The organism is Paenibacillus sp. FSL P4-0184 (assembly GCF_038004625.1).
Classification (GTDB): Bacteria; Bacillota; Bacilli; order Paenibacillales; family Paenibacillaceae; genus Paenibacillus_AQ.
On record NZ_JBBORN010000001.1, the window covers coordinates 4867019 to 4924689 of the forward strand.

Here is a 57671-nt window from a genome sequence, read left to right on the forward strand (position 1 = left end):
ATGGTGTGCCAATACTATGCAGCACGAGCATCTCAGGGATTCGGCACGACGCTTCGTAATAAAATGTTCAAACATATTACATCTTTATCGTACGCTGAGCTGGATACGTTCGGTACGCCTACGCTGATTAACAGAATTACCAATGACGTAAACCAGCTGCAGATTGCAGTGGCTATGCTGATTCGCCTGGTTATTCGTGCGCCGTTTATCTGCATCGGGGCTATCATAATGTCCATGATTTTGGATTTTAGATTATCGCTGATTTTAATAGCGGCAACGCCGATTTTTGGCATTATATTATATTTTATTATCACTCGAAGTGCACCTTTGTATCGAAAATACCAGCAGAAGCTGGATGCCCTTGCGCTCGTTCTTAGTGAGAATTTGTCGGGGATACGAGTCATTCGTGCTTTTGCGAAGAGACGTACGGAAAAAGAACGTTTTGATGCCTCATCTGAGGATTTAACCACTACAGCGATCCGGGTCTCGCGGATTTCCGCTTTACTTGGACCTATGACGACACTTGTAGTAAACGCGGCGATCATAGCTATTTTATGGGTAGGTGGAATTCACATTGATGGGGGGCGATTGTCTCAAGGTGAGATCATTGCCTTTATCAATTACGTCACTCAAATCTTGCTGGCACTTATAGTGGTCTCCAACTTGGTCATTATTTTTACAAAAGCCTCATCTTCTGCCAATCGTGTGAATGAAGTGCTGAGTGTCAAAGCATCCGTGTCCGAGGACGGGAATGTTGTGATGACTGAACCTGATCATACCGCTCCTGCCATATCATTCGATCATGTATCGTTTGGTTATAATACAACAGGAGAATTGGCATTAGAGGATATTTCGGTAGTCATTAACCGCGGAGAAACTGTGGGGCTGATTGGCAGTACGGGTTCTGGTAAATCTACTTTCGTGAACTTAATTCCACGTTTTTATGATGCAGTGCAAGGTGAAGTTAAAGTGGATGGAGTGAATGTCAGAGATTATAAGCTGCATCAGCTTCGTGAGAAAATAGGGATTGTGCCGCAAAAAGCAGTGTTGTTTACTGGAACAATCGTTGAGAATATTCGTTGGGGTAAGGAAGACGCAAACGAGGAAGAAATCATGCAAGCAGCCTCTGTTGCTCAGGCGGAAGAGTTTATTCGTAAATTGCCAGAAGGATTGAATACGCAGGTATCACGTGGCGGACTTAATTTATCCGGGGGGCAAAAGCAGCGCTTGACGATAGCTCGCGCAGTGGTAGGTAAGCCGTCGATTCTAATTCTGGATGACTCCTCCAGTGCGCTGGATTTCGCTACTGATGCGGCTCTACGTAAAGCGCTCAAAGAGAGTAGCCAGCAAATGACCGTACTCGTTGTCTCGCAGAGGGTGAGCACTGTAAGGCAAGCGGATAAAATTATGGTATTTGAGGAAGGGCGGATCGCCGGTGTCGGAACCCATGAGGAGCTGATGCGTGGTTGTGAAGTGTACAAAGAAATCTGCCTGTCCCAGCTATCGAGTGAGGAGTCGGGCCAATGAACAAAAACAACATTTGGAAAAGACTAATTGTATATACAGGACATTATAGAAAAATAGCTATTGGGGCAGTTATATGCGCGTTACTCAGTGTGATCGCCAGTCTAATCGGACCACTACTTATCGGTAAAGCCATTGATTTTATGATCGGACCGGGAGAGGTGGATTTTGACGCCGTACTTAGACTGCTTTTGATTCTGGCAGCGGTATATATTGTCGGCAGCTTTTTTGGATGGCTCCTTACCTATCTGACGAATCGAATCGCCTACCGGACTGTATATGACTTACGGCGGGAGCTTTTTGATAAATTAAATGTTTTGCCTTTAAAATTTCACGACAACCACCCGCAAGGAGACAGTATCAGCCGGTTTGTTAACGATATGGATGCCGTCTCTGATGGACTGCTGCAAGGTTTCTCCACACTGCTTACAGGGATCATCACCATTGTTGGGGCAATTGTGCTTATGTTGTACATCAGTCCTCTGATGACCTTAGTAGTTCTTCTGTCAGCACCCGCCACCTTTTTTGTGGCCAGATTTATTACGATGCGCTCTCAAAAGATGTTTAAAGAGCAGGCGAAGATTCTCGGTGGTCTCAATGGCTATGTGGAGGAAATGATCGGCGGGCAAAAAGTGGTCACTGCTTATCATTATGAAGAACGTGCAATGTCTCAGTTTGAAGAACAAAACGAGACGTTATATCAGACTGGTGTGAAATCACAATTTTATGGCTCCTTATCCAATCCGACAACGCGGCTAGTAAATAACGTTACGTTCTCAGTTATAGCTATGATCGGTAGTGTTATGGTAATTCGGGGTCATTTCACGGTAGGGGATCTGTCCAGTTTCTTGATCTTTTCCAACTTGTTCGCTAAGCCGTTTAATGAAATAACTGGTGTGATTACACAGCTTCAATCGGCAACTGCCTCTGCGCAGCGGATCTTCGCCATTCTCGATCTAACACCAGAACCCGCTGATTCTAAGGGCGCCAAAATCATGAGTACAAGTCAAGGAACCATTACCTTCGAAAAAGTATCATTTGCTTATAATCCAGAACGTCCCTTGATTAACGATTTCAGTCTAGAAGTGAAGCCCGGTACCCGAGTTGCGATTGTAGGTCAGACTGGAGCAGGGAAGACGACGCTGGTAAACCTGCTCATGCGTTTCTACGATGTGGACCGTGGGTCCATCAAGATTGATGGTGTGGATATTAAGACCATTACGCGTGACAGTCTACGACGTAATTTTGGGATGGTGCTGCAGGATACTTGGCTCTTTGGGGGCACGATCAGAGATAATATTGCTTACGGGAAACCTGGGGCTACAGAGGAAGAAGTCATCGCTGCTGCTAAAGCTGCTAATGCTCATAGCTTCATTAAACGTCTGCCTGAAGGGTATGATACGAAGATCAGTGGCTCAGGGGATAATCTCTCCCAAGGACAGAAGCAGCTGCTTACCATTGCACGAGTAATGCTTGTAGATCCGCCTATGCTCATCTTAGACGAGGCTACAAGCAGTATTGATACATTAACTGAGGTACGGATTCAGAAGGCTTTTCTGACTATGATCGCTGGTCGGACCAGCTTTGTGATTGCCCACCGATTGTCAACGATTCGAGAGTCGGATCTCATTCTTTTCATGAAGGATGGAGACATTGTGGAGAGTGGTACGCATGATCAACTCCTAGCCAGCGGTGGATATTACGCCAGATTATATAACAGTCAGTTCGCCTCAGCGTAGACTTTGTGAAGAAAAAGAAGTGTTCGACCCAATTTTGGGTGAGGATGCTTCTTTTTTTGTCAGTAGCATGGCATTTACCGTCCCGTAAATGAAACCTCAGGTGGTTCCCTTCGTATCCTTAAATATGCAAATACTAGGGAGGGAATTCATTACAATGTCAATGTTTAAACGAATGCTCGCGAGTGCCGGAATTGGAGCGGCTAAAGTAGATCTCATGCTCCATCAAGATTTCGTGAACGCAGGTGATACGATCAGTGGTACCGTTCGAATTCAAGGTGGCCGAGTGGATCAGGAGGTCGATGACGTCTACGCATTCGTTAAGACACGTTACTTGAAAGAGCTGAACGATAAGAAGATGGAAGTGGAAGCGACGGTATCCAAATTCCTGTTAGCAAGTAAATTCAAAGTAGTGGCGGAGCAGGTCTATGAATTTCCTGTCTCATTCCAGCTTCCGGCGATAACGCCAGTGACGTTAGGTAGATCGCCGGTTTGGATTCAAACCGGACTTGATATTAAAGAGGCAATTGATCCGAAGGATCAGGATTATCTTCAAGTAGGCCCTCATCCATATTGTGCTATTATTTTGGATGCGATGAATCAGCTCGGGTTCCATATTCGTGAAGTGACTTGTGAATATGCACCGCGTTACGGCAGGATCAATGGGTTAGATTTTGTTCAAGAATTTGAATTCGTTCCCCCCTCACAGTTCCGGAATCAACTAGACGAATTAGAAATCGTTTTCTTTCCAAATGAGGATGGCATTGAGTTGCTCCTACAAATTGATCGCAAGGCACGTGGTTTAGCTGGTTTGTTCGCCGATGCGCTTGATACAGATGAGAGTTTTGTGAAAATACGCTTCGATCACAATCAACTTGCTTACGGAGTTGACTATGTAGCTGATCAACTGCTCGCAACGATCCATAAATACGTATAAACAGGATTATAAAAGAGAGGGGGAGAACCCCTCTCTTTTTTCGTTTTTATAAAGAAAAATTTATTTATATGAAGGAATGAACTAAATGGACAGGATAAACGTACTATAGTAAAACTATCCTAACAACGTATGAAACGGTAGGCATTGATTGCATGATGAAAGTTACTAATACGAATACGAACGGAGAGGGAGTGCCAAGATGCTGACGATTAAGCATTTTACCAAGAGCTATAAGGGCGGTAAGAAGGCAGTGAATGACTTGAACTTAGTGGTCGAGAAAGGCGATATTTATGGCTTTATTGGTCATAACGGCGCGGGGAAAACAACGACGATTCGGGCAGTAGTAGGTGTTCTTGATTTTGAAGAGGGGGATATCGAAATAGGTGGACATTCCATCAAAAAAGATCCTTTAGCCTGCAAAGCGATCACTGCGTATATTCCAGATAATCCAGATCTATACGATCATCTGACCGGCATTCAATACTTGAATTTTATTGGTGATCTTTTTAGTGTATCGAAAGCAGATCGGGAGTTGTTGATTAAGAAATATGGCGATGAATTTGAGATTACATCTCATTTGGGGGATTTAATCTCCTCGTATTCTCATGGTATGAAGCAGAAGCTCGCGATCATCTCAGCACTGATACATAAACCGAAGCTGTTAGTTCTGGATGAGCCCTTTGTGGGACTTGATCCAAAAGCGGCACACACGCTTAAAAAAATCATGACGGAGATTTGCAGTCAGGGCAGTGCGATCTTTTTTTCAACGCATGTACTGGATGTAGCGGAGAAGCTCTGTAATAAGATTGCCATCATCAAAGCGGGAGAATTGATTACGCATGGGAAAACAGAAGAGGTGAAGGGTGACAGCAGCCTTGAAGATGTATTTTTGGAGTTGATTAAGCATGATTAATATCTGGAGATTGACGAAGATTCAGCTGATCTCTTCCTTTGGGTTAAATAAAGCTTTGCACACACGTGATGTGAAAGAAAGACGAAAAATGCTTTGGCTGACCATCGGGATCCTAATTGGAATTGTTATGATGGCTGTGGTTTCATTTGGTTATAGCTATATGATAGCAGAGACCCTTGAACAGATTGGCCGGCCAGAGCTACTGCTTGCGATAATGATGGCAGTTACTTGCTTAATCGGATTTTTTACAACGATCTATAAGGCTAGTGGTGTATTATTTGGCTCCAAAGACTACGATCTCGTAATGTCGCTGCCAATCAAAACGAGTCATATTGTAGCAAGTCGGGTGGCTCAGCTTTATGTGTTAAACCTATTCTTCTCTTTGATGGTGATGGTACCTGCAGGCATTGTTTATGCTATAAAGGTGAATCCCGGCGTACTATATTATTTGTATTTTTTGATGACACTGTTATTTATTCCATTAGTGCCGATCATAGCTGCAACGATTATAGGTGCTCTGATCAGCTGGGTTTCCTCAAGATTTAAAGGAAGTCGTATAATAACGCTCATCCTAACTTTTGTTGTAATTATGGCTATAATTGTTGGTTCAGGTCAAATAAATGGTAACAATCCACAATTACTTGCGGATATGAGCGCTCAAATTGCTGATCAAATATACAACTTGTATCCTTTGACGCTTATGTATGTAAATGCGGTTTGCTCGTTTCAGTTTGATTCCTTAGTATTGTTTATTGGGTTTTCGCTGATTTCTTTTATGCTGTTTACCATCGTGCTTGGTAGCAAATATAAAGCGATCCACACAGGTCTTACGACTTCTTTTTCAAAAAATAAATATCAAATGAAATCACTTGCAGTATCCTCACCGCTTTACACATTGTATAAAAAAGAGCTGCGTCGCTATTTTAGTTCTTCTATCTATGTACTTAACACGAGTATAGGCATGGTAATGTTACTTGTGTTAGCGATCGCCTTATTGTTCGTTAGTGCAGAGCAACTAGGACAACTCGTTGAGATACCAGAGCTTTCAAATTATCTGAATCGACTGGCTCCACTGTTTGTTTCCGTTTTTGTAACTTTAAGCTGTACGACATCCAGTTCTATATCGCTCGAAGGTAATAATATTTGGATCTTAAAAAGCGCACCTGTGCCGACATTAACGATATTGCTAAGTAAAATTGCAGTGAATCTTACGATTACCGTGCCGATTGCGGTTGTAAGTAGTGTGTTCCTTATGATTTCCCTAGGTACGGGATGGGTGGAAAGCTTGCTATTATTGGTTATTCCGGTCCTTTATGCTTGTCTTACTGCAATGACTGGTGTACTCGTTAACTTGAAGTTACCTAAACTGGAGTGGACAAATGAAGTATCGGTAGTCAAACAAAGCGCATCCGTCTTAGTGGCGATGTTGATAGGGTTTATAAGCTTACTGATTCCATTTGGTTTGAGTCTGCTGCTATCTGATCTGAATGGCAATCTCGTATTGTTAGGGATTGGATTACTAATAATAGTGGTTTGTGGTGCGATGTATCGATATATTCAATCCAAAGGGGAGCTTTTATTTCGGGCTCTTTAAATCATAGGGGGATCCTAAAAGTCGTAACGGCTAGTGGGATGCCCTGTTTTTTTTGCGCTCTACCAATATTTTAGCAGTGTTTATAGCTTCTATCCTTGGTATAATTCGAAGATTATATCCGAGGAGGATCATCTCGTGAACAATAGATTTGTAATTACGATACTTGTAGTAGTGCTTGTAGCTGGAGTATTTATTCAACATATATCGGCTGATGATGAGGCGCCTTTTAAGGATATAGATACTAGTTATGCTAAAAATGAAATTATAGATTTGTATCACCGCAACATATTAACCGGCACAACGGCGACAAGCTTCTCACCTACTAAATCGATTACTAGAGCGGAATTCATTACGGTTCTTGACCGTCTGCTAAAGCTTGATCCGGCAGTCAGTCCAGTATCTCCTTATACAGATGTAGCTAAAAAAGCTTGGTATTACGGCTGGATACAGGCAGCTGTTCAGCTTGAGCTGGCTAACGGCACATCGGCAACTACTTTCACGCCAGCAAAAGCAGTTACCAGGCAGGAAGCGGCTGTATGGATGGCCAAAGCTTTAAAGCAAACAAACCATACTCATGCTCTAACTTCGTTCAATGATCGAAATGAAATTGCTAGCTGGGCAAGATCAGCTGTTGCAACTGTAAATGATCTAGGTTTAATGAAGGGGGATAATCGCAAGAATTTCCGACCCTCTGATCCTATAACTAGACAGGAAACGGCCGTCCTCATTGACCGAGTGCTGCAAAATGAGAGTTGGGCAGCAGAACTCGATGATGAGCCGGAGGATCGAATCGTTATAGGCTGGCAATATGGGCAGACGACGGCACAATATGAGAATACGGTTCTGAAATCCAACGTTAACACCTTATCACCACGGTGGTATTATGTAGGAAAAACAGGTGCAGTAACGGATTCAACGGATGCTTCACTGATCACATGGGCAAAGAAGAATAATAAGAAAATATGGGCGATGGTAGGCAATCGATCGGATCAAGAAGCGACCCATCAAATGTTGTCGAGTGTAACCACAAGGAATACTGCAGTAAATCAATTAGTAGCTTTAGTGAGTAAATATAGATTAGATGGACTAAACATTGATTTTGAAAATGTAGCGCCTGACGATCGTGAGTATTTGACCTCGTTCATTACATTATTAGCTGAGAAAATGCATGCTCTTAACGCGAAGCTATCAATAGACGTCTCTCCTGATCTTGGAACAGATTGGACAGATGCTTTTGACTACGCTGCACTAGGTAAGCAAGTGAACTATATGGTGATGATGGGTTATGACGAACATTATGACGGGAGTAAGCTTCCAGGGCCCAATGCTTCTATTCCTTTTGATCAACATGCAGTGGATACTGTACTAAAGGACGTACCCAGCCATAAGGTTATATTGGCACTGCCTTTATATAATCGTGACTGGACATTGAATCAGAATGGTACGGTTTCATCTTCAAAGTATATCTCGCTTCCGGAGCAAAATCAGATTATTAGTAGCTATGGAATGAAGCCCGTATGGAATGAGACTTTAGGACAATATGTTGCCAACTATTCAAAGCAGTCCATAAAGCACACGATCTGGATTGAGGATGGCCGTTCTTTAATAGCAAAATACGATTTAAGCGTTAAGAACAATCTAGCTGGAATTGCTTATTGGTATATAGGTGGGGAAAGCGCAGATATATGGTCTAGCGTAAGTAATGTAGAGAAATTTTACGATTATACCTTTTAAAAAGAAAGACTGGATGCATATAGCTACCTTGCTATGGCATTCAGTCTTTTTATTTGGTTATCACAGCGCAATAACTTATACACTAAATATATATATATTTAAAGAATTATAAGTCATAATCATCCATATAAAAGTTACATTTTTCCCTAGTATGAAATAATTAATAAATGCTATATTTTTCTTGAGCAATTATACATATGGAGGAATTCAAAGGATGCCATCAATTACAGAAACAATTCAACTGATCGAATCAAAAGAATTTCAAAGAACACTAGAAAGTCTGTATGGTGATGTTCCATCTATCATTAACGATCAAAAGCAAAGATATAAAACCTTGGTTCAGGAATATGTAAAAAAATTTGCAGAGGGCGAAGTGTTTCTCTTTAGCTCACCAGGGCGCAGTGAAATTAGTGGCAATCATACAGATCATAATCTAGGTAAAGTAATTGCTGCCAGTATAAACATGGATTGTATTGGAGCGGCTGCGAAAAATGATCAAAATATTATTCGTATAAAAAGCATTACCTATAACGAAGACTTCATTATTGATTTAAATTCGAGTGGGAATAGCCTTAACCTTTCAGGAACATATACCTTAGTTAAAGGGATTTTGGACGGTTTTGAACGTTACGGTTATAAATTAGGCGGTTTTGATGTTTGTATCACAAGTGATGTCATAAGTGCAGCAGGTGTAAGCTCATCAGCTTCTTTTGAGATGTTGATATGTTCTATTATTAATTTCTTCTACAACAATAACGAGATGGATGTCGTTACATGTGCCAAGATAGGCCAATATGCAGAGAATTCAGAGTGGAACAAACAATCGGGTTTGCTCGACCAAATTGCTTGTGGATATGGGGGACTAATTTCGATTGATTTTAAAAACATCGAGGCTCCGCTGATCACTACATTAAATTTTTCATCCATTGACAAAGGTTATGAGTTATTTATTGTCCCCACAGGTGCAAACCATGCAGATTTAAGTGAAGAATACTCCTCAATTCCAACAGAAATGAATGCTGTTGCCCGAGAACTTGGGAAAAATGTGCTTCGTGATTTAGAAAAGCAAGATATATTGGACAACCTGGACAAACTTAGAGAGAGTGTTGGAGATAGAGCTGTATTGAGAGCACTGCATTTCTATGAGGAAAACATTCGAGTTGATCAACAAGTAGAAGCTTTAACAGACGATAATGCAAACAGCTTCATAAGACTCGTAAATGAATCTGGAAACTCATCCTGGAAATGGCTGCAAAATTGCTATTCTAACTCTACTCCTACTGAACAGGGTGTGACACTATATTTGGCATTAACTGAGCTGTTTATCAAGGAGAAGGGGGCAGGAGCCTGCAGGGTACATGGAGGCGGTTTTGCAGGAGTTATAATGGCTTTATTGCCAAAAGAATACACGGATTCCTATAAAGCATATATGCACTCATTTGGTGTTGAGCAGATTTATCCTGTCCGCATTCGTAAGCATGGTGCTATTAATTTAAATCTATTATAGGCGTTTATCAGTCGGCACCTAGTTAGCGTATATCTATATACTTGGTGCCGATTTTTTTTCTGATGATGTTCTAGTTTACGAAATATGAGAATATTAACTGAGTGTTTTAGTCATTATAAAATCTATTTGTTCTTCATTACCCATATAGAAAGAGTGAGTCCCTGTTTGAACGAAATTCATTTTTTCATAGAATTTAATTGCATTCTCATTTTTTTCCCAAACGCCTAACCAAATCTTCTCTTTATTCTGATCTTTTGCTATGTCTAAAGCCTTATTCATCAGGTATTTACCTAGTCCCCGTTTATGAAATTTCCCCCTGATATAAATCCTCTCGATTTCAAGCGAATCATTACCCATTTTTTCTGATTGGGCATCATTAAAGTTTAGCTTTAAATACCCTGCAACTTCCTTATTCAAAAAAATAAAATAGAATTCCGAACAATTATTCAATAATTCTTTTCCTAATTGTTTCAAATTAAAAGCACGATCTAAGTAAGCATTCATAATTGCAGGTGAGTTTTGATTCTGAAATGTATCGTTAAATGTTTCAACACTGATTTCTTGGAGTAACCCTAAATCTTCAAACGTACACTTTTTTATATTTATGGTCATTTTTATTTGTCCTCCGTTTACTAAGTCAATAATCTCTTTTGTTTCCTTTTTTGACTAACTCCCAGTCTTTTTCTACATTTTTTCTGACTCTCTGCAGCAAGGTAAACATAGTTTCTACTTCACTCTCAGAGAATCCAGATAATGCGACCTTATTGGAATAATCGTTTTCCCTTTTTATGTATGGGTACAAAGTAACCCCTTTCTCCGTAGGAAATAGTTTTTTTATTTTTTTATTTTGATTGTCTTCTTTCTTTTCAATAAATCCATTAATTTCTAATTTCTTAATTGCACGTGAAGCTGTTGTTCGATCTACTTTTATCAACTCAGCTAACTTTTCTTGAATTATTCCTGGGTTTTCACATATTCGAACGAGGTACAAATATTGCCCTTTTGTAAGGTCATGTTCTGCAAATTCTATATTGCTTATTGAATCTAATGCCCTAGCTATCATTCCAATTTCACGTAGGATTTCCTTCATAAATAACTCCTTAGTGCGTGTTTTGTTGTAAATGCAATAAATAATATATATTAATTTATCTCATAATTGTTGCATTTGCAATAAAAAATAAATAAATAAATAAAATAGCGAGGGGAGTAAAGTGAAGCGTGACTTCTATGTATTAGAAATTTATAAAACTAACTCTTGGTATTTCACGATTGGAAGCCCTTATAAAAAGACTGGATAGCAACATGGTTATGTTGCCATCCAGTCTTTTTATTGGGTTATTACCGCACAAATGGTAGTCTCTCGTTATTGAACAGTGTCCGGTAACATCAGCAAATAACTCGATCTGGCCAAAGTCTGCATTTCGTATTTCATTAATTCAGTTTCGAGTGACGTATTTTTTGAAGTTTTTTACTTTAATAACTTTAACACTTTTTGATAAAAGCTTCTTGTCGCTGACGATCCAGGTGTGATCTTTGGAGTTTTTTCTACGAATTGCAGCGAAGTTATACTTATTACCTGCGTAAATCTTAAAGCCACGAGCTGCGCAATCAGCACAAAATTTAACGCATTCACCTCTGTTCCGATTTGGAAAAGAAATCTGATCGAACACCTTGCGTTTAATGAGTAGGGTCGCACCTTGAACATTGGTTACATATTTATTCTCCATTCGGAGGTAACGAAGCAAAAGTAACTTCTTATCATTCAAATACATATAGTGAGCCCGTTTTCCAACGATATCTGCTTTAGTCTTATGGAGTATTTGCATGCTATCAGTTAAATAGTTGGAAGCGTAATAATCGTCATCATCAAATTTTGCAATATAACTATAATTCGCTAATTGCACACCAAAATTCAAACAATAACCGAGAGAATGATGTTCCGGTACTTTAAAAACCCACACATTCTTATGTTTTTTTGCAGCAGCTGTATAGTCATCTATCTTCAAACTATCATTATTTATGATTACGATAAGTTCTTTAAGATTAAAATTTTGTCGTCGATAGTTATCAAACAGTGTATTTATACAGTCAGCTCGTTTCGTACAGGTCAGAATAGATACAGCAGATATAGTGGAATCTGTAGCCCGTTTCATAATTTGATCTTTGGACTGCGTCCAACAAATGCTTTGTAATTTTTAATATTACGGATGATCTTATGGTTTGCTATTAAAGTGCTATCACTGATGATCCATGTGTGCTTTAAAGAGTTTTTTCTACGGATGGCTACGAAGTTATTCTTACTCGCAGAATAAACCTTATAACCTTTCTTTCTGCTTCTGCTGCAAAAAAGATCATCTTCACCCACGTTTTTATTAGGGAATTTCACATGATCGAATACTTTACGTTTGAAGACGAGTGTAGCGCCTGGGAGATGGGTAACTGTTCGATGTTCGTCATGCGCGAAACGAAGGATTAAAGTCTTTGAACCACTTAAATACATATAGTGAGCTCGTTTTCCAAGAATATCAGCATTTGTTCTATTTAATGTCTGAATACTTTCTGTCAAATAATGAGGGGCATAATAATCGTCGTCATCGAATTTGGCGATGGTATGATATTTGCATTTCGTTACGGCATAGTTTAAGCATGAACCCAGAGTTTGATGTTCTGGCTTACGAAATATCTTTATGTTTTTGTGATTTTTAGCTAACTGTTGGTAGGGAGATAGTGGAATTGCATTGTTATTGATAATAATGATGAGTTCTTTTTGGGCATATCGTTGTCTGTTGTAATTATGGAGTAGGTTGTTTAAATAATTTTTACGATTTGTACAGGTAATAATGGAAACACCATTCATTTAACCAACCCCTTAGATGCTTTTTATTTGGGAAAAGTCTCATAATACGATATGTCCAAGTTAGGATAGAGTAACGGCATATCAACCTCAGGGATGCAAAAATGGATTTTTATATAGAACACAAAACCACAGTCATGACTGTGCTACTGAGATATAGCTCAGCTTGAAGCACCAATACAGTATCTCTCCCTGGTAAAGGCCATTTTCAAAATTCAGGTGGAAAGTAGGAAGACTCAGGACAAATGATCACTATAATGGAAATAAGAGACATACTTAGATACAATCTATAGGATATAAACAAGAATCAGTCTGAGTAAGAAAGCGATAAGAGGAGGCCATCTCGTGGGAAGATCATTCGCAAATTTGCATATCAAGTCGAACAACCTTGAGAAGACTGTCGGAGCATTAAGAGAGCTAAGCGAAGGGCATGCCACAGTATTAGGCAAGCCAAATAATGAGGCTCAAGAGTTCAATGTTGTCATGTACGTAAGCAAAAGCAACGAGTACTGGATCAGCGTGCTCCATGATTATTTTGTATGGGGTACGGTGAAGAAGATCGGCAAAACGCTGTCTCGGCTTATCGAGGAGCCAGTGATGACCGCCGGATATATAAATGAGGAAATATTCGAGTTGTCGTTGTTCGAGAATGGAGATATTGAGGCCGAAAGAATCTTTTGTGAACAGTGGACGAGGGATGAATATGAACAACTCAAAGAAGAGCGTCTTAACGATGACTATTTGCAGAAAGCGTTGGATATCCGCAATGAGGATTTTGACGACTTCATTAGCATTACGAGTCCGGCACAAGCCGTAGATAAGCTGTCAGAACTCGTAAGAATGTCATTATGGAGCGATTGGGAGTGGATCCCGCACGAAGAAACTCTCAAAGAACGATTTGCGAAATATGAATTTTGAAAATACATGAGCAAATGGCTAAGGTCATCTGAGATGACACTTTAGAACATGGCGGTGAGAGAAAAGAAATGGATAGATTAAAGAACAGCGGATTTTATAAACTTAGATTCTTCATAAGGCCGGAAGAGTTTGAAAGCGTTTTGAAGCTTTTTGAACATAAGCAAGCGCAATTTTATCTAACCAATTATGCCCAGACAGAGCATGACCAGAATCAGGTTTATGAGGCGTATCAGTCATTTTATCATTATTTTACGGCAGAGGAAAAAAGGAATGATGGTCACCCATTCTTTGTTTATTCCATTTCTGTTGCGTCTGATAATAAAGGCTCCGGATTTTTTGCGAGAAATGAAGGTGTCCATTTTCCCTATTACGGACAATGGGCAGAGGATGAATTGCCGTGTATCTTGCTTTCATTTCCTAAAGGCTTTCAAATGGATTTGGAAGATGAAAACGGGAAGTATTATATCTATGAGGATATCAGGGATCATAAGCCGTTAACATATAAGTTTTTCGATGAAATAAAAGACTCTATTAATAAAATGACAAAGCCGCTTCGCTTCTCGACGCATGACGCTGATGCTATGAAGGAGCAAAAGCCTTCTGTGCGTATAAGCCATGATGCGATTCACGATTTGAGCAAATCGTGGATTTTCAGTAAATACGGGCTTGTGATCAATGGCAAAAAAGGAGGATTAATGGATGCGGAAAATATGGAAAAAAAGAATTCTGATCAATAATCCTGCCCTGCTGGACCGGGATCTGATCGAGCGGGATTTGCACGACGGTAACCAAGTGATTATTCAATTTTCTCACCCGGATTTTTATGGCTCCATATTGGAAGAAGTGGATGAGCTTTGCGCGCGCTGGAATGAGGATTTCGGAGTACGTTTCTACGCCCACTATTCGCTGTCTTTTGATTGTCATACTCTCTTGCGGATTCCTCATGTGAAAATGCTGCACCTCGATAGTCTCACCCAGGCACATAACACTGAAGCATTGGCGAAGCTGGATCACCTGCGCAGTTTGAGCATAGGCATATACGAGCTGGAGAATTCGGAAATTCTGGGGATTGATACGTTGCACTCTCTAAATAAATTAAACATTATCTCGGATAAAAAGACCCTCAACCTGCAATATTTTAAAGAGTTCTCTGATCTGGAGGAATTGCATGTAGGGGGTAAGGTTAAAAACCTTGATGCTATAGGTTATCTGGAGAACTTGAATTATCTCGCGCTGCATTCGATCAGTAAACTGCCGTTACATTGTATTAACCGGCTGAGGAAGCTGGAGCACCTTCGCATTTTGCTTGGAGGCCGGGAGCACATTCATGAAATTGAAGAGAATACAATCGAGAACCTGGAGATTACTAGAGTCCGCGGCTTCCATGACCTGACCAATATTACAGCCTTTCAAGCGCTGAAGAGACTTGTTATTGAGGATCAAATCCAGCTGAAGGAAATCAGCTTTAACCAGGAAATGAAGGCACTGGAGGAGCTGTCTATCAGGAATTGTAAAGGCTTAACCCGTTTGACGGGAATGGAGCAACTACCTTTGCTGCACACGCTTCGTATTCTCAAGACGGCAATCGATTTTGATTCCTTTATCCATCAGAAACTTCCGAATTCTTTATCTTCAGTGGAGTTTGCAACTTTCAAAAGTAAAGCAGACCGGGAAATACAACAATCTTTAGCGGCATTGGGTTTTCAATAAAAGGTAGGATCGTTCAGTTAACAGGAGGAGTATTTATGTACATCGTATCTCAGCCAAAACCGCTATCTGACGGCCAAAACCAAGCACTTGCGAAGGAAGACGTTACTGTTTATCCACAGGGCTACCTCCGGTTTTTGCGGCGATTCGGTGAAGGGACTTACAGAGGGTGGTTGAATGTTCAGCTTCCCGATGCGGAGGTGCTTAAACCTTTTGCCGAGTACGGATTATGGGAGCATGACGAAAACAGCCCCATTAGTGAGCAACAGATCGGCGAGTGTATCGTTATAGGTACAACGGTGGACGGTGATTTTCTGGCAGTACATCCCCAGACAGCTAGGCTGCTCTGGCTACCTCGGCATGCGGAGCACGTAAAGGCGATTTCCCTCCAGGCACGGGAGCAGGAAGACGAAGGGATGTACGCCTTGGTGCTGGATGAAATATATCGTCAGGTGTATGGAATCAGCCAAGGGGAGAGCATCTACTATGAACCGTGGACGGGCACTCGGAGCCATCTCTTTTTGCGTTTGCCACAAGGACAGGATCAGCTTACGCTGCCCGAACTGGCCGACTTATGCCAAAACGAATTTCCGCCGGATTTGTCCATTGAGAATGCCTATGCTTGTTTCCTGTTCTACCGGCAGCTGGGCGGCTATGTACGATTGAATTATGCCTACCAGCAAGAGGTGGCTGTCTTCTATGAACAGGATGCGGGGCAGGCGTTTGAAGTTATGGAGCAGTGGCTCTTGTCGAAAGGCTGCGAAGCGATCTCAGAAAATAACAGATGATCCGGATGCTCCTTAAGTGTGGGAGAGGAAGGTATGCATGAAACTAGTTTTTACTTTGGATACACATGGAACGTGTGTTGGTCAATTGAGAGATGAGCTGCTGCCCTTAGAGGAATTAGCAAATACATGGAAGTTTCCCTATGATATCTTTTTTGTATTGCGTGTTTTACCTGAAAGTTATGGTCGAACAACATCCAGACGTTTTGATAGCAGGGATCATACCCTCGAATTAGATATCAGCATAAGTTATGAACAGTACCAACGGATGTCCAAGCATGAGCAACGTGAGGTATTAGGCAGTCACCTTTGTAACTATTTGTCAGAGTCAGTCGCTAAATATAATAAGCATGCAGATAAGGAAACTCAAAATCAACTATTGGATCTGGTGAAGAAATGGATGCTTGAAAACAATTGGCTAAATGGAAAGTTAAATCAAGCACGGAAACTACTTTCGCAAGACATGGGTCTTTATGAAGTCAGCCAAAAATTGCAGATGCCATTAGAAGAGATTGAGTATATCCTTCTCCGTATGAATGACTATGAGCCAACTGACGTTCATCCTGATAACATTGTAGCAGGAAAAGCGCCGCCATATCATTTGTAGAAGATTGGAGAGATATCCAAAACTTACAATAAACCCATGTATAAGGAGAGGGGATCGAACTTATGTATGAGCGTTTGGCAGAAAAACTGAAAACGACCTCCGCTTTAAAATGGTTTCCTGGCCATGGTGCGGAAGAAAGCTGGATAGCAGAAGCTGAAGAGGAATTAGGATTCTGCCTGCCGCCATCTTATCGCTGGTGGCTGGTTCATTACGGTAATGCCCGGTTGGGAGACGGCAATATTCTAGCGATCGCAGCTCCGGAACATAGAGAGTATTACGACGGCGACCTTCTTTACATACATAGACTGAATAAAGCCGAGGTATGGTGGGTAGGTCGGTTTCCCCACAGACTGGACTTGTTCGTGCCGGATAGCGACGAGCTTTATTTTTTTGATACGTCTACTAGAGATAAACAGGGGGAATTTCCGATCATGTGTTATGATCTCATGAATGATTTGATCGACAAGTATGCTTCAACGTTTGCGGAATTTCTAGAACGGCTGATTGACGAGCGTTCTTAAATAATCTGAGCTGATCGACTAATGGAAAGGAGGACCATTATCATGAAGCCGATGCAAGAAATAGAGACGCTGGCGATAGAAATCGCCGCTGCTGCCAGAACGTCTTTTCGTGCTCTTTTTGAAAATGGCGAACATTATTATTACTGTACGCTAAATACTACTGGCGAGGGACATGCGCCTAGCATCTCCGCCTGGTCGTGGGAAGCTTTGGAGATGGAATCGACCAGACAAGGAGACGAAAGTGACACACCGGGATCGACGATTGCTGAACTCATCAAATGGTCCTATGCCGATTCACCCTATTGTTGTTTCGGGGATGAGAACTTTGAGCACGTTAAACAACGATTTGCTGAGCGTCCTTTCATTGCGGATCTTGAGAATGACGAAGGGAATCGCGAGTTTGATTTGAGGCTGAAGGCCATGGAGCTGGCGATGAAAATGCTCGATGATGAAGGCATGTTTGCCATGAATCAGCTGCGAGAGTCAGTATGTGTCCTTGTCGAGGTCATGCCGCCGGATGAGGTTAATACCGAAATTGCCCTACGTTTAAATCGGGCGGAATCACCGGTTATGCAAGCATGGTTGACGGAAGCGGCGGAGTAGAAGCTCATCTTTAAGGGAAGTGTCAAACCCATAAATGAAGGTTCAGGAGTAGCAATAACTGCAAATTCATTAGCGGATTCTGTTACAAGAAAGACTCTGATATGTAGGTGAGATTTATACAAAGCACGGTGTGTTTTTACGGGCTGATCCGTTAGGAGACGTTAGTCTCCCGTACTTAGGAATCTTGCCACTTTAGTCGCGAGTAGTTCAATCAGTTGCTGCCACCAGTGAAAGCCGGCAGTCTTAACAACTAACTAGCCCACTCCTAGTAAGGTGTAATTAGTATATATTTTGCGACTGATCGGAAATCTAAAGCTGATTCTGAAGCCTGAATCTTGTGCTCTGATAGTTAGTAAAAAACGGGAGCGTATTAATCCGCGAATTAAACTGTTCAGTCTTGTCGTATTACCTGAATTAATTGCGGCAGTGACACGCGTTGCAAATGGAATATCAGTCGCCAACCTGAGGTATAAGGGAAGAATAGCTTGTACTACTACGAGATGTTCTCCCACTTTATACTTACTTTGAGCGGGGTCAAGAAAAAAACCATTGACGTATAGTCGATCCCGCATAGGTGTACGAAAGCCGAAACTGTACCCTGATCCCAATTCTGCAATTGGGGCATGGCTTACCTTTTGAAACAGTCTTTCCATCTGCACAAAATCAATCGTATTCACCGCTTGTACCCATGCAGCTGAGTATGTTGGACTGCGCACGATTTCGCGATAGAAGGGTAGCACATTTCGTATCGTTCGTCTTAAAATTGCAGGTGTTATAAATTCGTTTTGCTGTTTGCGAACGGGGACTTGACGTTTTCTTTTCTTATTCAATATGCTTCCCTCCTTGAAAATTCAGTTATCTGCAACATATGCTTTACCGGAAAGATGCGTTTGGACATTTCATCGAAAAAGCACTCCAGGCTTTCGGGATTTAGATTTACTGCTAGAGAGATAAGGAAATTACTTAGCAAGAAATGACGCGGCTGCCGGTAGGAACGGTTTAGTCGCGTTTTGTTTGTGTGCTGCAGCTTGCATGGAAATGATCGATATTCTCTCCCGAAATGTAGGTATACAAGGATGAAATACGAGGATCCATTCTTGCCGTGCCTTCCATAAGGTAACATACATAGAATGCAATGGAAGAGCGATAAGGAGGGAGACGGCATGGTTTCGAGAAAACGACTTATGGCATTTATTCAGAATGCGGAAAAGGCATGGGAGAAAGTAGTCTTTTCGTATGATCTAAACAGTCCACCGATTCGAATCGGTGATTTTGATTACTACAGACTTCCCTTGCGATTCTCGACCCGAATCAAAATTTTTCGGTATTACCGCCAATTTTGGAGCAATGTGTACGCAAATCGCATGATCTGCTCCGCAGGTTACAAAAACATTCGGGGACGTCTTTACTCTCCTGATGCAGATACGGGGGGATTGCCTAGCAGAGTGCTGGGTTTAAAAATTATAAACCAGACAAGCACAAATATAATAGTTGACGCTATTCTAGGTATTCCAGGCGACTCAATCGCTGATGGGGAATCTATTCGTTATTTCATCTTGCGCAACCCATCCACCCAAGTACTTACGATCAATTTACGCAGAAGCCGATATGCCGATTACCGTTACGATCCATGCAAAAAAAAGAGTAGGATACTAAGAAGGAAAAAATGAAATAGCGCCTGTTATATAGGGAGATAAATTATTCATTGAAAAAACTGATTGCAGAATACTTCTAAGAGTAATACACCCTTTGAACGGGATTGCAAGAACAACAACGGTGTCATGAAATCATTCCACACAGCAAGTGTATTTAAAATCGCTACTGTGGCAATCACCGGCATAAGCAGCGGGAACACAATCTGCAAGAATGTTCTCCAAACTCCACAACCGTCTACCCTTGCCTCTTCTTCCAGTTCAAATGGAACGTCAGAGCCGATAAAGCTATTAATTAAAAAAGATAGGGAACGGGAGGTTGTAACAAATTTCTATAAGAATAACGCCCGTGGGCAATAATTCGAGCGTAGTAGCAGAGAAGAAGAAGTAGCCGGATGACAAATACATGTTCGAACGCTAACCCGCGTAAATCGCGGGTTTTTTCCTTTGTCAGCGTATATTCTTGCCAGAAATCATTGTCAAGAATAAGTACCGTTAGCTGATTCTAGAAATAGGCTTATGCTAAGGAAGAGGATACCTACCATGGACTGGGGCTAGACTTAAGTTGGAAATTATTCTCACCTTTTTATTGCATCTTCCTCGCCTTTTTGCTATATTTGATATTAACAAATTGTTATTATCAAAAGGTTACTAACAATAAACTGAATGGTGAAGATTAGGAAATTTAATGAAAGGGAGCGGATGAAAGTGAATAAAACATGGGGTGGTTGGAATCTGTTTGAAATCGTCTGGCTAGTTTTATTTACCTCTATTGCTGTTGCGTTTACGGTTATTTCTAAAGATTCCTTATTCGGATTTACGGTCTTTATCACCGGGGTGCTGTGTGTGGTGCTCGCGGCGAAAGGAAACCTGATGAGTTATGTTTTCGGAATGTACAATACCGTCGGTTACGCGTACTTGGCTTATATAAACGGTTTGTTTGGAGAGGTCATGCTGAATTTGTTATTCTTTGTACCTATGAATGTCATTGGCTTCTATATGTGGAAAGACAACCGCCAAGACGGCAAACTATCCATGCGACAGATGGATCTTAAGTGGCTGTTCCTTGTTGGAGCTGTCTGCGTAATAGGCTGCCTGTTACTGGGAATCGGGCTATCGTTCATCCCAGGGCAGAACTCGCCTTATATAGATGCTATTACAACGGTATTATCCATTGTGGCTACCTTTTTAATGGTCAGAAGATTTAAGGAACAATGGCTGGTCTACATTGTTTTGAATATGTTTACGGTGCTGCTGTGGGTAATTCGGATGCTAGAAGGCAGTAGCGAAGGGGTGCTAATGATCGTCATGTGGAGTGCGTATCTGATTAACGCGGCATACGGCTATTACAATTGGAATAAAGGGGCTAAGGAGGTATCGGTATGAAGACGCTTGGATTAACGCTGGGGAAGTTTGCCCCGTTGCATAAAGGACATCAATTCATGATCGAGACCGCGTTGCAAGAGGTCGACGAATTGATTGTGGTAATCTACGAAACGACGGTGACCCCGATTCCGCTTCATATTCGGGCGAACTGGATCCGCAAGCTCTATCCGACGGTCCGGGTAATCGAAGCTTGGGACGGTCCAGACGGGTATTCGAACGATCGGGAGCATGAGATTCGAGAGGAGAAGTATATTTTAGGGCTGCTGAAGGGCGAGCAAGTGACGCATTTTTACTCTAGTGAATTTTACGGTGAGCATATGAGTGTCGCATTAGGCGCGGCGGACCGGCGGGTGGATGAAGCCCGTGAGCGGGTACCGATTTCGGCCACGATGGTGCGTGCCAACCCTTATAAATATCGCAGATTTGTAAGTGATGTCGTGTATAGGGGGTTAATCACGAAAGTGGTTTTTGTGGGAGCGATGTCGACTGGCAAATCTACAATCACCGAAGCGCTGGCGCGGCGGTATCGCACAACCTTTGCAAGCGAATATGGGCGTGATTACTGGACCGAGCATCAAGTAGATCGTAGAATTAACCTAGAAGCGTTCGATGAGATCGCTTTGGGCCATATCGAACGTGAGGAGCAGGCGCTGCTGGAAGCTAACCGATATCTCTTTGTCGATACCAATGCAATTACCACATATATGTTTGCTTTGGATTACCACGGCCGGGCTCCTGAATGCTTAGCCCGGATCGCATTAGAAAACGCGCAGCGCTACGATCTGTTTTTCCTGTGTGACGATGATATTCCTTATGAGAATACATGGGACCGTAGCGGGGATCAGAAGCGGCATATTTTTCATAAGCAAATCATTGCCGATTTGAAAGAGCGGCGGATTCCCTATATCACGTTGCGAGGAAACCTAGAGGAACGAATGCACAAAGTAAGTGAGGTCTTGGCAAAGTTCGAGCCCTACCGGAACTATTTCGGAGAGTTGAATGGCTAGAATAAAGAACAAAGGAGGCAAGGATACATGAATATGTTGGATCGCGATGGACTTACGGAACGTCAATTTTTAGAGCAGTACCATGCCGGGGATTTCGAGCGGCCTTCTGTGGCGGCGGATATGGTCATTTTCACCGTTACGAACACGGAGGCGGACAGCTACCGCAAGCTTCCGGAAAAAGAGCTGCGAATTCTGCTCATTCAGCGGGGAGGTCACCCGTTCCTGGGCAAATGGGCACTTCCAGGCGGTTTCGTCCGGCCGGACGAGACGACAGAGCAGGCGGCGGTGAGGGAGCTGAGTGAGGAAACCGGTGTGGATGACGTTTATTTGGAGCAGTTGTACACCTTCAGCGATGTTGGAAGGGACCCTCGTACCTGGGTGATGAGCTGCAGCTACATGGCCTTAATCAACAGTGATCAGGTACAGCTGAAAGCAGGAGATGACGCTGTCCATGCTGCCTGGTTCAAGGTAACCTATCGGCTTCTGCGCGAGCGGAAAGAGATTATTGAGGATGGGTATGTGAAAACGAAGGAATACGAGCTCAAGCTAAGTAGCGATGAAGAAGAGTTTACGGCAGTTGTGGGTCGGACGATGACATCAAAGTCGGCCTCTACGTCAACCGCATACTCCATTGTATCAAATGACGGATTGGCTTTTGATCATGCGAAGATTATAGCTTGCGCTATTGAGAGACTGCGGGGAAAAGTGAATTACACCGATATTGCGCTAAACTTGATGCCGGGTCTCTTCACTTTGACGGATCTACAGCAGGTTTATGAGGTGATCTTAGACAAAGAGCTGCTGAAAGCCGCATTCCGGCGTAAAGTAGCGGATCTCGTAGCGGAGACCGATCATTATACTGAAAATGCGGGACACCGTCCTTCCCGCTTATATCGGAGAAATATGGAGGAATATCAATGATATACAATATAGAGCAGTTAAGAAAAGCTTATATCGCGGGCAAAACGTTCAAGTTTGTGTTCTTCTGGGGCCATACACCGCCAAAGCACGACGGCGTCGACAAAAGCTGCTTCAGCCAATGGTGGATGAGTCCTTTCGTGATAGAGGGGATCGAGTATTCCTGTGTCGAGCAGTTTATGATGTCCGAGAAAGCAAGACTGTTTGGAGATGACGATATGTTGGACGCGATCCTTAAAGCTAAGCATCCCAAGGAGATGAAAGCCTACGGGCGTGCAGTAAGAAACTTCGAAAATGACACTTGGGATAAAGAATGCTATGACATTGTCAAAAGAGGAAATATAGCCAAATTTTCGCAGAATCCGAAGCTTGGCGAATACCTCAAGTCAACGAAAAACCGTATTCTCGTCGAAGCTAGCCCACAGGATCGCATTTGGGGAATAGGCATGAGCCAGTCCAATCCGGATGCGGAGAATCCCGTAAAATGGCGGGGTAGGAACCTACTTGGATTCGTGCTGACCGAAGTGAGGGACGAATTGCTGCGGGATTAACTTCTACCGGAATTGTTATTGATGAAAGGAGAGGGGCCCTTCTTCTGGATGCAAGAGAGATAACTGATTCTAAGTGTGATGCAACAAGATGTAGTCCCATATTTAAATGAAAAGATAACGATATCCCTTTGGATTTCGTTATCTTTTTTGTTCACCCTCTAAAAGCCGAAGCTTCATCACCCCAGGTGTACAGCCATAAGTATTTCGGAAGATTCGGATAAAATAATTCGTCTCCATTCCCAGTTGAATCGCAATATCCTGAACGAGAATATCAGCATTCTCTGTCATTAACTGTATCGCACGTTCTAGTCGCAGATTCTGTAGATATTTATGTGGAGTTACGGCATATTCCTGTACGAATAGACGCTGGAAATGCTGGACGGAATACCCCACAGCAGCTGCTAGATTGGAGATAAGGAGTGGCTCAGTATAATGTTCGTTAATAAGTTCAACCGCTTTAGCCAACGCTTCATTACGCACAGACTCAAGTTCTAAACGACTGCCTGAGGAGTGTATGGATTCAGAACGACGTAACATCAGAAGTAATCGATATAGGGTTATAGATAGATCCTCCATCCCTTGCTCGTCTTGACGACTAGCCGTCTGATTGTTCACCGTATGCCAGATCTTTCCGATTTCCTCCCAACATTGTTCAAAACGAGCAGGATGAAAAGGGAGATAAGGGAGAAGGCCAATCCCCTCCAGCATTCCCTGCGACTGACTCCCTTCGATTCCGATGAAACCCACATGCCATGGTTCATGTGAGGTAGGATAATATTCGTGTCCTCGATCCGGTGGGAAGGCGAAAGCCATTCCAGGTTCTAGTATGATTTCAGTACCGCTCTCCAGATCACGAAACAACCCAGTTCCGGTACGAATCAGAAAAATTTGATGAACAGGAAAACCTGTAGGGCGCACATGATGAAATTGTATATGACGACCTACAGAGTAGGGATATAAGGGAAGCGTCTCAGCGTCGCGCGGTAGTTCTATCAGTGAAAAAGGAAGCAGGATGATTCACCTCATATTCATTTTGTACTATCACTTCGAGAGTATATTCCTACTGATCGGGATGAATTTTCTTATATTATAAATAGTATAAATGATGATTCGTGAATTTGATAGCTTAAGCATCTAGCGTCTCATCAGAGAATAGTCCCATTTAAGAAATGGGCAGAATTGAGAGGATGATCTTACATTATGACTAAAAAACACTCCCCGATTAGCAGCAAAGCTCCAGTGATGCTGCACGGTGCCGATTATAATCCTGAGCAATGGCTGAAGTACCCAGAAATTTTGCGTGAGGATATTCGTCTGATGAAGCTTGCAAATTGTAATGTGATGTCAGTCGGAATTTTTTCTTGGGTATCCCTAGAGCCTGAAGAAGGTGTATTCACTTTTGATTGGCTCGATAGTGTATTGGATTCTTTTGCTGAGAATGGGATTTACGCATTTCTAGCAACACCAAGTGGAGCACGGCCTGCTTGGATGTCTGAGAAGTACCCTGAAGTTCTAAGAGTGGAACGTAATCGTGTTCACAATTTACATGGCTTCCGTCATAATCATTGCTTCACCTCGCCTGTGTATCGGGAAAAGACTGCGATTTTAAATGCGAAGCTAGCAGAACGTTATAGCCAGCATCCTGCGGTTATCGGTTGGCATATTTCGAATGAGTTCGGTGGCGAATGTCACTGTGATCTTTGTCAGAATGCTTTTAGAGATTGGTTAAAGGTCAAATACAATAACAGTCTGGATGAGGTGAATCATGCTTGGTGGGCTACTTTTTGGAGTCATACCTACACTTCATGGACACAGATTGAATCTCCGGCTCCACATGGAGAGACGCAAGTACATGGCTTGAATCTCGACTGGCGGCGGTTTGTCAGCGAACGGACGATTGATTTCTGTCAGCATGAGATCAATACTGTTCGCCCATACAATCCAGCGTTGCCAATTACAACGAATATGCATATGATCGATGGCATTGATTATCGCGAACTAGCCAAAATTCTGGATGTTGTCTCATGGGATGCTTATCCAGAATGGCATTATACCGAAGATGGTGACGATGCTAGACTGGCAGCATGGACGGCAATGCACTACGATTTAATGCGCTCTTTTAAAAAGAAACCGTTCCTGCTCATGGAAAGCACGCCATCTCTTACGAACTGGCAATCGGTCAGTAAGCTGAAGCGTCCAGGCATGCACAAGCTGTCTTCGCTTCAAGCGGTAGCACATGGTTCGGATTCTGTGCAATACTTCCAATGGCGTAAAAGCCGGGGCTCTAGTGAGAAGTTCCACGGTGCAGTTGTTGACCATAGCGGCCACTCCGAGACTCGAGTGTTTAAAGACGTTACAGAAGTAGGTAAGACACTGGCGGGAATGACAGAAGTAGTAGGTACATCAACTCCAGTAAAAACAGCGATTATTTTTGATTGGGACAACCGCTGGGCGATCAAGGATGCACAAGGCATTCGTAATTCCGGATTGCGTTATGAAGAGACTGTACTACAGCATTATCGTGCCCTTTGGGAGCTAGGCATTCCAGTTGATATGATCGGATCGGGGGATGATCTGTCCGCTTACAAGCTGGTGATCGCACCTATGTTGTATCTGATCAGTGAAGAGAATGGAAAGCGCATCGAGAAGTTTGTTGAGCAGGGCGGAACTTTCCTGGCAACCTATTGGTCTGGTGTCGTTAATGAAACGGATTTATGTCATTTGGGTGGATTCCCTGGACCACTACGCAGAACGCTCGGCATTTGGGCAGAAGAGACCGAAGGGCTGCATAGCCGTGATTTGAATGGTGTTGTAATGCAGGCGAGCAATGCACTTAATCTAAGTGGTGATTATGATGCGCATGAAATTGCTGAGCTGATCCACTTGGAAGGTGCGGAAGCATTAGGCACTTATCGCAGCGATTTCTATGCTGGCCGTCCAGCGCTTACGGTAAATCGTTTCGGTGAAGGAAATGCGTATCATCTTGCTACTCGTGTAAAAGACGCCTCTTTCTACGTTGAATTGTATGCTGCAATCACTGCAAAAGCGGGAATTACTCGTGCGCTTGATAGTGAGCTTCCAACTGGTGTGACAGCGCAGCTTCGTACGGATGGAGACAGTGATTATATTTTTGTGCAAAACTACAGCGGCAGTCCGCAAACGGTACAATTAGATGGAGCGGATTATACAGATTTGAGCTCAGGTTCTGCAGCTCCGGCTGTGCTGAATCTAGCTGTAAATGATCTCGCAATGTTGAAGCGTAAATCGTTAGTATAAAAAGAAGGCAGGACCTGAGTAATTCAGGTTCTGCCTTTTTACTATCTATCCATAAATCGTCCCATCATAATCGTGTTATAGAATTTTCCGTCAGCAAGAATCTTATCATTTTTTAATATTCCCTCGATCTCAAAGCCAAGCTTCTGATAAAGGGTGATAGCTTTGTCGTTCGTTTGGAGGACATTTAAAGTGATTTTTTGGATACCGTTAGCGTCGGCCCAAGCAATTGATTCTGCTAAAAGATTTTTTCCAATTCCATAACCCCAATAATCCTGAAGCACACATACTCCGAACTCGACTTTATGAGCGAATCTTGCTAATGAATGGCCTTCGCATCTAGAGAACCCAACGATTTGATTATTAACTACCGCGATTAGAAATAAGTTTCTTAGTTTCTCTGAATCAGATAGGATAAGCTGCTGAAACTCTATTTCGTCTATAAAAGCCTCCCCTGGTTCTCTGTCTAAATTCTCGGTCTCACCATCAATTTGTACTCTTAATTTGGACAATATCATAGCATCCGCAGTGATTGCAGATCTTATGGTGTAATGGATGCCTTTCACGGTAAATGTTCGTTGATCAATAATCATTTGTCCTCCGTTACTACTGATGATTTTAGAAATATAGCTTCGATACCCTCGATGATACGAGTATAATAACCCACATCATGGGGTACAAAATGGGTCATTTCTACATCCTGCTGAATGGTAATTCTATGTCCGTGTGGATCGATTTGAAAACCGTTGACTTGTAGACTATGTATTGCTCCCTGCCAAAATCTGCGAAAATCAGAAAACTTAGCTTTGACAATGCCGGCGACCTCTTCTTTTTGTAGCTGAAAATCTTCTAGACGATAGGGATTGTTATAAACAAAGACATGCGCTCGTTCATTATCGATAAGTTTTTCTTTTTTCATACTATAAGGAATTGTCCCTAGTGGGATCAGGTCTTTTAAGGATAAATCCAGTCCCAGCTCTTCATGAACCTCGCGTGTTCCATCTTCTACAGTTTCGTTTGCTAGCAAATGTCCGGCGGCCGTGATGTCCAGTAGTCCCGCATAATCTTGTTTCTGTTCACTCCGAAGTTGTAGATAGATATAGGGTATTTCCTGATCTTTGCTTATAAACCAGCAGTGGAAAGTCTCATGCCAATGTCCTAACCGATGTACCTCTTCACGTGGAGCCGTACCTGTTCGGTTGCCTGCTTCATCAAAAATGGTAAGTATCTCATTATGCATAGAAAAGCTCCTTTGTGATGATTTTTTCTTTCTAAAGCCTATCATAAAAACGTTCGAATTACCCTAAATGTTAGGTAGGTTCTTATTGACAACCGTTAGAATGAAATGTATATTTTTGGATGTTAATCAAAGGAGGAGTTAAATGAATTTAGTAACCATGAAGCAGAAGGATTTGGACACTTTAAGTGATGAAAGATTAGGATGGGCCTGTATGGAGCCTACCTTTCAGCAGATTCGCGCAAAATCACCATCGATCAAATCCGAAGTGATCTCAAAGCTCACAGATGGACAGAAAGCACTTTGTATGTTCAGAGTAATGCATGATCACAGCCGTAATTCCGAAGGGGAGTATTATGCTTGGATTTCTTACATGCAAGACCTGCCGGGGTATTGGACAGGGGTGATGGGAGGCATACGATTTTTTGGCGATGATCCGATGATTCTTTTGCTTCAGGAAACAAAGGCATTTCTCGAAGAAAGAAACAATCGACTTGGAATACAGTGGGTTGATGCTACCATCACGGATCTCGATCGAGATCCTGAGTTGTTGAATGAGATGAGTGGTTTATTTGAACGATTTAAGAACATAGCCGTAGATAGCCACAGGTTGATTGGCGAGTATATTCGGGCACATCCGGGAGAATTTGTGGAGATAGAAGGCTAATAATTATGAAAAAAAGTAAATTATTTTTATTGTTTCTTATAGTAATAAATCTGCTTCTTTATGGAGTTCCCTTATATCACAGTTATAATTCATTTCAAAATCTTGTACTGGATCGAATCGATGCTACTCAAATCACCTCCATTAGAGTTCTTAAGAGTTCTAATGAACAAGAAATTAAAGTGGATGACCCGAAAGAAATTGAAAAGATCATACATGAGTTTTCTGACGTGAAATTAAAAAGAAGTGAAGCATCAGAACGACCTGCGGAGACCTATTGGATAAGAATATATGTAAATAAAGATCAGCGCTTTGGAATGACACTCTATGGCACAGATTACTTGTATTTCAGCGATCGATCTAGTAATAGTAAGTATCACTCTGGAAATTTTAAGATTACTAGTAAATTTGATGGGGAATCCATTACAAGATTGTTTAAGTAAAAATAACCCGCTGCCACAGGCAGCGGGTTAAATATTTCAGGTTATTTATCTAGCCATCCATCCGCCGTCAACATTAAGAATATGACCATTCAAATAGTCGGATGCTGCGGAAGCTAAGAATACAGCAGGACCTTTAAGATCATCAGGTGTTCCCCAACGTGCAGCTGGAATACGATCTAAGATAGCATCCGAGCGGCTTTGGTCAGCACGGATTGGAGCTGTATTTTCAGTCGCCATGTAGCCTGGTGCAATCGCATTGATGTTCAGACCGGAGCCTGCCCATTCATTGGCAAAAGCTTTAGTAAGACCTGCAACCCCGTGCTTACTCGCGGTGTAGCCAGGGACATTGATTCCGCCTTGATAGGAGAGCATAGAGGCGATGTTAATGATTTTGCCGGATCCTCTTTCCAGGAAGTGGCGGCCAGCGATCTGAGACAGAAGGAACACTGTGTTCAAGTTCAGGTTAATAACATCGAACCAGTCTTTTTCACTATGGTCTTTTGCAGGAGTACGGCGGATCATTCCTGCACAGTTCACGAGAATGTCAACATGACCAGTCAGTTCAAGTGCTTGGTCAAATGTGTTTTGCAGGTTGCTATGATCACTTAAGTCAGATTCGATGCTAACCGCTTTTACACCAAAAGCTTTTGCAGCGTTTACGGTTTCTTGACTTGTATTAAGCGATACGGATGCAATATCCGCACCTGCTTCTGCGAAGGCAAGGGCAATGCCTTGTCCAAGACCTTGAGCAGCACCGGTTACGAGTGCTGTTTTACCTGCCAAGCTGAATAATGATGATGACATTATAAATTACGCCCCTTTGATTTAAATGGATTTGATTCCGTTATTACTCACATTCAATGGCAATGCCTGCACTGCGGAACTGTTCTGCTGTTTCGGGAGAGAGTCCCTTATCTGTCAAGATAACGTCAACTTCCTGCAGAGAAGCGAATGTACGCAGCGCAGTTTGGCCGAATTTATGATGATCCACAACCGCGAACACCTTACGGGCAGTAGACACAAGGGCTTGCTTAAACTCAATTAAATCTCCTGTATAAATAGAAAGTCCATGTTCGATATGAACAGCTGTCGAGGACAGAAATGCTTTTTGAATATTAAGTTGTTGCACATAGGAGACGGCTTCAGGGCCGGCCAACATATTGCGGACACGGTAACCCCCGGGAACGACGAGACGAATATGATCTTTGGGAACCAGTTCGCTGATGATGTATACATCATTGGTGACTACCGTTAGAGGCATATTGTCCAGGCGTCGGGCAATTTCAAGCGTTGTGCTCCCGCCGTCAAGAGCTATAATATCGTCCTGTTCAATATGAGCAAGCGCGCGCAAGGCGATCTCTGTTTTTTCGTCGGAATACTTATCCAATGGATCCTTAGAGGGCAAAATACCAAACTGGTCGCTTTGTGCCAGCACAGCTCCGCCATGTACACGTACGATCAGTCCTTGCTCCTCCAGCTTGCTTAAATCCTCACGAATTGTTTTTCCTGTAACTTGTAGCTTATCGCTCAGTTCATTCACCGTTACATCTTTTTGGTTCAGCATAACTTCCATAATCATCTCATGTCGTCGTATCGGGTTCATCCGCTTGCCTCAGCTTTCCGTAATTGATTTATCTCTATTGTAGTTCTTTCATGGATACGGGGTCCATATCATCATATCTTTTATTATCGCCAGCCATACTCCAGATAAAAGTATAGTTATGAGTACCAACACCACTGTGTATGGACCAGCTTGGAGAAATAACCGCTTGTTCGTTTTGCATTACGATATGGCGAGTTTCATTAGGCTCTCCCATCAAGTGGAACACAACGGAATCGTCCGGTAGATCGAAATAGAAATAAGCTTCCATCCGGCGTGGATGTGTATGTGCTGGCATCGTATTCCACATGCTACCTGGCTTCAGTTGAGTCATACCCATAACTAGCTGAGCACTTTGTACGCCATTTGTATGAATGAACCGATGAATGGTACGCTCATTGGAGTTCTCCAAACCGCCCATCGCACCAGATTCGGATTCAGCCAGAGTGGTTTTGGTAGTTGGATAGGACTGGTGAGCAGGCGCAGAATTCAAATAGAATTTAGCGGGCTTGGAAGCGTCTGCACTTTTGAAGATAACATCTTTAGAACCTTGACCGACATACAGACATTCTTTGAAATCTACTTCATATTCTGTACCATCGACAATAACCGAACCTTTACCGCCAACATTGATGATCCCCAGCTCACGGCGTTCCAAGAAGTAAGTAACCCCAAGTTCTTTAAGGTCAGTTGTAAGTGCAACTTCTTCCTTAACAGGATTAGCACCGCCAACGATCATGCGATCCTCATGGGTAAGTACAAGTTTCAGTTCATCTGGTGCAAAAATGACAGGAATGTGGAATTCCTTACGGAGGCGCTCAGTGTCAAACTGCTTAACTTCATTAGGATGGGATGCAAAACGTCTTTCCATGGAATATTCAATCTCCTTCACAAGCATATTTTCGTTCGTATAGGTACAATTTACTCCATTTACGTTCATATTACAAGTGTTTATTTTTAGGTATTGGTTCATTTTAGTTTATTTATAAGTTTTAATAATTGCCAAATGAACGAAAAGTGTGCACAATAGATCTAAAATGCTTAGTTCTCATTTATAGGGTTGTTATCATACTATTGAAAATTGAGATGTGGGAGGTTGAACTTGAATGCTGGAGTCTAATGGTATTCAGAGTACTTATCAGGACCGTCAACAAGAAATCATTATAAGTATAGCGCTGGAAGCGCAGAGACGGCCTCTGCTTGAGAGTGGACTCTGGTTCCACGATGATGTGCGAAATAACTTTTATTATGCCTCATATCTTTTTGCAGCTGCAGTAGATGATTCTTTGTCGTTGCCTTTTGACCGGGAAGAAGCGAAACAGAAAGCACAGGATGTGCTACTAGAGACATTAATGCTACAGAATCGTCAACCTGGCACGGAGCTATACGGGCACTGGCCACTTGGATTGAATCCGGTTCCACGTGAGGCTTCGCCGCATGAATTGCCTGTAGAAATTATGGGCAGTCTGATGGCCTACTTTTGCAAAAGATATGGTGGAGCACTAAACGCTCAACTTCGCATTGTCCTGAATACAGCATTTGGACACATTTATCGGAGTGATTTCTACCGTAAGCCGGTAATCACTTTTGGGCATCATGAAGCGAAATATACAGCAGCAAAGCTGATTTTTGGCACTATGTTTGCAGATGATGTGCTCGTTGAGGATGGTCGTCAAAGTTTGAAGGCCACATTGACATACATCCGCTCTAAGGGTATGCCAGAATACGGCAGTCTCCCGTGGTTCTGGCATTGGATACAAGCGTTTACCTGCGCTTTGGAGCTTGTCCCGACAGAAGATACGGATTTAATAACTACTCTTAAAGACATGCTTGATCATCTTTGGAAGGTAAGAGCAGAGTTTTATTTGCGTGGAGCTTGGGTGGGTGCACATTCTAGAGGTTGGCCACATGATGTACCAGGGGATGCTAATGTGCTTCATGACTATGTTCAGTTCGGGGACTTCAAGCTTTCAGAGGCAATGCCACGCACGGAATACGCTGGACTCCTATTCTATAAAGCACCAGATGAGGCTTTAACAGCTGCGATGAATCGCCGGACGCCAGTGGAAACCACCAAGATTACACAGAAGGTAGTCCCAACAGATCCGAACGCTCAACCGTTACTTCATTCTTATGCCTATATTACTGAGGATTTTGCAGCAGGCGGGATGTGGGAACGGGTAGAGGAATTTGATAATGAACAGCTCCGTTGGGCTTTCTCTCTGCCTGTGAATGGAGAAGGAGGGTCCAACCAGCTATATTTCTTCCATCCAGGTCAAGGCTACAATGAGGGAGATCCACGCCATCAGAGCCGTTATATGGAGGTCCTCTATCACAAGAATGTAGTTATTTCTTTATTTCCCATTCCTCAGGGGGAAAAGAATACGATCATCGGTGTTCTTCCTCATGGGGAGTGGATGCAAGACCCGAATGCCTTATTCGGTCAGGTTGGGGATGTCTATTTCGCAATATATTTATCTCAATCGTACCAACTACAGGAACGTCCGGGATACATTGAGGTAACCGTTCAAGGGATGCCGGGTGGGGTGATCGTTGAGGCGATCGGTGTTAAGGAGTCTGCAGAGCGTGGCATCATCGGACTGGATGCATTCGTAATAGCTATGGCCCATAATGAACCACACTTTGAGATGGGAGACGGATTGTCGGCTCATTATACGACCAGTAATGGCGAAAGATTGCATTTGAGTATGGTGAGTGAGTCAGAGCAACCGCGAGCTTTGCTGAATGGTGTGAAGATCTCTTTGGAGAACTATACGGTTTAATAAGAACTCAACATAGTTGTGAGTTAAGTTTGGATGGAGTCGACCTTAAGGTCGGCTTTTTTATATTATAAATGCGCATACTATGCTATAGCTTCATTTGGAAATTTACTCCTAATAAAAACCAGCTTTCCTTTAAGGGCAAGGCTTTCGTAATCTTATTTGAAATTAATTACATTAATCTCTAATTTTATGAGAGACATTTATCACAATAAAGGTTAATATCTAAGTGAGACGTATGAATGAATGCGCTTTCTTAAATCCGTTCAAACCTAACTCAAAGAATGCGAGGGATTTACTGTGACAGGAACTGAATTTCGTGTGGAAAATGATTTTCTAGGCAGCAAACAAGTAGATAAGAACGCATACTATGGGATTCAGACATTACGCGCAGTAGAGAATTTTCCAATTACGGGTTATAGAGTGCACAATGAATTAATCAAAGCGATGGGGATCGTAAAGAAAGCCGCTGCGCTTGCAAATATGGAAATCGGCAGGCTCTATCGTGGGCTTGGAGAAGTTGTTGTGAAAGCAGCAGATGAGATCATCGAAGGTCAATGGCACGAACAATTTATTGTAGACCCTATACAGGGTGGTGCAGGTACCTCGTTAAATATGAATGCCAATGAAGTCATTGCTAACCGAGCATTAGAGCTGCTTGGTCATGAAAAAGGAGACTATCGTCATTTAAGTCCCAACTCTCATGTGAATATGGCGCAGTCTACAAATGATGCATTTCCGACGGCTATTCATATTGCGACGCTTTCTCTTCTGGAACAACTGCTTGTTACTATGCGCAGAATGCATGAGGTGTTTGCAGACAAAGCCAAGGAATTCGATCCGGTTATAAAAATGGGACGCACGCATCTACAAGATGCAGTGCCGATTCGTCTGGGCCAAGAGTTCGAGGCTTATCGCAGAGTACTTGAGAGAGATATCAAACGTATTGAACATACACGTCATCATTTGTATGAAGTGAATATGGGGGCAACGGCTGTAGGAACTGGATTAAATGCTGACCCTCGATATATCGAAGTGGTTGTAGAGCATTTGGCTGAAATAAGTGGATTGCCGCTAGTTACTGCAGATCATCTTGTGGATGCTACGCAAAATACAGATGCATACACAGAAGTATCTGCTGCGCTAAAGGTCTGTATGATGAACATGTCCAAGATTGCTAATGATCTTCGACTCATGGCCTCCGGCCCGCGGACAGGGTTTAATGAAATTTCACTACCTGCTCGCCAGCCTGGTTCCTCCATTATGCCAGGTAAAGTTAATCCGGTTATGGCAGAGGTCATCAATCAGGTAGCTTTTCAAGTGATAGGAAATGACCATACAATCTGTCTGGCTTCCCAAGCGGGTCAACTGGAACTAAATGTTATGGAGCCAGTTCTAGTGTTTAATCTCATTCAGTCCATCAGCATCATGAACAACTCCTTCCAAGTCTTCACAGATTTCTGTCTGGCTGGTATTGAAGCCAATAAAGAGAAGCTAGAGCGGGATGTGGAGCGGAGTGTCGGAATCATTACTGCGGTTAACCCACATTTGGGCTACGAAGTGGTTTCACGTATTGCTCGTGAGGCGATTTTGACAGGAGAATCTGTTCGTGAATTGTGCCTTAAGTATAATGTGTTATCCGAGGAAGAGCTCAATCTGATTCTGGACCCATACGAAATGACGCATCCAGGAATCGCAGGCTCAGCTTTATTGCAGAAGCAATAGGGGATTACCTAACCGTTAATCGCTGACTTTGTCATCCATGTCCTACGATATTTAAAAAGAACCTACTTCAACGTTTGTTAGAAGTAGGTTCTTTTTGTGTTTCAGGCTTACAGGAAGAAGAATGAGCGTAATAGACCACGTTTTCTCGGTGGAGAGGGCAACCTTGCAGTAGTAACGGGATGGGAAGCTTCATTAGATGTGAAGGCGTTGCCTTTTGAAACTTGCATTGGTTCTAGGGTTGCCGCTAATTGTTTGATCATTATCCGCAGATCCTCAAGCTCCTCACGCTGCTGAAGCAACTGTATCATGACTACTTCGTCGGCTTTTTGATCGAGTGTACGTTCAATATAATGAATCCGGGATAATATATCTTGCATAGGCTCAGCGTCTGTGGGATGAAGTGGATCTTGCGGTGACGTGGACATCTGCTTTCCATTCGAGTCAGTTAATTGAATACTCTCTAGTGGATCTCCGTGATTAATGCGGTCTTTAATATGACTAAGCAAGCTGATTTGCTGCTCTGAGAATGTATAGTGGCCAAACCGGTCTTTTGGAAAAAAATCAGGGAACATAGCAGCCCAACGTTTGATCGTAGTCTGGCTAACGGACAGCAACTCTGCGGCATCCTTTGTTTTCAGAATTTCCATTTTGATTCCTCCAGTTCAGGTAGTCATGTTATGAGTAATTCGTTGTTCAATTGCTGCTCCCTGCAAGGTTGACAAAGGAAGTGCGGATTCGATAAACAAAGTGTAATTACGAGCAATCTCACCATTCTTGTATCTCACTATCTTGCTTTTACATTCTAGAATGAGTACAGATGACCCTGAAGCGGGGTATACTTGGTTTAGAGGTGAATCGTATGGATAAGAGTGGAGAAGTGGATAAGATGACTGAGGAGCAATGGCAGGCTATTTTGCAAAATGATGCAGCTTATAACGAAAAATTCTTTTATGCAGTGAAGACTACGGGAATCTTTTGCCGACCTTCCTGCAAGTCCAAAGCACCTAATCGAGAGAATACACGTATCTTTCAAAATGCAGAACAAGCATTAGAATCTGGATTTCGTCCCTGTAAAAGATGCAAACCAACGGGTGAGCGGCTGCCGGATAAGGAATGGGTGGCTGTAATGACTGAATATATCGACAAACATTATCATGAACCTCTTACTCTTGAAACGCTGGCAGAAGTCTGTCATGGAAGCCCTTATCATCTGCATCGAACCTTCAAGAAAGTAACGGGAATCACTCCAGTGGATTATATACAGCAAAAGAGAATCGATCAGGCATCTGAATATTTGGTTACCACGGATCGGGATGTAGCTGATATTGGATTACATGTGGGTCTGCCAAATACGTCGTATTTTATTACCTTATTTAAGAAAAAGACGGGGCTTACCCCAATGAAGTATCGACAGCTTAACAAATTAGAATTAACGAATCATTCTGAATTATTCTTGGAGGTACAGAAAAATGGAGAGTAGACCAAGTGCAATCATATACTGGACATTGCTAGCTTATAAGGAATGGAGTTTCTATATCGCAGCGTCGGAGAAAGGATTAAGTTATGTGGGGTCGCAGCAGAAGCCATTCGAAGAAATGAGTGACTGGATCAGCCGTAGATTTCCTGAAAGTAAACTGGTGCAGGACGATGAGAAAATGGTTCCATTTGTACAGGAACTGATCGAATATTTGCAAGGGGTACGGCAGGCATTCAGCATTCCTTTTGACTATCGTGGGACTCCATTTCAACTCGCGGTGTGGAAAGCGTTATGTGAAATCCCATATGGACAAACGTGGTCTTATTCGGACATCGCCACACATATTCAAAAACCTGCTGCAGTACGCGCGGTAGGGACGGCCATAGGTGCAAATCCGATACTAATTACGGTGCCCTGCCACCGAGTCATTGGCAAGAATGGAACATTAACTGGCTACCGCGGGGGATTAGAGATGAAGACTAGGCTGCTTAATTTGGAAAGTGGAAAGAGTGCTCTAGAATTATGAATATTGAGATCCAGTACAAAACCCCAAAGACCTTACTAAATAAAGGGACGGGTTATCTGAACGGATATAGTCATTCTTTAAACCCATATACCGGCTGTACTTATGGCTGTTCTTATTGTTATGTGCGTCAAATGCCTGTTTCACTGTTTCGCCAAGAGGAATGGGGAACGTGGGTAGATGTCAAACAAGAAGCTGCAGCTATCTTACGCAAAGAACTCCAGAAAGCAAAGTCCAAAGGACCGGTCTCCATTTTTATGTCCTCTAGTACAGATCCATACCAACCGATAGAGCACAAGGAGCAGGTAACAAGAGCTTTGCTGGAGGTTATGGTGGAGTCCCCGCCCGATTTTCTGTTCGTGCAGACGCGCAGTCCGCTCGTACGCAGAGATATAGATTTATTATTACGCTTAGAAGACAAGGTTCGCGTGAGTATGACTGTAGAGACGGATCGTGAAGATATTCGCAAAAAATTCACACCAAGTGCTCCGCCCATTTCTGCAAGATTAAAGACACTGAAATTACTGCGTGAAGCGGGCATTCCTGTTCAAGCAACCATCGCTCCGGTATTGCCAAGCAGCACTTCTTTTCCAGAGATCCTAAGGGGTTTGGTGGATAGGGTCTGTATCGACGATTATTTTATGGGAGATGGCAGTGGGGGCAAACGGACACGGAGATTAGGTGTTTATTCCCTTTATGAAGAGCTGCAATTGGAAGAATGGTACGATCCGGCGGCTTATCGCAGGGTGTACGATGGACTCCGGAGTGTTTTTTATGAAGATGAGCTTTTCTTGAGCCAGAAGGGGTTCGAGCCTTAAACTGAAACATGATATAATAAACGAGAGCATTCATACTTAGTATTTTAAAATACTTAATACCTGTAATCGCTTATTGGAGGAGTAGAGTGGCAAAAGCAAAAGTGGCCAAGCGGCCCACAAGAGATGAATTTGTACTTGAGGAGCTAGGCAATCAGTTAGTTGAAGCCAAGCAAGAAGGTTCTGAGATTTTATTGACCGTATGGGGAAAAGAAGAACAGGTGCGCGGAACGATTGTAGAAATGGACTCGCGGACTGGAAAAGTACACATCAGTAAAAACGAAGGTATCGAAAAAGTTCCGTTTATGGATATTATGCAAGTTAATTATCCCAGAGATTAATGGGAACGCAGCAATAAGAGGTCCTGTGAGCCATGTTGGCTTTGGGGCCTCTTTGACCATATAGTATCGAATAGATTAAAGAGAGGTAGATCAGATATGGCAGTAACCAAAACCAACGCGATGCGAATGCTAGATGCGAAGAAAATTGAATATGAAGTGTTTGTTTATGACAACGAGGATGGACTAATCCATGGTACGGCAGTTGCGGAGAAGATTGGAAAGGCGGCAGAGACGGTTTTTAAAACTTTGGTTGCTCATAGCGGAGCAAATCTTTATGTATTTGTTATACCGGTTGCTGAGGAGCTGGATCTCAAAAAGGCGGCCAAGGCCGCCGGAGAGAAAAAGATTGAGATGCTGCCAGTGAAGGACTTGCAGAAGTGGACGGGTTATATCCGTGGTGGATGTTCACCAGTCGGTATGAAAAAGCTATATCCAACGTTCATTGATAGCAGCGCAGAAAGTCAGGAAACGATAGCCGTTAGCGCCGGAAAAATTGGTCAACAAATGGATGTATCACCGCAGCTTCTTGCAGGGGTAACAAATGCAAAATTCACAGATCTAATTAAATAGATGAGCAACAAGAAGACCTAAATACTCCTTCAAGGCTGTGCCTGTAGTCGAGATGGCTCCTGGCGAAGGAGTGAACTTTGAGGGTTGCAACGAAAATTCAGCACTGGCGATATAATCTGTAGGAAAAGCTTGAGCTGTTAGCCCTGCATTCTTGAAGTGCTGCATCGAGCGGGGCATATGAAACCCTGATGTGACTAGTACAGGACGCTTAAGTCCCTTCGCTTGTAGGATTGCGGCGGTGTTTACAGCATTCTGCTCCGTGTTAAGAGATTGATTGTCGGTCAGGATATCCTCTTCGGGGACACCGAGTCCAAGGAGTTGTCTTTTGGCGATATCCGCTTCATTGCCGCTGTCGGAGAAGACTTGTCCACCAGAGAATAGGATGGGTAAACCACTTGCATTATGTAGTCGTACAGCTGTAATTAGCCGATTCGCTGCTGATCCATATAAGTTGCCCTCGCCATCAATATCCGGTGTCCCAGAGCTTGCACCTCCACCAAGCACAACGATGACATCTCCTTGCAATGTATCCGGTTGAGGATATTTTCGTTCTAAACCTCCGATTAACGCATCGCTGACTAAGGAAGTCATGGAGAAATACATAAGCAGTGTAACGCCAAGCAGGACAAGCGCAGGACGACGGTTCTTTTTCCATAACCAAATGACAAGACCGAGCAGAAGTAGGATGAAAAGTCCTGGAGGAAGCACAAAGCTGTATACAAATTTGATGATGTAAATCAACAGTATCAACCGCCTTCGTAAAGTATGAGTTCAGGTTGTATTGTAACATGAGTTGGGGTGTTCGAAGTTGCACAAAAGACCGAAACGGTCTTTTTTTATTTGATGAGAAGCCTAATCTAGAACTAGATTGGGAGCGGCATTAAGTTAAAGGGAAGGATAGTTGAATAAATTTTCCCTAAACTCCCCAACCTTTTTCGTTTTCGCTGCAGTATATATTTAAGTGCCACCGATAAGAAGGAGCTTTTAGAACATGAATAAACAACATGCTGACCGTGTCATCGAGGATTTCATCAAGCCATTATATGGTTTTGCTTTGAACAAAACGGGAAAGATCGCCGAAGCCGAGGAGCTGGCGGGAAGAATTACACTGGAAGTATACCAAGCGCTTCTTAAAAAATCAGACTTCTTGGATCTGAACAGTTACGTCTTTAAGATTGCGCATTATGTATGGGCAAAATTCGTAGGCGAGAAAGTCAAAGCTTCTAACCAAATGCGGATTGATGACCAAGAGGTGATGTCCAGAGAACAGGGTTTCGACGAGATCATTCGTCAAGAAACGGCTGGCGCTTTGCGGCGGGAAATAGCTTTTTTATCTCACCAGCAACGGGCAATCGTTATCAAGTACTATTACGGTGGAATGAAAATTAGTGAAATCGCGGCTGAGATGGGTCTTTCTAGCGGCACAATCAAATGGCATTTATTCGAAGCGAAAAAGGAGCTGAAACACAAAATGAACACCATTCGATCAATGGGTAATCTCGGCATCAACCCGATTCGCATGACAGGTTTAGGGCATAACGGATCCCCAGGAAACAAAGGCGACACCTCTGACTTTTTAGCGACGGCGATTAGACAAAACATTGCTTTTTCAACGTATCACAAGCCACTCACGATTAATGAAATTGCTGAAGAGCTGGGCATTTCACCTGTATTTATAGAGGATGAAATCGAATTACTGGAAGAATACGGATTCATGGATAAACTACCGGGTAGAAAGTATCGTACCAATATGTACATAGAAGATCCGTCCCCAATGAAAAGCGAGGTACTGTACCCATTGTTCAAAGAATATGCAGAGATTGCAGTCGAGCATTATTTCAAGACGTTTTTCTCGATGGGTGAAGTGTTCCAAGAGACGGGTGTCTATATTCCTGGCGGCGATGTCAATCTACTGTTGTGGAGTCTCATTCCGTATGCTGGTAATCAATTGAGCTTCAAAGAACTCAATAGGGTTAGCCATGAAGAGGTTTCCGTCAGCCGCAAAGATGGCGGCCATTACGCCGCTCATGCAACGATTCAGAGAGAGTTTGACGTCAGTTTTGATCCTAAACAATATTATTATAGTGGCGATATGAATAGGGATTCCGATGAGTTTGCACTAAAGGCATGGCAGGTCGATACGTGGTGGTGTGGCAGGAAGGACAGTTGGCGAGACAATCTGAGTTCGGATTTCATCAGTCTGATGCATGTGATCAATGGAGATTTACCGCAAAACGATGTAAACATTGATGCCTATCGCCGTCTTTTCGATAAACAATATTTGCTGAGAACGGAATCTGACCTTGAAGTTAACATTGTTTATTGCAAGGATAAGCAAACAGGAGAACGTCTGCATGCGGCGATTCCGCAACCGTCCGAACGAATCAAAGAAGCCGCCACGAAATTGGATCAAGCTGTTTATCAAGTGAACCTCGAAGGACAACCAGATCATGCACATAAATATGTGCGTTACTGGTCACAGAACTGCATGGCATCTGGAACCATACTCGCCTTCGTACTCAAACATTTAGTCGACATCGGTATGTTAAAAGTACCTGATCCGCATCGTAAAAAAGGCATTTCTACAATCATGTTCATGAATCAAAGCTAGCTTCAAATTAATCGAAGAAAATGAAATATTCTTTAATGCAGCAATGTGAAGATATCTCGCAGTAGCCTTCGATTTAGCTAAGAACGATTTAATAAAAGGCGATTAAGATGATTGCAGTTACAAGTTGCTCAACAAACTGAGAACTTTAGTTCAATAATGAGAGGGCTGCCAAGAGGTAGCCCTTTGTTCAACTTATGGGCAGGATAGTTTAAGTATAAATCTGGATAAAGTAGGCTAAAAACTTCTTCAGCTGAACGGTTATTATGAAAAAATGGGGGAATTAATTGATAACATCGCAAGTAGCAGTTCACCCAAGTGAGGGAAAAGTTTTTTCCTCTTTTTATGAACCAAAATACGAGAACTGGTGAATAAGAAGTGAAAGGAAAAACGAGGAGGTCTTTTAAGTGAAAGAAAATCATCATTTTCCAATACCCAAGGAAGGAGGTCAAGTTGATTTTGAAACACTTGTTCAACCTCACTTAACTAGTGCATTTCGAGTCGCTTTTTTGATCGTCCATGATTATCATCTAGCTCAGGATGCCGTTCAAGAAGCACTATGGGAAGCGTATCAATCACTTTATCGATATGATAAACGAAAAGGGACATCGTTTCGAGCTTGGTTTATAAAAATTGTGACACATCGTGCACTTAATATGGTGCGTAGAAAGAAAAATACGGAAGAATATTTGGACTCTATTGACCCTGGGCAAAACCCATTGGAGAGTATTCTTCAAAAGGAGAAAGAGCAACAGATTTGGCGAGCGATTCAGATGATGACGCTGAAACATCGCTCAGTAGTTATCCTTTACTATTATGAGGAGTTTAGTATAGCTGAAATTGCAAAAATCCTTGGTGTATTTGAGGGAACGGTAAAATCAAGGCTACATAAGGCCAGAAACTTAATTGCTGAAAAAATACAAGTAAACAAAGAAACACAGGTATTTACCGAGATGGGAGTGAACATGCATGACTAATCTTGACAAACAAATTGCACAAACTCTAAAAAATGTTGCTGGAGAATTGGATCAGCCTAGTTTTGTGATTCCTGACCAAGTGGTAGTCTATAAAAGAAAAAGGTCGCGTTTACTAAGCAGTTTGGTACTTCCTGTCTTAATCAGCTGCGCTTTGCTTTTAACGATATCGGTGAGTCCTACCTTTGCGGCCTATGTTAAATCGCTATTTAATGGTTCTGATAAAGAACTGCAATATGCAGCACAGGAAGGTTTTTCACAGAAGGTAAATGCCTCTGTTACTGATCGGGGCTATACTCTTGAAATAGAGGAGATATTAGCTGATCCGATGAGAATTGTGGCTGTTTATTCGATCAAGGATCAGCAAAAGAACTTTATTCATCCGGATAAGCTTCACATAAGTAACGTAGAGGTAACAGATTTGAAAGGGAATGTGATTAAAGAAACTAAAACATATATAGTAGAAATCCAAGAAAATTACGGATATCTCACTCTAAAAAAACCGGGGGAAACAGAAGAACAAAACCTTTTATTACAGTTCGAGGGGAATCAGATCGACTCTGTTAAAGGAAATTGGGCCTTAAAGATTCCTATTGATTTAGAAAAAGCAATTAAGGCTTCAAACGTGCTGCCAATCGATAAGACGTATACCACACCACAGGGACTGCAAATTAATCTAAATAGTATTATGCATTCACCAACTGCTGCCCGTGTGGATTATGAAACGAAATGGACGGAAGAGGCAAAGAAAAGATTAGTAGAGGAAAGTAAACAAGTGAAAGGAAAACTAGATTCAGTTGATCCTTATGTTCGCTATGATGATTATAAACTGAATTTTCATGTTGAAAATGAAAAAGGAGAGAAAGTAAAAGATTTAACTAGGGCGCTTGATATTTCACGCAAGGCCGTGGGAGAATACGGTCATTCTAATCGGAAGTATGGTTTTGCTCCCCTGTCTCCTGATCATCAATATACACTAGTATTGGATTCTTTAGAAAAAACAGAACCGTATGAGCTAGGTGTATCATTTGAGCCAAAACAGCTTGCTGAAAAACCTGTAAGAGTAGATGAGGATGGCAAAACGATTGAGATCATGTCCGTAACCTTTGACGAACCATTAAATGAAGCATCTCCAAAGAATGAGAAGCATGCTACTATTTTGCTAGAGGCTTATTTAAAGGATATTTCATATATAAATGTAGCAGATACGATTTTAATGGATGATGACACAGATAAAATTATTAATCGTTTTGGTTGGACTATAGAAGATGAAAAGGGCAAAATATTCAATGTAACAGGTGGAGATTTTAAAATGATGGGAAAGGATGAACAAGGCAGAAACCATATCCGAATAAAATTGCAAAGTGATGAAATGAAAGAACTCCCTCAAAAGCTCAGTCTTACTTCAGAATTGGCAAAAAAGAGCTATGACCTGGATTGGAAAGTACCATTGCCAATGCCAAAAGAAGATAAATAAGAAAAGCGAAAGCGGAAAATCATGGCCTTTTAATTGTTTAACAGTGTCTGGTAGCAGCCGCGGGTACTTCTGCACAAAATCTTGAATTTAGTAATGTCTTTATCGAGTCTCTTCAACTAACGGGGAACTATAGTTACTGAAACAAGGAGCAGATCGCCGCGGCAGCTGCTCTTTGTCTTATTGGGCGATAAAGGAGACGGGTGAATTATATGCCAAATGATTATGTTTGGGGGATTTTCGTTGCTGATGCTTCAACTGATTTTCCGAATTTCTTCCAATCGGTATTTATACCACACGTGAGTTAGCCATTAATGAAGTCGAAGCTTTGCCAAGAGATCACAATTATCAATTACTTCGAATGCCGCTAAATAATAACTTCGCATATTACCATAGAAAGAGTAGTAAGTTGGTTGGAATGGATACGATCCATCATGAACATTTTCATTTCAAAGATGAAAGTTAACCGATAGCGGTTGCTTCGGCAGCCGTTTTTTATTTGTTCACTAACGGTAGTATAGTTCAATTATAGTTGTTTTTTATTTCCAGACTTACAGTATAAATATTAAAATGAGATTAATTGAATTAATAAGGGGCATTAACAGGATGAACAAGGGTAGAATCGTATTTTTGAACGGTGTTACGAGCTCTGGAAAAACATCAATAGTAGATGCTTTACAGTTAAAATCGCATGAATTTTTTTATGTTGTTGCCAATGACCTTTTTGAAGAAATGATAGGTGAACGTTATCTTCGTGAAGATTATTGGAAGTATTTAAGTGAAGCAATTATCATGATGTATCATACAGCCAAATTATTTTCTGACCATGGTAAAAATGTGCTTATTGACGGCATTATGGTAGATAGACCTGAGTTGAAACCGCATTATGAAAAAGTGAAGAATATATTTTCTGGTTACCCATTATACATTGTTGAAGTGTTTTGCCCTTTAGACATTTGCCGTCAGAGAAATATTGCACGAGAAAATAGAACCGAAGACCAATCTGATTGGCAACACAAAATCATAGCAAAAGATATCCAGTATAATTGTACAGTCAACACACATTTAAACACTTCCGAAGAATGCGCAGATTTGATTTTAAAAAGTATATTTGAAGATGAAGTTTGAATTACTATGCCCGAGGTGACACATTCCGGTAACGGGGAATGTTAGTATAATAGCGGTTGCTTCGGCAGCCGTTTTTATTTATTCAACTGTGTTCAGGTTAATTTAACAAGGAACTTATATAAAGATGAAATTTGAAGGGAGAGATGAAATGATAGAATTATCTAAAGAAAACTACGCTCACGTTCTGCCATTGTTGAAAAATCTAGCATATGAACCTGTGTTTGCATATTCCGTAATTGAGCGAAATCAATCTGGAAAAGTGTTCGTTGATCATAACGAAAATCCTACCTGCAGTCTTATTATCAATTCATATGGACAGTATTTTTTGGTTAAGAGGGGCGACAATGAATGCTTTATGAGCGACGTAGTTGAATTTTTGCGAAATGATCAAAATCATTCAAAATACTACGATCTTTATGCTTCAACATCGGAACTACTGCTTCAAATTAGCGAAAGTTTAGCGGGAAAGACTGTATTATTGCACCGTTCTTCTTTTACATTCGAGCTATCCAAATTCCAACATCTAAAAAAACCTAACGCATTGCCAGAACAATTTGTTATGAAACGGATGGATAAAGCGCTATTCGATAAATACAAGAATGAAATGGACGTTTCTTATGATTCGTTATGGAGTTCGGCACAACACTTTGCGGATCGAGGATTTGGTTACTGTCTTGTGATGGATGATGATTTTGCAAGTGTTTGCAATTCTTATTTTGTAGGTGGAGGGTATGCGGATATCGATATCGTAACCGTGGATGAATACCAGAATAAAGGGCTAGCAACACTCACGGGTGTAGCATTTATCGAACATTGTCTGAACCATAATCTAGTGCCAAATTATAATTGTGACGCTGGCAATGAACGATCGATACAGCTAGCGAAAAAGTTAGGGTTTGCAAAAAAATATGATTTTCCAATGTTATGGTGGCATCAGGATCAGAGTATAATTAATGATTATTTGAAAAGATTCAATTATTAAAAAAGAGAGTTTAAAACGAAAACTTTCCAAAATGACAGGAGTAAACCGGTGATAAAACTATTATTAGATGAAAATACATGGGAGGTTTAGCTATGACGATTAACCGTGAGACCATTCTAAACGCAATTGTATCAGACCTTGGAATTGAAGATTATATTTTAGCTATCTGGCTAGAGGGTTCAGATGGTACTAAAACTTTGGACGAGTATTCTGATATCGATTTGGTGTGCTATACGAAAGAAGGTTGCATAGATGCTGCATTTACCCGGTTGGATGCCTGTATGCATCGATTAGGAAAAGTAGATATTGCCTATGAAGAAACTGGTCGACCAACAAATAACCGCTACAAGGTTTACCACCTACAGGAGTCATCAGATAGTCTCTTAGTTGACGTGACGATCCAAAGTGAGAGTGTCCCTGTTTTATTCATTAACGAAGACAAAACTGTCGTACCAGTTATATTGATAGATAAGACAGGTATCGTGAAGTATCAAGACGTTGATCACACGACTCACCATTCACAACTTCAATCACAATTGATACGTGCTCAGGGTATTTACAGTCAAAGGAACCGAGCTGTCAAATATACAAAACGTGGGCTTTTTTTAGAGTCGTTGATTTACTATCATAAGTATGTTGTGAATCCACTTGTAGATGTACTTCGGATACTCTATACACCATTCCAAGCTGACAGCTTCTTGGTTCATGCTTCTCGGGATTTTCCTGTCGAAGTGGTATTAACCTTGGAAAAGCTATATGGTGTAAAAACCGTAGAAGATATAGTAGATCGTATCGAATTGACAGACAAGTTGTTTCGTAATGCCGTAGCAGAGGCTCATGTCATGCTATTACAATCTAAAGAAGGCGAAAGTTTAGCGGATACCAACCCATAAGCATTACTGGGTTATTGTGAGTGATCGCAGATACATAACTACGGGAACGCTACTGAAAATAGAAATACAAAATGGAGCGATTGAATTGTTTATCCAATCATTTGTAGACGAAACACTTGAGCAATCCTTGTCCATATTTGTGGAAGATATCCGAGCCATACTTAATAGAAAGTTGCGAAGCATTTACCTTTACGGTTCGGCCATACACAATGATTTATCCCCGGGATATGGGGATTTGGATTTTCTCGTCGTAATTGGAGAGGACCTTAGCCAAAATGAAATCGAACTTTTAAACAAACAAAGATCCAATTATAGATCATCCCTTCTTAGAAGATCCGACGATAGACAAATCCCCAACCTCTATACCGATATGCTTGAGGGTGCCTTTCTTACGATTAATATGCTGACTGGTGAAAAGGGCAGTGGCTTATGGTGGGGAACAAAGCGCGAATCCGTCTGGACGGAAAATCAATTAGACCTGTTCACCCTGTACACGATCAAGGAGCAGAGTATCTTATTGTATGGTGAGTCCCGTCTAGACAATATTCCATTGTACTCGAAAGAAGAGTTCATTAGTTTTTTTAAGGAATATGCCAAGTGCATGCGGAAGTTTGGCAAGGGGAATAGTCTACATTCCGTCGACTGGCTCCTATTAGCTTCTAAATTTATTGCTTGGTGGCAGGAAGGTGTCATCTTGTCTAAAAGCCAGGCTGCAGACAGGGGGCTTTTACATCTTAGTAGCGGATGGAAAGAGAATTTGAAGAGATGCAAGGAGCTAAGGAAGGATCCATCCATGGTAACACGTTTAGAGTATTCCGAATGGTTGAGTAATTTGGAGCCAGCCATTATTGAAGCATCACATGATCTGGACAGAGTTCTCGAAACAACAATTCATTAAACTAGAATCTTTTTTGTCCTATAAAAAAGACTGTTAATAATAACTTTTTCGCTAACAGAACACGTTAGTTAAGTGGAAGTGACAGTCTAGGACTTTATTTCCATTGTCGATTCACCGAATGGTCGTAATGAAAGAAACTCCGAAAACCCATTATATTCAAGGGGGTTCGGAGTTCTTTTTCTAGAGTCAACCCTGCGCAGGGCTGGTCTTCATTTCGTGGATTTTTTGGAGCGTATGAAGACACTTTGTTTTCTCGTCATCGCCCTCTGTGTGGAGATACCACTCTACAAGCCTGTACCCGAATATGAGAAGGATCAATTCGAAGACGCAATTATCGGCGATAGGGGATGCATCTGCATACTCCGAAAAACCTTTGTAATACGCAGGGACACATCGTTGGTAGTATTCGACCATGTGAGCGATATCCGCTTCATCTGCAATCAAGCTTGCGAGATCCTCACCCATGTAGCCCCATCCGCATGTATCCCAGTCGATGAGCGCGATTTTCCCGTCGGCATAGATCAGGTTGGTCACCCAGAAGTCCCGGTGGCATAGCACTAGGGGCAATTGCTCGATGCGGGCGAGTATCTCATCTGCGTGCTCATCGATGTCGATGAGCATTTGCCGCATGTGCTGCGGGAATTCACAGTCCTCCGAGCGTATATAATCGTAGACGACTGGCCACGACCGGTAATGTAGATACGTATTCTTCATGAGATCCGTATGGCTCAGGTTTGTCAGGCTCTGCAGCACAGCAGGCTTCTCCGCATACAACTTGCCTTGATAGCGTCCTAACTCCAGTGCAGCCTGTTCATACATGTCACCAGTTAAGTCTAAACCGGTTAAGCCATCGATATATTCCAGCCACAGCTGGAATTCATTTTCTTCGGCATTCATCTCCGCATGGTAACATGTCGGCCAGCGGAAGGTATCCGAGAACGTCGTTCCCAAGTCAGACATATAGAGATCATATTCCCGGCGCCAGGAATCCGGATCGTTGTAACGTTCCCATTTCTTTTGAATTTTCAGCACGATACGGTACGGTATTTTTTCACCATCCGCGGTTTCGGCGATCCCGTTTACCAGGTGCACATTTCCCACAGTTCCGCCCTGTAACGGCATGGTTTGGTAGTCACCCGAGATAATATCCTTCTTGAACTGTCGGCTTAAGGCATAGATCAGCGTTTCAAATTTAATATTCATTTCTTCCATCCTCCGTTTTTCTTCGTTTGCTTGCTTGACATAGCTATCGTTTTGTTTCGAGCCCTCTTATCGATGAGGTAGCTTGTTTTATCTTGGACATACTTGTGCTCATGCTGCTGGGCAACATAATGCTCCCACCGTTCACGCGGCAACGAACCGTCGGCAAGCGCGGCGAGAACGGCACAGCCCGGCTCGCCCTGATGGCGGCAATCTGCAAACCGGCATTGCGGGAACCATTCCTCCACATCGGTAAAGCTTGCACGTATGCCTTCGCCGGCATCAAAAAGCCCGAGCTCACGCATTCCCGGCGTATCGATGACCATCGTACCGGAGGGGAGCATGAACAGCTGACGGTGCGTTGTTGTATGCCGCCCCCGGCTATCAACCTCTCGGATCGTCTGAACCCTCATTACGTCCTCTTCTATCAATGCATTGAGCAGAGATGATTTACCGACGCCGGACATGCCGAGAAAGACGACTGTTTTACCAGGCATCAAGTAGGTAGCGAGTTGGTTCAGCCCCAGGCCGGTATGACTGCAGACCACATGAACTGGCACATCAGGGATGCTTTGTGTAACTTCTGCGAGCGGGAGACTATAATCTTCAACGAGATCAGCCTTGGTCAGAATGACGACTGGCTGACTGCCGCTCTGTCTGACTTGTGTCAGGTACCGCATGAGGCGGGTAATGTTGAAATCCCAATTCAAAGAAGAAAGAATGAACACATAGTCAAAGTTGGTTGCAACGACCTGTTCCCGTACGGTTTTGGCGTAGCCTACGGCATGCCCTGAGTAATCTGCGCGCGAGAACTTGGAACGGCGGGGCTGTACCGAAACGATGAGCGAATCTCCGCTCTCGTTGTAGCGCAACAAGACGAAATCCCCGACGCACGGAAAATCTACGCGTGTTTCCACGCTGTGATAGAATGCTCCTTTGAGCACAGCCGTTACTTCGCCGCGCTCGGTCATGACCGTGAAGCGCTCGCGCCGAAGCTCTGTCACCCTACCGGGCAATAATCCGTCGGGAATTGCTTCTATTTCTGTATAGCCATAGGTTTTCAGATTTATCATAGTTTTTTTGTTAGCTCCTTTAATGTTGTTTTTGGACGCAAAAATGCCACGGACAAGCAGCCTCTAAAGAAGCTGCTGTCACGCGGCATCAGGACGCAAAAAAGACACGACCTTCATCGTATCTTGCAAACAGCAATATTCACGAAAGGTTACTTCGGATGGCATACCAAATAATAGGGGCGTTTCCCCGCTTTTTTCGCGTATGCCTACTATTCAGTTTTAAGACCAAACCACCATATAAGTAGTTGCCATTAAAACACATCTCCCTTCGTGTCAGGAACTTGCTTATCGCTAAGCTTTCTATAAAATAACCTATTTTGGAAAAAAAATCAATGCCTGACAGCGCAGATTGTCAGCCTGCTCCATCGATTCTGCCGTTGATAAAGAACTCGCGAGCATTAAAAGTCAGCGTGAACGCTTCCTTGAGTTGTTTGAAGGAAACGGCGATGGTATATCAAAGATCAGCGAAATTGCAGAAATCGACAAGATACTCATTGAATACTAATAATTCATCATTCAACTAACGGCAGGTTATTACTAGAAGGGAGATAACACTTTGAATTAAAAATAATGAGGTGTATTATGAATCCAACAATTGAAGCTTTTTTTACGGATAAGATTGTAGTTGAAGCAGCAAAAAGGTATGGGTTTATGCCTGAAGAGTTGATTTTATTGGGGAAGAATCAAAACTTCACCTATGGAAGTAAAAACGAAGCGTGTAATCTCATCATTCGGATTATACATGAATCGCACAGGACGCTGGAGCTTATACATGGTGAACTAGAATGGATACAATATCTTGCGAAAAACGGTGTTCCAGTATCCTATCCAGTGAAATCAAGTAACGGTGAGCTAATTGAAAAGATGAATGGTTTTTTTGTTGTAGCATTCCATAAAGGTCTTGGTGCCTCATGGAGTGATAAAATATCTCAAAATGAAGAGTTTAATAAATTGGGAGAAATTGCAGGGAGAATGCACGTACTAGCTAAAAAATATGTTCCTAGTACAGCCGAGATAACACGATACGACTGGAAAAAAATAGTTATCCTCAAGAATTCATAACTTATATTCCCTCTTCCCAGAACCTTGTAATTGCTCATTTTGAATCCTTGATGTAGAGGGTCCACAAATTATCACGTGGTAGTGAAAATTTTGGACTTATTCATGGTGATTTTTGTTTTGGTAACTATACAGTTCAACCAAATGGAAGCATTACTGTATTTGACTTTGATGAATGTCAATATTCTATGGTATTGCAGTGCCTAGTCCAGATGAAGATGTTCCAACTTTTGTGAAAAGGTATCTAACTTCGTTCTTGGAAGGTTACGAAAAGGAAAACACGATTGATATAAGATTGTTAAGAGACTTACCACTATTTATGGATTTGAGACAAGCTATCCTTTATTCAGCTCTCTATCGAAACGGAAATATTGAAGCACTCGATGGTTGGTCTAGGGAGTTCTTGAAGCGTGCCCGATATAATATGGAAAACAATATTTCACTGATTGAACCCGATGATATTTTAAATTTTATAACTTAAAAGAGCAATAACATGAATAAACGGCAGCCAAGTTGATGGGCTGCTGTTTCTCAACTAACGGGCAGGATAACGCAATGCTTATATGGAATATATTTGAAAAATAAGATACTTTGAGGAGTGGAAAATTTGCGATATAGAGCTTGTTCACTTTGCATTATTAAAAGAAGAGAATCAATATTACTTGAACAATTCCCGGAAGAAGATGGTATCATTACATTTCGCCCAGTTGGTGGCACGATTGAGTATGGGGAAGATAGCAAATCAGCTGTAATACGAGAAGTAAAAGAGGAAATTAATATTGATATTATTGAACCAAAATTGATAGGGATTATCGAGCACATCTTCCCTTGGTATGGAGAAATTGGACATGAATATGATTTTATTTATGAAGCGAGCTTTAGTCGAATGGATAACTATAACAAGAATGAATTTGAAGGGATTGAGGGGGACAAAAAGTTTATAGCTGTTTGGAAGAACTTAGATGATTTTGAAGAAAACCTTCAGTATAAACTTGTTCCTGACGGTCTTTATGAGATGCTTACAAGTGGGCAAATTTCTGATATTAAACATATTAACACAAAAGATTTATTGGCTTTTAAAGGGTCTTGATTTAACCTAGCGGGACACGTTAGTGGAATAGCGGTTGCTTCGGCAGCCGTTTTTTATTTGTTCAACTAACGGGCAGGTTAGTTGAACAGTGTTGTTTATTTTGTGTTCAACAATCGGTACATAATGTGGAATAAGAAAATTTGTCATTATTTTAATGTGTAGTAGACTTAGTAACTACAGTTTCTTCTTCCTATTTAGTTGGAATGAATTTTTTGGTTTTTTAAATGAAGAGGAGAGTCAATATGGAAGTAGTATATTTTGCAGGTGGATGTTTATGGGGAGTGCAAGCTTTTATAAAAACTTTACCTGGAGTTAAGTTTACAGAAGCAGGAAGAGCTAATGGAACAAATCATACACTTGAGGGTGATTATGATGGATACGCCGAATCTGTAAAAACAGGATTTGATCCGACAGTTGTAACGATCAGTGAATTAATGGGGTATTTATTCGAAATCATTGATCCATACAGTTTGAATAAACAAGGACAGGACGTTGGCGAGTAATACAGAACAGGAGTATATAGTGAAAAGCCCGAACACTTAAAAGAGGCGAAGGCGTTTCTTAGTGAGAGAAATGATTATGACCTTATGGTTGTTGAAGTATTACCTCTCATAAACTATGTGAGAAGTGCAGAAGAACATCAAGATAGATTAGCTAAATGTCCAAATGATTATTGTCATATTCCAGAAGAAATATTAAGCAGGTATAAGTAAGGGAGAATATTAAACTAACGGGTAACGATAGTTGAATAATACATCACATTGATAAGCAGGTGCTTCGGTATCCTGCTCTTTTTATTAAGCTAACAGGCAGGATAGTTACAATTCATGGTAAAGTAAGCGTATTAGTTATCGATCTAAGGTGGTGTAGTGAAAAAATGGATAAAAAGTGGTTTGCATATCGAATTTATCCAGAGCCATGTGGGACTGAGTATCAGCATTCCAATTTAATGGACAGAGCTGATGTTGAGTGTTTATTTGATTACTGTCAGATATTAGAAGCGATGATTTCGAGAGCCGGGTGGATAGAATTAATTGCCTATCATGGTTATCAAGTTCTTTATGAAATTAATGAAAAAAGTGGTTGGTTTGACTGCGATAACCTCGAAGAATTTATTTTTGAAGTCGAATCACATGTCGATTCATTACCTGAACTTTAAGCTAACGTAGAACTTTAGTTGAATGATACACATTAATGAGAAGGCGCTACGGTAGCCTGCTGTTTTCATTGAAGTAACGGGCAGATTATTTGAGTAACAGAAATATTGATATTGGATTAGATACCAATAAATTGAAAATTTTTAAAATGTCTAACGTCTATACTGTCATAGTGTCTAAATTAATAAAAAGGGGTTTCTAAGTGTATTGAACCTGTGTGGTTCGGTAGGATATTTATATTTTTTGAGAGTGGTGTTAACTTGAAGAAAACATTCATAATCATTTTAATAATTGCAGTAGGTGCTCTTGTTTTACTAGTCGTATCCACTCCATTTATTAACAATTATATTGCATATTCCATAAAAAAAGATCTAGTAGAAGTATCTTTGCCAGACAAAACTGAATTGATAGATGATTTATCATCAGCTGGAAAATTAATTGGGAATGGAAATGGAATGCAATTTTTTGGCGCTATTTTAATCAAATCGGAACTAACTTTAGAAGAATTAAATCATTTTTATTCAAAGTATCGCGAGAATGAGTGGAGTTACATCGTTGAAAAGCAAGTGAGTATTAACATTGATTTTCTTAATGGTAACTTGAAATTCAAAGCATTGAAAGCAGATGAAAAACTAATTAACAATTATATTGTTTATACTTGGGGCAGTAGTAACTATCCATTAAGTGATCTTGACATCCGTGGGCATTAACACTCTGCATAAGCAAGATTACGTGCTAGAATATTATAAGCAGTGAGGGTGCTTTATGAAATTAATTCGCCGCGCCATTAAGTAGAACCGTACCATAGATGACAGATCATCATTACGCTAACGGGCAGATTAACGCAACAATTCATTCAATCGCTCCTGTCGTCTTTACCTAGTAATAAATTTATAAAAGGAAGATCATGGAGGCGAGTGGGACGTGCGGTTGCGCACATCGGTTTTTCGAAGATAAAGAGAGGAAGAGCGGAACATGAATGTGGAAGTGTATACGTTAAATGCGTTTGCGAAAGGGGAGCGTGGCGGTAATCCAGCAGGCGTTGTCTTGGAGGATGGCCTTTCTCTGGATGCTGCCGAAATGCAGCTCATAGCGAAGGAATTGGGCCTTTCGGAGACGGCCTTTATGGAAAAATCCCTGCTTGCGGATTACAAAATCCGCTATTTCACCCCCGCCAGCGAAGTTGATCTGTGCGGACACGCCACGATTGCTGCATTTGGACTAATGCATTCGCTGGGTTTGTCAAAGGAAGGGACCTCCTATTCGATAGAAACCAAGGCAGGGATTCTGGATGTCGATATTAGCTCCGAGGGTCTTGTTTATTTGTCACAGGCTTTACCTCAATTTCTTGAAAGGATATCCTGTGAGGAAATCGCCCCATCTTTGGGGATGGATGCCGAGGGTCTGGAAACCGGGTTGCCGATCCAGATTGTTTCGACGGGCCTGCGGGACATTATGATCCCGATCCGCAGCAGGAAGCTCTTGAATGAGGTTCAGCCAAATTTTGATGCCATAACCGCCATTAGCGAAAAATATGATGTGGTTGGATATCATCTGTTCACGATGGATACTCCAGACGATGCTGCTGCGGAATGCCGGAATTTTGCGCCGCTGTACGATATTCCCGAGGAGAGCGCGACAGGAACATCCAACGGTGCCCTGCTCAGCTATTTGTACCAACATGGCCAACGATCATTGCGGGAGGTAGAGAATGTCATGTTCAGGCAAGGGTATTCGATGGATTGTCCTTCTGAAATCAAGGCAGGATTGCGCCTGAGCGAGAGCGGTGAAATCAATCAGGTTCGGGTCGGCGGTGCAGTGGCTGGCATTGAACGAAGACATATCATGATATAAGCGGAATCAAAAAGCCTGTTTGCAGCTACCTATCGATGTTTTTGCCAATGCTCCTTTTTATTGTTTACGGACTTTTCATTTTGCTTGGATTATATACACTGTATTTAATCATAAAGTTATTAATCAGAGCGATAGCAGCGCTCGATATATATTTAGATGAAAAGAGAAATAGACGTCTTTAGATCAATCAAACTATAGATCTAACGGAAAACGATAGCGTAAAGAGCAGACTGCTAATGCAGTCTGCTTTTTATATTGAAGTAACGGGCAGAATAATTCAACAATTCAATTCTTGAAAGGACTTTACCTTAAAAGCCTAGAATAATCAACTTATGTATTTCTACCAAGTAAGGAGCTACTATAAATGAAGATTGTTGTAACTGGCGGAGGAATTATAAGAGATAGTAAAGGAAGAATTTTATTGCAGCAAAGATCCGATTACGGAGACTGGGGATTACCAGGCGGAGGCATGAATCCAGGTGAGACTATCCAAGAGACAATGATCCGGGAAGTTATTGAGGAAACAGGATTAACTGTTACGGATTGTGAATTTTACGCTGTATATAGCGGTCCAAGGATGGAATACTCCTATCCTGATGGCAACAAGGTTGTTTTTGTTATGTTTCTTTTCAATGCCTGGACTGATTATAATCAGTATTTATCTGAGGATGGGGATGCGATAAGATATCAGGACGATCTATGCGAATCGTTGAAATTACAGTTTTGGGATATTAACGATATCTCACTGGATCAAATAAACAAAGTTCAACGACCAGTCTTTGAAGATATGCTAAACGGGAATACAAATATACTTAGATCTTAATACACCAGTTCGCTGAACTAACGGGACACGATAGCTCAATAAGCACGAAGAAACGGCAGCTGATGAATTGGCTGTCTTTTTCTCAACTCCCTCAAGAACTTTGATATAATATGGGTATCTGGACTATAAGTATGAAAGGGGAGTACAACAATGAATAAAATTTTGCGCAGCAGCTCGGCGGAAGCTGAGATTAATACTCTTGGGGCGGAACTGATCAGCTTCAGAAAGCTGGATCCGGAAGCTGAATACATCTGGAGCGGTGACGCCACGTATTGGACAGGCCGTTCTCCGGTGCTATTTCCCATTATTGGTGCGGCCCGTTACGGAGAGATTAAGGTGGACTGCAAAGCCTATAAGATCGGCAATCACGGATTCGCCAGACGCAGCGAATTTACGCTGGTCCAAGAAAGCGACACCCACGCGGTTTACCGCCTCTCTTATGATGAGAAAACCCTGGCCAGTTATCCTTTTAAATTCAACCTATATATTACATATAAACTGAATGCAAGCACACTGGAACTTAGTTACCGGGTGGAAAATAGCGATGAACAGGATATCTTCTTCCAGCTCGGAACCCACCCGGCGTTCAATTGTCCGCTTGATGACAACGGTAGCCTGAACGATTACTATCTGGAGTTCGCTGAATCGGAAAACCTTGAAAGGTTGTTCTTGAATTCGGACGGCCTGCTGATCAGCGGCAAATCGGAGCCCGTTCTGAAACAAGAGACCATCCTGCCTTTATCCCATGAAATGTTCGCCGAAGGCGCATTGATTTTCCGAAATGTGAGCTCTCGGCAGATTTCGCTTAGAAGCAAGCGCTCCTCCAAAAGCGTAGTTGTCAGCTATAAGGGTTTTCCCGACCTCGGCATCTGGCAGCCTTTGAACGCTCCCTTCATATGCATCGAGCCTTGGCAAGGAGTAGCGGATATGGACGTCTTCGAAGGTGAACTTCAAGCTAAAGAGGGAATAATCACCCTGGAGCCGGGGGCGAATTTCACAAGCTCCCTGACCATAGAAATCAACTGACGATCCGAAGGGAGCTGCAGGGTTCTCAACTGGTTAAGCTCGGCTCCATACCATTGCAAAAAGCATCAATCTATTGGAGAGGGCACTGAAGAACTTACGTTTTTCTTAAGGAGTATGTATAAACTTCAAAAAAGAAGACATTCAACCCCATTTTTAGGAAGAATGTCTTCTTTTTTAGCTCTATTTTATTCAATTTATCCCTAATTTGTGTTTGCATATATGGTCATGACGTTGGTGAAAAAGTACCACCGATAATTATTTCTCCAGAGTTCATTTTAGACTTAAATACAGAGACCAAGGAGGAAGTAGATCGTATACATAGTTTACTTTCTAATGCTAATGATAACACAATGAAAACTAGATATATTAAAGGTTACTCTAAGAGATTAATTCGTGCATTATACTCTTTGGTTTTAGAAGATACAGGTGTATGGCAAGATGACATTATTAAGATGAAGAATGCCATATTAAACTATTGTGAGATTGACTCCGCTTTAGTTGATTATCTGTATGCTTGTTACTTGGATAGT

The 57671-nt window shown here is 41.9% G+C and carries 59 protein-coding genes and 3 pseudogenes (2 of these 62 running past the window's edge); 46 read left to right on the plus strand and 16 right to left on the minus strand.

The genetic code is table 11. The annotated features are described in order from the left end of the window. From MKY52_RS21450 to MKY52_RS21480, 7 genes are all read left to right on the plus strand, one after another. Window positions 1-1527: the 3' portion of an ABC transporter ATP-binding protein gene (locus tag MKY52_RS21450; RefSeq protein WP_341053238.1), read on the plus strand. 210 nt of this gene lie to the left of the window's left edge; only the last 1527 of its 1737 coding nucleotides appear in the window; its start codon lies off the left edge, out of view; its stop codon occupies window positions 1525-1527. After that, on the plus strand, window positions 1524-3263 hold the full coding sequence (locus MKY52_RS21455) for an ABC transporter ATP-binding protein (RefSeq protein WP_076300585.1): 1740 nt from the start codon (window positions 1524-1526) through the stop codon (window positions 3261-3263). Before MKY52_RS21450 ends, MKY52_RS21455 begins: the two co-directional genes overlap by 4 nt. A 154-nt stretch (window positions 3264-3417) precedes the next feature. Next, the gene (locus tag MKY52_RS21460; protein ID WP_340970760.1) at window positions 3418-4197 is read left to right on the plus strand and encodes a sporulation protein; all 780 of its coding nucleotides are present in this window, start codon (window positions 3418-3420) and stop codon (window positions 4195-4197) included. Window positions 4198-4396: 199 nt separating this feature from the next. Next, window positions 4397-5110, plus strand: coding sequence for an ABC transporter ATP-binding protein (locus MKY52_RS21465; RefSeq protein WP_042189353.1), 714 nt, complete (start codon window positions 4397-4399; stop codon window positions 5108-5110). Next, window positions 5103-6704, plus strand: a complete 1602-nt coding sequence (locus tag MKY52_RS21470; protein ID WP_341053239.1) for a hypothetical protein — start codon at window positions 5103-5105, stop codon at window positions 6702-6704. Before MKY52_RS21465 ends, MKY52_RS21470 begins: the two co-directional genes overlap by 8 nt. Before the next feature lie 135 nt (window positions 6705-6839). Further along, window positions 6840-8438, plus strand: coding sequence for an S-layer homology domain-containing protein (locus MKY52_RS21475; protein ID WP_341053240.1), 1599 nt, complete (start codon window positions 6840-6842; stop codon window positions 8436-8438). A gap of 214 nt (window positions 8439-8652) precedes the next feature. Beyond that, window positions 8653-9945 (plus strand): galactokinase, encoded by a 1293-nt coding sequence (locus tag MKY52_RS21480; RefSeq protein WP_341053241.1) that lies wholly within the window; start codon window positions 8653-8655, stop codon window positions 9943-9945. A gap of 93 nt (window positions 9946-10038) precedes the next feature. On the opposite strand, the gene MKY52_RS21485 is transcribed toward MKY52_RS21480, so the two are convergent. The 4 genes from MKY52_RS21485 to MKY52_RS21500 form a co-directional block, all read right to left on the minus strand. After that, entirely contained in the window at window positions 10039-10557 is a 519-nt protein-coding gene (locus tag MKY52_RS21485) for a GNAT family N-acetyltransferase (RefSeq protein ID WP_341053242.1), read from the minus strand. Between the two features lie 25 nt (window positions 10558-10582). Further along, window positions 10583-11035: a MarR family winged helix-turn-helix transcriptional regulator gene (locus MKY52_RS21490; protein WP_076286235.1), complete on the minus strand. Its 453-nt coding sequence runs from the start codon at window positions 11033-11035 to the stop codon at window positions 10583-10585. A gap of 346 nt (window positions 11036-11381) precedes the next feature. Further along, a complete protein-coding gene (locus MKY52_RS21495) occupies window positions 11382-12098 on the minus strand; it encodes a glycosyltransferase (RefSeq protein WP_340970750.1) in 717 nt (238 codons plus the stop codon). Next, a complete protein-coding gene (locus MKY52_RS21500) occupies window positions 12095-12802 on the minus strand; it encodes a glycosyltransferase (RefSeq protein WP_341053245.1) in 708 nt (235 codons plus the stop codon). The genes MKY52_RS21495 and MKY52_RS21500 overlap by 4 nt, the downstream gene beginning before the upstream one ends. Window positions 12803-13144: 342 nt before the next feature. Between MKY52_RS21500 and MKY52_RS21505 the strand changes: the two genes are divergently transcribed. The 7 genes from MKY52_RS21505 to MKY52_RS21535 all read left to right on the plus strand — a co-directional run bounded on the left by MKY52_RS21505 (window position 13145) and on the right by MKY52_RS21535 (window position 17940). Further along, complete coding sequence (locus MKY52_RS21505; protein WP_076300592.1) at window positions 13145-13717, plus strand: hypothetical protein; 573 nt, start codon at window positions 13145-13147, stop codon at window positions 13715-13717. A gap of 68 nt (window positions 13718-13785) precedes the next feature. Beyond that, on the plus strand, window positions 13786-14454 hold the full coding sequence (locus tag MKY52_RS21510; RefSeq protein WP_341053246.1) for a hypothetical protein: 669 nt from the start codon (window positions 13786-13788) through the stop codon (window positions 14452-14454). Then, complete coding sequence (locus MKY52_RS21515; protein WP_341053247.1) at window positions 14417-15427, plus strand: hypothetical protein; 1011 nt, start codon at window positions 14417-14419, stop codon at window positions 15425-15427. The genes MKY52_RS21510 and MKY52_RS21515 overlap by 38 nt, the downstream gene beginning before the upstream one ends. Window positions 15428-15561: 134 nt before the next feature. After that, window positions 15562-16212, plus strand: a complete 651-nt coding sequence (locus MKY52_RS21520) for a hypothetical protein (RefSeq protein ID WP_341053248.1) — start codon at window positions 15562-15564, stop codon at window positions 16210-16212. A gap of 37 nt (window positions 16213-16249) precedes the next feature. Then, window positions 16250-16816, plus strand: coding sequence for a hypothetical protein (locus MKY52_RS21525; protein ID WP_076300596.1), 567 nt, complete (start codon window positions 16250-16252; stop codon window positions 16814-16816). Window positions 16817-16878: 62 nt separating this feature from the next. Beyond that, window positions 16879-17337: an SMI1/KNR4 family protein gene (locus MKY52_RS21530; protein ID WP_341053249.1), complete on the plus strand. Its 459-nt coding sequence runs from the start codon at window positions 16879-16881 to the stop codon at window positions 17335-17337. Window positions 17338-17358: 21 nt separating this feature from the next. Next, a complete protein-coding gene (locus MKY52_RS21535; RefSeq protein ID WP_341053250.1) occupies window positions 17359-17940 on the plus strand; it encodes a DUF4303 domain-containing protein in 582 nt (193 codons plus the stop codon). Window positions 17941-18194: 254 nt separating this feature from the next. Here MKY52_RS21535 and MKY52_RS21540 read toward each other — a convergent pair whose 3' ends face one another. Further along, on the minus strand, window positions 18195-18770 hold the full coding sequence (locus MKY52_RS21540; RefSeq protein ID WP_341053251.1) for a hypothetical protein: 576 nt from the start codon (window positions 18768-18770) through the stop codon (window positions 18195-18197). A gap of 333 nt (window positions 18771-19103) precedes the next feature. Between MKY52_RS21540 and MKY52_RS21545 the strand changes: the two genes are divergently transcribed. Further along, a complete protein-coding gene (locus MKY52_RS21545; RefSeq protein WP_341053252.1) occupies window positions 19104-19610 on the plus strand; it encodes a DL-endopeptidase inhibitor IseA family protein in 507 nt (168 codons plus the stop codon). 32 nt (window positions 19611-19642) lie between these two features. On the opposite strand, the gene MKY52_RS21550 is transcribed toward MKY52_RS21545, so the two are convergent. After that, complete coding sequence (locus tag MKY52_RS21550) at window positions 19643-19888, minus strand: ABC transporter permease subunit (RefSeq protein ID WP_341053475.1); 246 nt, start codon at window positions 19886-19888, stop codon at window positions 19643-19645. A gap of 412 nt (window positions 19889-20300) precedes the next feature. Between MKY52_RS21550 and pnuC the strand changes: the two genes are divergently transcribed. Genes pnuC through MKY52_RS21570 form a run of 4 tightly spaced genes read left to right on the plus strand, consistent with a single transcriptional unit; the run spans window position 20301 to window position 23454 of the window. Beyond that, window positions 20301-20978: a nicotinamide riboside transporter PnuC gene (pnuC, locus tag MKY52_RS21555; protein WP_341053253.1), complete on the plus strand. Its 678-nt coding sequence runs from the start codon at window positions 20301-20303 to the stop codon at window positions 20976-20978. After that, entirely contained in the window at window positions 20975-21985 is a 1011-nt protein-coding gene (locus MKY52_RS21560) for an AAA family ATPase (RefSeq protein ID WP_341053255.1), read from the plus strand. The genes pnuC and MKY52_RS21560 overlap by 4 nt, the downstream gene beginning before the upstream one ends. A 27-nt stretch (window positions 21986-22012) precedes the next feature. Continuing rightward, window positions 22013-22906, plus strand: coding sequence for an NUDIX hydrolase (locus tag MKY52_RS21565; RefSeq protein ID WP_341053256.1), 894 nt, complete (start codon window positions 22013-22015; stop codon window positions 22904-22906). Beyond that, entirely contained in the window at window positions 22903-23454 is a 552-nt protein-coding gene (locus tag MKY52_RS21570; RefSeq protein ID WP_341053257.1) for an NADAR family protein, read from the plus strand. Before MKY52_RS21565 ends, MKY52_RS21570 begins: the two co-directional genes overlap by 4 nt. A gap of 138 nt (window positions 23455-23592) precedes the next feature. On the opposite strand, the gene MKY52_RS21575 is transcribed toward MKY52_RS21570, so the two are convergent. Next, on the minus strand, window positions 23593-24372 hold the full coding sequence (locus MKY52_RS21575) for an AraC family transcriptional regulator (RefSeq protein ID WP_341053259.1): 780 nt from the start codon (window positions 24370-24372) through the stop codon (window positions 23593-23595). Between the two features lie 282 nt (window positions 24373-24654). On the opposite strand from MKY52_RS21575, the gene MKY52_RS21580 reads away from it, so the two are divergent. Further along, the gene (locus tag MKY52_RS21580; protein WP_341053260.1) at window positions 24655-26730 is read left to right on the plus strand and encodes a beta-galactosidase; all 2076 of its coding nucleotides are present in this window, start codon (window positions 24655-24657) and stop codon (window positions 26728-26730) included. Window positions 26731-26771: 41 nt separating this feature from the next. Here the strand turns inward: MKY52_RS21580 and MKY52_RS21585 are convergent, their stop codons facing one another. Next, complete coding sequence (locus tag MKY52_RS21585) at window positions 26772-27320, minus strand: GNAT family N-acetyltransferase (RefSeq protein ID WP_341053261.1); 549 nt, start codon at window positions 27318-27320, stop codon at window positions 26772-26774. Beyond that, complete coding sequence (locus MKY52_RS21590) at window positions 27317-27967, minus strand: NUDIX hydrolase (RefSeq protein ID WP_341053262.1); 651 nt, start codon at window positions 27965-27967, stop codon at window positions 27317-27319. Before MKY52_RS21590 ends, MKY52_RS21585 begins: the two co-directional genes overlap by 4 nt. Before the next feature lie 142 nt (window positions 27968-28109). Between MKY52_RS21590 and MKY52_RS21595 the strand changes: the two genes are divergently transcribed. Then, entirely contained in the window at window positions 28110-28631 is a 522-nt protein-coding gene (locus MKY52_RS21595) for a hypothetical protein (protein ID WP_341053263.1), read from the plus strand. A 5-nt stretch (window positions 28632-28636) separates the two neighbouring features. Further along, window positions 28637-29071, plus strand: a complete 435-nt coding sequence (locus MKY52_RS21600) for a DUF5301 domain-containing protein (protein WP_341053264.1) — start codon at window positions 28637-28639, stop codon at window positions 29069-29071. A 45-nt stretch (window positions 29072-29116) separates the two neighbouring features. Here MKY52_RS21600 and kduD read toward each other — a convergent pair whose 3' ends face one another. From kduD to kduI, 3 genes are read right to left on the minus strand one after another with little or no spacing between them, the layout of a single operon-like run. After that, complete coding sequence (gene kduD, locus MKY52_RS21605; RefSeq protein WP_042189303.1) at window positions 29117-29875, minus strand: 2-dehydro-3-deoxy-D-gluconate 5-dehydrogenase KduD; 759 nt, start codon at window positions 29873-29875, stop codon at window positions 29117-29119. Window positions 29876-29918: 43 nt separating this feature from the next. Continuing rightward, entirely contained in the window at window positions 29919-30674 is a 756-nt protein-coding gene (locus MKY52_RS21610) for a DeoR/GlpR family DNA-binding transcription regulator (protein WP_076286209.1), read from the minus strand. A gap of 34 nt (window positions 30675-30708) precedes the next feature. Further along, the gene (kduI, locus tag MKY52_RS21615) at window positions 30709-31542 is read right to left on the minus strand and encodes a 5-dehydro-4-deoxy-D-glucuronate isomerase (protein ID WP_076286208.1); all 834 of its coding nucleotides are present in this window, start codon (window positions 31540-31542) and stop codon (window positions 30709-30711) included. A gap of 235 nt (window positions 31543-31777) precedes the next feature. On the opposite strand from kduI, the gene MKY52_RS21620 reads away from it, so the two are divergent. Next, window positions 31778-33454 carry a hypothetical protein gene (locus tag MKY52_RS21620; protein ID WP_341053265.1) on the plus strand — a complete coding sequence of 559 codons (1677 nt, stop codon included), beginning with the start codon at window positions 31778-31780 and terminating at the stop codon, window positions 33452-33454. 297 nt (window positions 33455-33751) lie between these two features. Further along, the gene (gene aspA, locus MKY52_RS21625) at window positions 33752-35176 is read left to right on the plus strand and encodes an aspartate ammonia-lyase (protein WP_042128747.1); all 1425 of its coding nucleotides are present in this window, start codon (window positions 33752-33754) and stop codon (window positions 35174-35176) included. A gap of 107 nt (window positions 35177-35283) precedes the next feature. On the opposite strand, the gene MKY52_RS21630 is transcribed toward aspA, so the two are convergent. Then, on the minus strand, window positions 35284-35823 hold the full coding sequence (locus tag MKY52_RS21630) for a MerR family transcriptional regulator (protein WP_341053266.1): 540 nt from the start codon (window positions 35821-35823) through the stop codon (window positions 35284-35286). A gap of 170 nt (window positions 35824-35993) precedes the next feature. On the opposite strand from MKY52_RS21630, the gene MKY52_RS21635 reads away from it, so the two are divergent. The 5 genes from MKY52_RS21635 (at window position 35994) to ybaK (ending at window position 38902) form a co-directional block, all read left to right on the plus strand. Continuing rightward, the gene (locus MKY52_RS21635; RefSeq protein WP_341053267.1) at window positions 35994-36656 is read left to right on the plus strand and encodes a bifunctional transcriptional activator/DNA repair enzyme AdaA; all 663 of its coding nucleotides are present in this window, start codon (window positions 35994-35996) and stop codon (window positions 36654-36656) included. Beyond that, on the plus strand, window positions 36646-37179 hold the full coding sequence (locus MKY52_RS21640; protein ID WP_076300618.1) for a methylated-DNA--[protein]-cysteine S-methyltransferase: 534 nt from the start codon (window positions 36646-36648) through the stop codon (window positions 37177-37179). The genes MKY52_RS21635 and MKY52_RS21640 overlap by 11 nt, the downstream gene beginning before the upstream one ends. After that, window positions 37176-37994 carry an SPL family radical SAM protein gene (locus MKY52_RS21645; RefSeq protein WP_341053268.1) on the plus strand — a complete coding sequence of 273 codons (819 nt, stop codon included), beginning with the start codon at window positions 37176-37178 and terminating at the stop codon, window positions 37992-37994. Before MKY52_RS21640 ends, MKY52_RS21645 begins: the two co-directional genes overlap by 4 nt. An 86-nt stretch (window positions 37995-38080) precedes the next feature. Further along, window positions 38081-38332, plus strand: coding sequence for a YolD-like family protein (locus MKY52_RS21650; protein ID WP_042189285.1), 252 nt, complete (start codon window positions 38081-38083; stop codon window positions 38330-38332). A gap of 96 nt (window positions 38333-38428) precedes the next feature. Next, window positions 38429-38902, plus strand: coding sequence for a Cys-tRNA(Pro) deacylase (gene ybaK, locus MKY52_RS21655; RefSeq protein WP_341053269.1), 474 nt, complete (start codon window positions 38429-38431; stop codon window positions 38900-38902). Here ybaK and MKY52_RS21660 read toward each other — a convergent pair. Continuing rightward, on the minus strand, window positions 38891-39643 hold the full coding sequence (locus MKY52_RS21660; protein WP_341053271.1) for a YdcF family protein: 753 nt from the start codon (window positions 39641-39643) through the stop codon (window positions 38891-38893). The genes ybaK and MKY52_RS21660 overlap by 12 nt on opposite strands. A 250-nt stretch (window positions 39644-39893) precedes the next feature. Here MKY52_RS21660 and MKY52_RS21665 point away from each other — a divergent pair, with 250 nt between their 5' ends. The 7 genes from MKY52_RS21665 to MKY52_RS21695 all read left to right on the plus strand — a co-directional run bounded on the left by MKY52_RS21665 (window position 39894) and on the right by MKY52_RS21695 (window position 47859). Continuing rightward, on the plus strand, window positions 39894-41513 hold the full coding sequence (locus MKY52_RS21665; protein ID WP_341053272.1) for an RNA polymerase sigma factor: 1620 nt from the start codon (window positions 39894-39896) through the stop codon (window positions 41511-41513). 404 nt (window positions 41514-41917) lie between these two features. Next, entirely contained in the window at window positions 41918-42487 is a 570-nt protein-coding gene (locus MKY52_RS21670) for an RNA polymerase sigma factor (protein ID WP_341053273.1), read from the plus strand. After that, window positions 42480-43961 carry a DUF4179 domain-containing protein gene (locus MKY52_RS21675; protein WP_341053274.1) on the plus strand — a complete coding sequence of 494 codons (1482 nt, stop codon included), beginning with the start codon at window positions 42480-42482 and terminating at the stop codon, window positions 43959-43961. The genes MKY52_RS21670 and MKY52_RS21675 overlap by 8 nt, the downstream gene beginning before the upstream one ends. 603 nt (window positions 43962-44564) lie before the next feature. Continuing rightward, the gene (locus MKY52_RS21680; protein ID WP_341053275.1) at window positions 44565-45086 is read left to right on the plus strand and encodes a phosphotransferase-like protein; all 522 of its coding nucleotides are present in this window, start codon (window positions 44565-44567) and stop codon (window positions 45084-45086) included. Window positions 45087-45234: 148 nt separating this feature from the next. Next, a complete protein-coding gene (locus tag MKY52_RS21685; protein ID WP_341053276.1) occupies window positions 45235-46068 on the plus strand; it encodes a GNAT family N-acetyltransferase in 834 nt (277 codons plus the stop codon). Window positions 46069-46160: 92 nt separating this feature from the next. Beyond that, window positions 46161-46961 carry an aminoglycoside 6-adenylyltransferase gene (locus MKY52_RS21690; RefSeq protein WP_341053277.1) on the plus strand — a complete coding sequence of 267 codons (801 nt, stop codon included), beginning with the start codon at window positions 46161-46163 and terminating at the stop codon, window positions 46959-46961. An 85-nt stretch (window positions 46962-47046) separates the two neighbouring features. After that, on the plus strand, window positions 47047-47859 hold the full coding sequence (locus tag MKY52_RS21695; protein WP_341053278.1) for a hypothetical protein: 813 nt from the start codon (window positions 47047-47049) through the stop codon (window positions 47857-47859). Window positions 47860-48045: 186 nt separating this feature from the next. Here MKY52_RS21695 and MKY52_RS21700 read toward each other — a convergent pair whose 3' ends face one another. Together MKY52_RS21700 and rsgA are read right to left on the minus strand one after the other, a co-directional pair. Beyond that, the gene (locus MKY52_RS21700) at window positions 48046-49062 is read right to left on the minus strand and encodes an aminoglycoside phosphotransferase family protein (protein ID WP_341053279.1); all 1017 of its coding nucleotides are present in this window, start codon (window positions 49060-49062) and stop codon (window positions 48046-48048) included. Continuing rightward, window positions 49059-50132 carry a ribosome small subunit-dependent GTPase A gene (gene rsgA / locus MKY52_RS21705; RefSeq protein WP_341053280.1) on the minus strand — a complete coding sequence of 358 codons (1074 nt, stop codon included), beginning with the start codon at window positions 50130-50132 and terminating at the stop codon, window positions 49059-49061. Before rsgA ends, MKY52_RS21700 begins: the two co-directional genes overlap by 4 nt. A 582-nt stretch (window positions 50133-50714) precedes the next feature. Here rsgA and MKY52_RS21710 point away from each other — a divergent pair. The 10 genes and pseudogenes from MKY52_RS21710 to MKY52_RS21755 all read left to right on the plus strand — a co-directional run. Next, the gene (locus MKY52_RS21710) at window positions 50715-51194 is read left to right on the plus strand and encodes a phosphotransferase enzyme family protein (RefSeq protein WP_341053281.1); all 480 of its coding nucleotides are present in this window, start codon (window positions 50715-50717) and stop codon (window positions 51192-51194) included. Window positions 51195-51286: 92 nt separating this feature from the next. Continuing rightward, window positions 51287-51427 (plus strand): annotated as a pseudogene (locus MKY52_RS21715) (phosphotransferase); the annotation flags it as partial. Between the two features lie 371 nt (window positions 51428-51798). Further along, the gene (locus MKY52_RS21720; RefSeq protein ID WP_188114598.1) at window positions 51799-52281 is read left to right on the plus strand and encodes an NUDIX hydrolase; all 483 of its coding nucleotides are present in this window, start codon (window positions 51799-51801) and stop codon (window positions 52279-52281) included. Window positions 52282-52523: 242 nt separating this feature from the next. Beyond that, window positions 52524-52994 (plus strand): annotated as a pseudogene (locus tag MKY52_RS21725) (peptide-methionine (S)-S-oxide reductase). Between the two features lie 164 nt (window positions 52995-53158). Next, a complete protein-coding gene (locus MKY52_RS21730; protein ID WP_341053282.1) occupies window positions 53159-53440 on the plus strand; it encodes a hypothetical protein in 282 nt (93 codons plus the stop codon). 258 nt (window positions 53441-53698) lie between these two features. Beyond that, window positions 53699-54148 (plus strand): hypothetical protein, encoded by a 450-nt coding sequence (locus tag MKY52_RS21735; protein ID WP_341053283.1) that lies wholly within the window; start codon window positions 53699-53701, stop codon window positions 54146-54148. Between the two features lie 265 nt (window positions 54149-54413). After that, window positions 54414-55292, plus strand: a complete 879-nt coding sequence (locus MKY52_RS21740; RefSeq protein ID WP_341053284.1) for a PhzF family phenazine biosynthesis protein — start codon at window positions 54414-54416, stop codon at window positions 55290-55292. A gap of 364 nt (window positions 55293-55656) precedes the next feature. Continuing rightward, the gene (locus MKY52_RS21745) at window positions 55657-56115 is read left to right on the plus strand and encodes an NUDIX domain-containing protein (protein ID WP_341053285.1); all 459 of its coding nucleotides are present in this window, start codon (window positions 55657-55659) and stop codon (window positions 56113-56115) included. Between the two features lie 150 nt (window positions 56116-56265). Continuing rightward, a complete protein-coding gene (locus MKY52_RS21750; protein WP_341053287.1) occupies window positions 56266-57141 on the plus strand; it encodes an aldose 1-epimerase family protein in 876 nt (291 codons plus the stop codon). Window positions 57142-57329: 188 nt separating this feature from the next. After that, window positions 57330-57671 (plus strand): annotated as a pseudogene (locus MKY52_RS21755) (nucleotidyltransferase) (its annotated part continues 102 nt past the right edge of the window); the annotation flags it as partial.

Coding starts and splice junctions, on each gene's coding strand:
- MKY52_RS21455 (WP_076300585.1), top strand. CDS start 1,524: ATGAACAAAAACAACATTTGGAAAAGACTAATTGTATATACAGGACAT.
- MKY52_RS21460 (WP_340970760.1), top strand. CDS start 3,418: ATGTCAATGTTTAAACGAATGCTCGCGAGTGCCGGAATTGGAGCGGCT.
- MKY52_RS21465 (WP_042189353.1), top strand. CDS start 4,397: ATGCTGACGATTAAGCATTTTACCAAGAGCTATAAGGGCGGTAAGAAG.
- MKY52_RS21470 (WP_341053239.1), top strand. CDS start 5,103: ATGATTAATATCTGGAGATTGACGAAGATTCAGCTGATCTCTTCCTTT.
- MKY52_RS21480 (WP_341053241.1), top strand. CDS start 8,653: ATGCCATCAATTACAGAAACAATTCAACTGATCGAATCAAAAGAATTT.
- MKY52_RS21485 (WP_341053242.1), bottom strand. CDS start 10,557: ATGACCATAAATATAAAAAAGTGTACGTTTGAAGATTTAGGGTTACTC.
- MKY52_RS21490 (WP_076286235.1), bottom strand. CDS start 11,035: ATGAAGGAAATCCTACGTGAAATTGGAATGATAGCTAGGGCATTAGAT.
- MKY52_RS21495 (WP_340970750.1), bottom strand. CDS start 12,098: ATGAAACGGGCTACAGATTCCACTATATCTGCTGTATCTATTCTGACC.
- MKY52_RS21500 (WP_341053245.1), bottom strand. CDS start 12,802: ATGAATGGTGTTTCCATTATTACCTGTACAAATCGTAAAAATTATTTA.
- MKY52_RS21510 (WP_341053246.1), top strand. CDS start 13,786: ATGGATAGATTAAAGAACAGCGGATTTTATAAACTTAGATTCTTCATA.
- MKY52_RS21515 (WP_341053247.1), top strand. CDS start 14,417: ATGCGGAAAATATGGAAAAAAAGAATTCTGATCAATAATCCTGCCCTG.
- MKY52_RS21525 (WP_076300596.1), top strand. CDS start 16,250: ATGAAACTAGTTTTTACTTTGGATACACATGGAACGTGTGTTGGTCAA.
- MKY52_RS21530 (WP_341053249.1), top strand. CDS start 16,879: ATGTATGAGCGTTTGGCAGAAAAACTGAAAACGACCTCCGCTTTAAAA.
- MKY52_RS21535 (WP_341053250.1), top strand. CDS start 17,359: ATGGAAAGGAGGACCATTATCATGAAGCCGATGCAAGAAATAGAGACG.
- MKY52_RS21545 (WP_341053252.1), top strand. CDS start 19,104: ATGGTTTCGAGAAAACGACTTATGGCATTTATTCAGAATGCGGAAAAG.
- MKY52_RS21560 (WP_341053255.1), top strand. CDS start 20,975: ATGAAGACGCTTGGATTAACGCTGGGGAAGTTTGCCCCGTTGCATAAA.
- MKY52_RS21565 (WP_341053256.1), top strand. CDS start 22,013: ATGAATATGTTGGATCGCGATGGACTTACGGAACGTCAATTTTTAGAG.
- MKY52_RS21570 (WP_341053257.1), top strand. CDS start 22,903: ATGATATACAATATAGAGCAGTTAAGAAAAGCTTATATCGCGGGCAAA.
- MKY52_RS21580 (WP_341053260.1), top strand. CDS start 24,655: ATGACTAAAAAACACTCCCCGATTAGCAGCAAAGCTCCAGTGATGCTG.
- MKY52_RS21585 (WP_341053261.1), bottom strand. CDS start 27,320: ATGATTATTGATCAACGAACATTTACCGTGAAAGGCATCCATTACACC.
- MKY52_RS21590 (WP_341053262.1), bottom strand. CDS start 27,967: ATGCATAATGAGATACTTACCATTTTTGATGAAGCAGGCAACCGAACA.
- MKY52_RS21595 (WP_341053263.1), top strand. CDS start 28,110: ATGAATTTAGTAACCATGAAGCAGAAGGATTTGGACACTTTAAGTGAT.
- MKY52_RS21600 (WP_341053264.1), top strand. CDS start 28,637: ATGAAAAAAAGTAAATTATTTTTATTGTTTCTTATAGTAATAAATCTG.
- kduD (WP_042189303.1), bottom strand. CDS start 29,875: ATGTCATCATCATTATTCAGCTTGGCAGGTAAAACAGCACTCGTAACC.
- MKY52_RS21610 (WP_076286209.1), bottom strand. CDS start 30,674: ATGAACCCGATACGACGACATGAGATGATTATGGAAGTTATGCTGAAC.
- kduI (WP_076286208.1), bottom strand. CDS start 31,542: ATGGAAAGACGTTTTGCATCCCATCCTAATGAAGTTAAGCAGTTTGAC.
- MKY52_RS21620 (WP_341053265.1), top strand. CDS start 31,778: ATGCTGGAGTCTAATGGTATTCAGAGTACTTATCAGGACCGTCAACAA.
- MKY52_RS21630 (WP_341053266.1), bottom strand. CDS start 35,823: ATGGAAATTCTGAAAACAAAGGATGCCGCAGAGTTGCTGTCCGTTAGC.
- MKY52_RS21635 (WP_341053267.1), top strand. CDS start 35,994: ATGACCCTGAAGCGGGGTATACTTGGTTTAGAGGTGAATCGTATGGAT.
- MKY52_RS21640 (WP_076300618.1), top strand. CDS start 36,646: ATGGAGAGTAGACCAAGTGCAATCATATACTGGACATTGCTAGCTTAT.
- MKY52_RS21645 (WP_341053268.1), top strand. CDS start 37,176: ATGAATATTGAGATCCAGTACAAAACCCCAAAGACCTTACTAAATAAA.
- ybaK (WP_341053269.1), top strand. CDS start 38,429: ATGGCAGTAACCAAAACCAACGCGATGCGAATGCTAGATGCGAAGAAA.
- MKY52_RS21665 (WP_341053272.1), top strand. CDS start 39,894: ATGAATAAACAACATGCTGACCGTGTCATCGAGGATTTCATCAAGCCA.
- MKY52_RS21675 (WP_341053274.1), top strand. CDS start 42,480: ATGACTAATCTTGACAAACAAATTGCACAAACTCTAAAAAATGTTGCT.
- MKY52_RS21680 (WP_341053275.1), top strand. CDS start 44,565: ATGAACAAGGGTAGAATCGTATTTTTGAACGGTGTTACGAGCTCTGGA.
- MKY52_RS21685 (WP_341053276.1), top strand. CDS start 45,235: ATGATAGAATTATCTAAAGAAAACTACGCTCACGTTCTGCCATTGTTG.
- MKY52_RS21690 (WP_341053277.1), top strand. CDS start 46,161: ATGACGATTAACCGTGAGACCATTCTAAACGCAATTGTATCAGACCTT.
- MKY52_RS21700 (WP_341053279.1), bottom strand. CDS start 49,062: ATGAATATTAAATTTGAAACGCTGATCTATGCCTTAAGCCGACAGTTC.
- rsgA (WP_341053280.1), bottom strand. CDS start 50,132: ATGATAAATCTGAAAACCTATGGCTATACAGAAATAGAAGCAATTCCC.
- MKY52_RS21710 (WP_341053281.1), top strand. CDS start 50,715: ATGAATCCAACAATTGAAGCTTTTTTTACGGATAAGATTGTAGTTGAA.
- MKY52_RS21730 (WP_341053282.1), top strand. CDS start 53,159: ATGGATAAAAAGTGGTTTGCATATCGAATTTATCCAGAGCCATGTGGG.
- MKY52_RS21740 (WP_341053284.1), top strand. CDS start 54,414: ATGAATGTGGAAGTGTATACGTTAAATGCGTTTGCGAAAGGGGAGCGT.
- MKY52_RS21745 (WP_341053285.1), top strand. CDS start 55,657: ATGAAGATTGTTGTAACTGGCGGAGGAATTATAAGAGATAGTAAAGGA.
- MKY52_RS21750 (WP_341053287.1), top strand. CDS start 56,266: ATGAATAAAATTTTGCGCAGCAGCTCGGCGGAAGCTGAGATTAATACT.